Annotated in this window: 55 protein-coding genes (2 of these 55 only partly in view); 42 read left to right on the plus strand and 13 right to left on the minus strand. The window is 57.0% G+C overall.

Translation table 11 applies throughout. The features are described from left to right. The 4 genes from araG to otsA form a co-directional block, all read left to right on the plus strand. Nucleotides 1-246 carry the 3' portion of an L-arabinose ABC transporter ATP-binding protein AraG gene (gene araG, locus ACMWL8_RS00325; protein WP_028013659.1) on the plus strand. The gene continues 1269 nt to the left of window position 1, outside the view, so 246 of the gene's 1515 nt are visible here — the last part of the coding sequence; its start codon lies beyond the left edge, outside the window; the stop codon is at nucleotides 244-246. Nucleotides 247-260: 14 nt separating this feature from the next. Further along, nucleotides 261-1241, plus strand: coding sequence for an arabinose ABC transporter permease AraH (gene araH, locus ACMWL8_RS00330; RefSeq protein ID WP_414751545.1), 981 nt, complete (start codon nucleotides 261-263; stop codon nucleotides 1239-1241). A 176-nt stretch (nucleotides 1242-1417) separates the two neighbouring features. Further along, nucleotides 1418-2221 carry a trehalose-phosphatase gene (gene otsB, locus ACMWL8_RS00335; protein ID WP_028013657.1) on the plus strand — a complete coding sequence of 268 codons (804 nt, stop codon included), beginning with the start codon at nucleotides 1418-1420 and terminating at the stop codon, nucleotides 2219-2221. Beyond that, on the plus strand, nucleotides 2196-3620 hold the full coding sequence (otsA, locus tag ACMWL8_RS00340) for an alpha,alpha-trehalose-phosphate synthase (protein WP_045260329.1): 1425 nt from the start codon (nucleotides 2196-2198) through the stop codon (nucleotides 3618-3620). Before otsB ends, otsA begins: the two co-directional genes overlap by 26 nt. A 16-nt stretch (nucleotides 3621-3636) precedes the next feature. On the opposite strand, the gene uspC is transcribed toward otsA, so the two are convergent. Then, nucleotides 3637-4065 (minus strand): universal stress protein UspC, encoded by a 429-nt coding sequence (gene uspC, locus ACMWL8_RS00345; protein ID WP_028013655.1) that lies wholly within the window; start codon nucleotides 4063-4065, stop codon nucleotides 3637-3639. Nucleotides 4066-4860: 795 nt separating this feature from the next. Between uspC and flhD the strand changes: the two genes are divergently transcribed. The 6 genes from flhD (at nucleotide 4861) to cheW (ending at nucleotide 10293) form a co-directional block, all read left to right on the plus strand. Next, nucleotides 4861-5211 carry a flagellar transcriptional regulator FlhD gene (gene flhD, locus ACMWL8_RS00350; protein WP_028013654.1) on the plus strand — a complete coding sequence of 117 codons (351 nt, stop codon included), beginning with the start codon at nucleotides 4861-4863 and terminating at the stop codon, nucleotides 5209-5211. 2 nt (nucleotides 5212-5213) lie between these two features. Next, the gene (gene flhC, locus ACMWL8_RS00355) at nucleotides 5214-5792 is read left to right on the plus strand and encodes a flagellar transcriptional regulator FlhC (RefSeq protein WP_013096051.1); all 579 of its coding nucleotides are present in this window, start codon (nucleotides 5214-5216) and stop codon (nucleotides 5790-5792) included. Between the two features lie 123 nt (nucleotides 5793-5915). Further along, a complete protein-coding gene (gene motA / locus ACMWL8_RS00360; RefSeq protein WP_008500417.1) occupies nucleotides 5916-6803 on the plus strand; it encodes a flagellar motor stator protein MotA in 888 nt (295 codons plus the stop codon). After that, a complete protein-coding gene (motB, locus tag ACMWL8_RS00365; RefSeq protein ID WP_028013653.1) occupies nucleotides 6800-7729 on the plus strand; it encodes a flagellar motor protein MotB in 930 nt (309 codons plus the stop codon). The genes motA and motB overlap by 4 nt, the downstream gene beginning before the upstream one ends. A 4-nt stretch (nucleotides 7730-7733) precedes the next feature. Continuing rightward, the gene (gene cheA, locus ACMWL8_RS00370; RefSeq protein WP_045260328.1) at nucleotides 7734-9770 is read left to right on the plus strand and encodes a chemotaxis protein CheA; all 2037 of its coding nucleotides are present in this window, start codon (nucleotides 7734-7736) and stop codon (nucleotides 9768-9770) included. Nucleotides 9771-9789: 19 nt separating this feature from the next. Next, entirely contained in the window at nucleotides 9790-10293 is a 504-nt protein-coding gene (gene cheW / locus ACMWL8_RS00375) for a chemotaxis protein CheW (protein ID WP_014884351.1), read from the plus strand. Between the two features lie 105 nt (nucleotides 10294-10398). Here cheW and ACMWL8_RS00380 read toward each other — a convergent pair whose 3' ends face one another. Beyond that, entirely contained in the window at nucleotides 10399-11658 is a 1260-nt protein-coding gene (locus tag ACMWL8_RS00380; protein WP_028013651.1) for a dicarboxylate/amino acid:cation symporter, read from the minus strand. A gap of 431 nt (nucleotides 11659-12089) precedes the next feature. Between ACMWL8_RS00380 and ACMWL8_RS00385 the strand changes: the two genes are divergently transcribed. From ACMWL8_RS00385 to ACMWL8_RS00460, 16 genes are all read left to right on the plus strand, one after another. Continuing rightward, nucleotides 12090-12662: a spore coat U domain-containing protein gene (locus ACMWL8_RS00385; RefSeq protein WP_045260327.1), complete on the plus strand. Its 573-nt coding sequence runs from the start codon at nucleotides 12090-12092 to the stop codon at nucleotides 12660-12662. An 8-nt stretch (nucleotides 12663-12670) separates the two neighbouring features. Beyond that, nucleotides 12671-13219 (plus strand): spore coat U domain-containing protein, encoded by a 549-nt coding sequence (locus tag ACMWL8_RS00390; protein WP_241276816.1) that lies wholly within the window; start codon nucleotides 12671-12673, stop codon nucleotides 13217-13219. Nucleotides 13220-13236: 17 nt separating this feature from the next. After that, nucleotides 13237-13998 (plus strand): molecular chaperone, encoded by a 762-nt coding sequence (locus tag ACMWL8_RS00395; RefSeq protein WP_045260435.1) that lies wholly within the window; start codon nucleotides 13237-13239, stop codon nucleotides 13996-13998. Then, nucleotides 13974-16358, plus strand: a complete 2385-nt coding sequence (locus ACMWL8_RS00400) for a fimbria/pilus outer membrane usher protein (RefSeq protein WP_045260326.1) — start codon at nucleotides 13974-13976, stop codon at nucleotides 16356-16358. Before ACMWL8_RS00395 ends, ACMWL8_RS00400 begins: the two co-directional genes overlap by 25 nt. Continuing rightward, a complete protein-coding gene (locus ACMWL8_RS00405; RefSeq protein WP_045260325.1) occupies nucleotides 16355-17317 on the plus strand; it encodes a spore coat protein U domain-containing protein in 963 nt (320 codons plus the stop codon). Before ACMWL8_RS00400 ends, ACMWL8_RS00405 begins: the two co-directional genes overlap by 4 nt. 84 nt (nucleotides 17318-17401) lie before the next feature. Further along, nucleotides 17402-19069 (plus strand): methyl-accepting chemotaxis protein II, encoded by a 1668-nt coding sequence (tar, locus tag ACMWL8_RS00410; protein WP_414751534.1) that lies wholly within the window; start codon nucleotides 17402-17404, stop codon nucleotides 19067-19069. A 44-nt stretch (nucleotides 19070-19113) separates the two neighbouring features. Then, complete coding sequence (gene tap, locus ACMWL8_RS00415; protein WP_045260323.1) at nucleotides 19114-20715, plus strand: methyl-accepting chemotaxis protein IV; 1602 nt, start codon at nucleotides 19114-19116, stop codon at nucleotides 20713-20715. Nucleotides 20716-20734: 19 nt separating this feature from the next. Further along, nucleotides 20735-21601, plus strand: a complete 867-nt coding sequence (cheR, locus tag ACMWL8_RS00420) for a protein-glutamate O-methyltransferase CheR (RefSeq protein WP_414751535.1) — start codon at nucleotides 20735-20737, stop codon at nucleotides 21599-21601. Further along, nucleotides 21598-22647, plus strand: a complete 1050-nt coding sequence (locus tag ACMWL8_RS00425; RefSeq protein ID WP_014884341.1) for a protein-glutamate methylesterase/protein-glutamine glutaminase — start codon at nucleotides 21598-21600, stop codon at nucleotides 22645-22647. The genes cheR and ACMWL8_RS00425 overlap by 4 nt, the downstream gene beginning before the upstream one ends. 17 nt (nucleotides 22648-22664) lie before the next feature. Further along, entirely contained in the window at nucleotides 22665-23054 is a 390-nt protein-coding gene (gene cheY / locus ACMWL8_RS00430; RefSeq protein WP_008500431.1) for a chemotaxis response regulator CheY, read from the plus strand. A gap of 10 nt (nucleotides 23055-23064) precedes the next feature. Next, nucleotides 23065-23709, plus strand: a complete 645-nt coding sequence (gene cheZ / locus ACMWL8_RS00435; RefSeq protein WP_028013643.1) for a protein phosphatase CheZ — start codon at nucleotides 23065-23067, stop codon at nucleotides 23707-23709. A 147-nt stretch (nucleotides 23710-23856) separates the two neighbouring features. Then, complete coding sequence (flhB, locus tag ACMWL8_RS00440; RefSeq protein WP_045260322.1) at nucleotides 23857-25005, plus strand: flagellar biosynthesis protein FlhB; 1149 nt, start codon at nucleotides 23857-23859, stop codon at nucleotides 25003-25005. Next, a complete protein-coding gene (gene flhA, locus ACMWL8_RS00445) occupies nucleotides 24998-27076 on the plus strand; it encodes a flagellar biosynthesis protein FlhA (protein ID WP_028013641.1) in 2079 nt (692 codons plus the stop codon). The genes flhB and flhA overlap by 8 nt, the downstream gene beginning before the upstream one ends. Continuing rightward, nucleotides 27073-27465: a flagellar protein FlhE gene (gene flhE / locus ACMWL8_RS00450; protein WP_028013640.1), complete on the plus strand. Its 393-nt coding sequence runs from the start codon at nucleotides 27073-27075 to the stop codon at nucleotides 27463-27465. The genes flhA and flhE overlap by 4 nt, the downstream gene beginning before the upstream one ends. A gap of 263 nt (nucleotides 27466-27728) precedes the next feature. Then, on the plus strand, nucleotides 27729-29312 hold the full coding sequence (locus ACMWL8_RS00455; RefSeq protein ID WP_045260321.1) for an MFS transporter: 1584 nt from the start codon (nucleotides 27729-27731) through the stop codon (nucleotides 29310-29312). 4 nt (nucleotides 29313-29316) lie between these two features. Further along, nucleotides 29317-30456, plus strand: a complete 1140-nt coding sequence (locus ACMWL8_RS00460; protein ID WP_045260434.1) for a glycoside hydrolase family 105 protein — start codon at nucleotides 29317-29319, stop codon at nucleotides 30454-30456. 34 nt (nucleotides 30457-30490) lie between these two features. Here ACMWL8_RS00460 and argS read toward each other — a convergent pair whose 3' ends face one another. Beyond that, a complete protein-coding gene (gene argS, locus ACMWL8_RS00465) occupies nucleotides 30491-32224 on the minus strand; it encodes an arginine--tRNA ligase (RefSeq protein WP_045260320.1) in 1734 nt (577 codons plus the stop codon). Nucleotides 32225-32463: 239 nt separating this feature from the next. Between argS and ACMWL8_RS00470 the strand changes: the two genes are divergently transcribed. Next, a complete protein-coding gene (locus ACMWL8_RS00470; protein WP_241276815.1) occupies nucleotides 32464-33024 on the plus strand; it encodes a VOC family protein in 561 nt (186 codons plus the stop codon). A gap of 78 nt (nucleotides 33025-33102) precedes the next feature. After that, a complete protein-coding gene (cutC, locus tag ACMWL8_RS00475; protein WP_028013633.1) occupies nucleotides 33103-33846 on the plus strand; it encodes a copper homeostasis protein CutC in 744 nt (247 codons plus the stop codon). Between the two features lie 120 nt (nucleotides 33847-33966). Here the strand turns inward: cutC and cmoB are convergent, their stop codons facing one another. The 5 genes from cmoB to ACMWL8_RS00500 are packed head-to-tail and all read right to left on the minus strand — an operon-like array spanning nucleotide 33967 to nucleotide 37548. Then, the gene (gene cmoB / locus ACMWL8_RS00480) at nucleotides 33967-34938 is read right to left on the minus strand and encodes a tRNA 5-methoxyuridine(34)/uridine 5-oxyacetic acid(34) synthase CmoB (protein ID WP_028013632.1); all 972 of its coding nucleotides are present in this window, start codon (nucleotides 34936-34938) and stop codon (nucleotides 33967-33969) included. Then, the gene (gene cmoA, locus ACMWL8_RS00485; protein ID WP_045260318.1) at nucleotides 34935-35678 is read right to left on the minus strand and encodes a carboxy-S-adenosyl-L-methionine synthase CmoA; all 744 of its coding nucleotides are present in this window, start codon (nucleotides 35676-35678) and stop codon (nucleotides 34935-34937) included. Before cmoA ends, cmoB begins: the two co-directional genes overlap by 4 nt. Nucleotides 35679-35718: 40 nt before the next feature. Further along, complete coding sequence (locus ACMWL8_RS00490; RefSeq protein ID WP_028013630.1) at nucleotides 35719-36114, minus strand: MAPEG family protein; 396 nt, start codon at nucleotides 36112-36114, stop codon at nucleotides 35719-35721. Nucleotides 36115-36166: 52 nt separating this feature from the next. Next, nucleotides 36167-36985, minus strand: coding sequence for a DUF72 domain-containing protein (locus ACMWL8_RS00495; protein ID WP_045260317.1), 819 nt, complete (start codon nucleotides 36983-36985; stop codon nucleotides 36167-36169). After that, the gene (locus ACMWL8_RS00500; RefSeq protein ID WP_028013628.1) at nucleotides 36982-37548 is read right to left on the minus strand and encodes a hydrolase; all 567 of its coding nucleotides are present in this window, start codon (nucleotides 37546-37548) and stop codon (nucleotides 36982-36984) included. Before ACMWL8_RS00500 ends, ACMWL8_RS00495 begins: the two co-directional genes overlap by 4 nt. 264 nt (nucleotides 37549-37812) lie before the next feature. On the opposite strand from ACMWL8_RS00500, the gene aspS reads away from it, so the two are divergent. The 6 genes from aspS (at nucleotide 37813) to ruvB (ending at nucleotide 43068) form a co-directional block, all read left to right on the plus strand. Continuing rightward, nucleotides 37813-39585 carry an aspartate--tRNA ligase gene (gene aspS, locus ACMWL8_RS00505; RefSeq protein ID WP_028013627.1) on the plus strand — a complete coding sequence of 591 codons (1773 nt, stop codon included), beginning with the start codon at nucleotides 37813-37815 and terminating at the stop codon, nucleotides 39583-39585. A gap of 1 nt (nucleotide 39586) precedes the next feature. After that, entirely contained in the window at nucleotides 39587-40030 is a 444-nt protein-coding gene (gene nudB / locus ACMWL8_RS00510; protein ID WP_045260316.1) for a dihydroneopterin triphosphate diphosphatase, read from the plus strand. Nucleotides 40031-40057: 27 nt separating this feature from the next. Continuing rightward, nucleotides 40058-40798: a YebC/PmpR family DNA-binding transcriptional regulator gene (locus tag ACMWL8_RS00515; RefSeq protein WP_003859747.1), complete on the plus strand. Its 741-nt coding sequence runs from the start codon at nucleotides 40058-40060 to the stop codon at nucleotides 40796-40798. A gap of 34 nt (nucleotides 40799-40832) precedes the next feature. Next, nucleotides 40833-41354 carry a crossover junction endodeoxyribonuclease RuvC gene (gene ruvC, locus ACMWL8_RS00520; protein WP_003859749.1) on the plus strand — a complete coding sequence of 174 codons (522 nt, stop codon included), beginning with the start codon at nucleotides 40833-40835 and terminating at the stop codon, nucleotides 41352-41354. Between the two features lie 80 nt (nucleotides 41355-41434). After that, the gene (gene ruvA / locus ACMWL8_RS00525) at nucleotides 41435-42049 is read left to right on the plus strand and encodes a Holliday junction branch migration protein RuvA (RefSeq protein WP_028013624.1); all 615 of its coding nucleotides are present in this window, start codon (nucleotides 41435-41437) and stop codon (nucleotides 42047-42049) included. Between the two features lie 8 nt (nucleotides 42050-42057). Further along, nucleotides 42058-43068 carry a Holliday junction branch migration DNA helicase RuvB gene (gene ruvB / locus ACMWL8_RS00530; RefSeq protein WP_028013623.1) on the plus strand — a complete coding sequence of 337 codons (1011 nt, stop codon included), beginning with the start codon at nucleotides 42058-42060 and terminating at the stop codon, nucleotides 43066-43068. Nucleotides 43069-43120: 52 nt separating this feature from the next. Here the strand turns inward: ruvB and znuB are convergent, their stop codons facing one another. Both znuB and znuC read right to left on the minus strand, forming a co-directional pair. Then, nucleotides 43121-43906: a zinc ABC transporter permease subunit ZnuB gene (znuB, locus tag ACMWL8_RS00535; protein WP_041909449.1), complete on the minus strand. Its 786-nt coding sequence runs from the start codon at nucleotides 43904-43906 to the stop codon at nucleotides 43121-43123. After that, nucleotides 43903-44658, minus strand: coding sequence for a zinc ABC transporter ATP-binding protein ZnuC (znuC, locus tag ACMWL8_RS00540; protein WP_028013621.1), 756 nt, complete (start codon nucleotides 44656-44658; stop codon nucleotides 43903-43905). Before znuC ends, znuB begins: the two co-directional genes overlap by 4 nt. A gap of 77 nt (nucleotides 44659-44735) precedes the next feature. Between znuC and znuA the strand changes: the two genes are divergently transcribed. The 3 genes from znuA to lpxM all read left to right on the plus strand — a co-directional run bounded on the left by znuA (nucleotide 44736) and on the right by lpxM (nucleotide 48107). After that, nucleotides 44736-45680, plus strand: a complete 945-nt coding sequence (gene znuA / locus ACMWL8_RS00545) for a zinc ABC transporter substrate-binding protein ZnuA (protein ID WP_045260433.1) — start codon at nucleotides 44736-44738, stop codon at nucleotides 45678-45680. A 15-nt stretch (nucleotides 45681-45695) separates the two neighbouring features. Further along, nucleotides 45696-47015 carry a murein DD-endopeptidase MepM gene (mepM, locus tag ACMWL8_RS00550; RefSeq protein WP_028013619.1) on the plus strand — a complete coding sequence of 440 codons (1320 nt, stop codon included), beginning with the start codon at nucleotides 45696-45698 and terminating at the stop codon, nucleotides 47013-47015. 120 nt (nucleotides 47016-47135) lie between these two features. After that, complete coding sequence (gene lpxM / locus ACMWL8_RS00555) at nucleotides 47136-48107, plus strand: lauroyl-Kdo(2)-lipid IV(A) myristoyltransferase (protein WP_028013618.1); 972 nt, start codon at nucleotides 47136-47138, stop codon at nucleotides 48105-48107. Nucleotides 48108-48155: 48 nt separating this feature from the next. Here lpxM and pyk read toward each other — a convergent pair whose 3' ends face one another. Together pyk and ACMWL8_RS00565 are read right to left on the minus strand one after the other, a co-directional pair. Beyond that, nucleotides 48156-49598, minus strand: coding sequence for a pyruvate kinase (gene pyk / locus ACMWL8_RS00560; RefSeq protein WP_028013616.1), 1443 nt, complete (start codon nucleotides 49596-49598; stop codon nucleotides 48156-48158). Nucleotides 49599-49737: 139 nt separating this feature from the next. Next, the gene (locus ACMWL8_RS00565) at nucleotides 49738-50607 is read right to left on the minus strand and encodes a MurR/RpiR family transcriptional regulator (RefSeq protein WP_028013615.1); all 870 of its coding nucleotides are present in this window, start codon (nucleotides 50605-50607) and stop codon (nucleotides 49738-49740) included. A 358-nt stretch (nucleotides 50608-50965) separates the two neighbouring features. Between ACMWL8_RS00565 and zwf the strand changes: the two genes are divergently transcribed. From zwf to kdgA, 3 genes are all read left to right on the plus strand, one after another. Beyond that, entirely contained in the window at nucleotides 50966-52441 is a 1476-nt protein-coding gene (gene zwf, locus ACMWL8_RS00570; RefSeq protein ID WP_028013613.1) for a glucose-6-phosphate dehydrogenase, read from the plus strand. Between the two features lie 234 nt (nucleotides 52442-52675). Next, the gene (gene edd, locus ACMWL8_RS00575) at nucleotides 52676-54487 is read left to right on the plus strand and encodes a phosphogluconate dehydratase (protein WP_041909456.1); all 1812 of its coding nucleotides are present in this window, start codon (nucleotides 52676-52678) and stop codon (nucleotides 54485-54487) included. 39 nt (nucleotides 54488-54526) lie between these two features. Then, nucleotides 54527-55168, plus strand: a complete 642-nt coding sequence (gene kdgA, locus ACMWL8_RS00580) for a bifunctional 4-hydroxy-2-oxoglutarate aldolase/2-dehydro-3-deoxy-phosphogluconate aldolase (RefSeq protein ID WP_014884307.1) — start codon at nucleotides 54527-54529, stop codon at nucleotides 55166-55168. Nucleotides 55169-55210: 42 nt separating this feature from the next. Here the strand turns inward: kdgA and purT are convergent, their stop codons facing one another. After that, a complete protein-coding gene (gene purT / locus ACMWL8_RS00585; RefSeq protein ID WP_241277018.1) occupies nucleotides 55211-56389 on the minus strand; it encodes a formate-dependent phosphoribosylglycinamide formyltransferase in 1179 nt (392 codons plus the stop codon). Between the two features lie 170 nt (nucleotides 56390-56559). Between purT and ACMWL8_RS00590 the strand changes: the two genes are divergently transcribed. Continuing rightward, the gene (locus ACMWL8_RS00590; protein ID WP_045260314.1) at nucleotides 56560-57210 is read left to right on the plus strand and encodes a tellurite resistance TerB family protein; all 651 of its coding nucleotides are present in this window, start codon (nucleotides 56560-56562) and stop codon (nucleotides 57208-57210) included. Between the two features lie 85 nt (nucleotides 57211-57295). After that, nucleotides 57296-57671, plus strand: the beginning of a protein-coding gene (gene ptrB, locus ACMWL8_RS00595; RefSeq protein ID WP_045260313.1) for an oligopeptidase B. The gene runs 1685 nt beyond the window's last position; the window shows 376 of its 2061 coding nt (coding positions 1-376); it begins with the start codon at nucleotides 57296-57298; its stop codon lies beyond the right edge, outside the window.

A 57671-nucleotide genomic window follows, 5' to 3' on the forward strand; every position in this document is an offset into this window, starting at 1 on the left:
GACGAGCCGACGCGCGGTATCGATGTGGGCGCAAAACACGAGATTTACAACGTGATATATGAACTGGCAAAACGCGGCGTGGCGGTGCTGTTCGCCTCCAGCGATCTGCCTGAGGTGCTTGGCGTTGCTGACCGCATTGTAGTGATGCGCGAAGGCGAAATCGCCGGTGAATTACTTCATGAACAGGCGAATGAACAACAGGCGTTGAACCTCGCCATGCCTAAAGTCAGCCAGGCTGTCGCCTGAGTAAGGAGTTAATGATGTCCTCTGTTACTACATCCGGAGCGCCGAAGTCGGCTTTTAGTTTTGGACGTATCTGGGATCAGTACGGCATGCTGGTGGTCTTTGCCGCACTCTTCATCGCCTGTGCAATCTTCGTCCCTAATTTTGCCACCTTCATTAATATGAAAGGGCTGGGACTGGCGATTTCCATGTCCGGCATGGTGGCCTGCGGCATGCTCTTCTGTCTGGCCTCCGGTGATTTCGACCTGTCGGTGGCCTCGGTTATCGCCTGCGCGGGCGTCACCACGGCGGTGGTGATCAACATGACGGAAAGCCTGTGGATTGGCGTTTTTGCCGGTCTGTTGCTCGGCGTGATCAGCGGTCTGGTGAACGGTTTTGTTATCGCACGCCTGAAGATTAATGCCCTGATTACCACGCTTGCAACGATGCAGATAGTCCGCGGTCTGGCCTATATCATCTCCGGCGGTAAAGCGGTAGGGATTGAAGACGAGCGCTTCTTTACGCTGGGCTACGCCAACTGGCTGGGCCTGCCTGCGCCTATCTGGCTCACCGTGGCCTGCCTGATCCTGTTCGGCTTCCTGCTGAACCGCACCACCTTTGGTCGTAATACGCTGGCGATCGGCGGCAATGAAGAAGCGGCCCGTCTGGCAGGGGTGCCGGTTGTACGCACCAAGATTATTATCTTCGTGCTCTCCGGGCTGGTCTCCGCCGCGGCGGGGATTATTCTGGCGTCGCGTATGACCAGCGGCCAGCCAATGACGTCTATCGGTTATGAGCTGATCGTCATCTCGGCGTGCGTTTTAGGGGGCGTTTCCCTCAAGGGAGGCATCGGAAAAATCTCATATGTGGTGGCCGGTATCCTGATTTTGGGCACGGTGGAAAACGCCATGAACCTGTTGAATATTTCGCCGTTCTCTCAGTACGTCGTGCGCGGCCTGATCCTGCTGGCAGCCGTGATTTTCGACCGTTACAAGCAAAAAGCGAAGCGTACCGTGTAACCCCAGCGCTGACTTTTTATTGCTCAACTAATAACCATAGTTGACCTCTGAACCGCCTCGCCAGTTTTGCTGGCGGGGCGGTTGTCAAATGGCGAGGCCCATCACACTGTCTATACTTACATGGCTATGAAAGAGGTAAAGGCGTTTACCTCTCGTAAACCGTAAGGAGGATTAGGGTGGCTGACTTGTTAACCGCACCGCCTGTACTGCCCGGAAAATATGCTTTCTTTTTTGACCTCGACGGGACGCTCGCCGGGATCCAGCCGCATCCTGACGACGTGGTCGTACCGGATACGGTGCTAGAGAATTTGCAGCAGCTCTCTCGACTGAACGAGGGCGCATTGGCATTGATTTCAGGGCGCTCAATGGCCGAGCTGGACGTGCTCGCCAGTCCTTACCACTTTCCGCTGGCCGGTGTACACGGAGCGGAGCGCCGCGATATCCATGATCAACTGCATGTTGTATCACTCCCCGATACCTTAATTCAGGCGTTACATACTGAACTCTCCTCGGCGCTGGCGTCGCTCCCGGGCACGGAACTGGAAGCGAAAGGCATGGCGTTCGCCTTGCACTATCGGCAGGCTCCGCATCACGAAGCGGCGATCTTTGCGATTGCCCGCAGCGTGGCCGATGCACATCCGCAGCTCGCGCTGCAGCCGGGGAAGTGCGTCGTTGAGATAAAACCTGAGGGCATCAATAAGGGAGCCGCTATTGCGGCGTTTATGGCGGAACCGCCATTTAAGGGACGTACACCGGTATTTTTTGGCGATGACCTGACCGATGAGGCCGGTTTTCGCGTGGTGAAACAGGCCGGAGGGATCGCCGTCAAGGTAGGGCCTGGTGACACTGTCGCAGAGTGGCGTCTGGCGAATGTCGAGGCCGTCTGGCAGTGGATTTCTGATATCGCTAACCAGCAACAACAACAAATAGCGCAAAACAAAGGGGGAAACCATTATGGGTCGCTTAGTCGTCGTCTCTAACCGAATTGCACCGCCTGATGATAAAAAAGCCAGTGCAGGTGGCCTGGCGGTAGGGGTATTAGGTGCCTTAAAAGCTGCTGGCGGGCTGTGGTTTGGCTGGAGCGGTGAAATCAATGAACAAGAGAAACCGCTTAAAAAGGTGACGCGCGGGAACATTACGTGGGCATCATTTGCGCTCAAAGAGAAAGACTATGACGAGTATTACTCGCAGTTCTCCAACGCGGTCCTGTGGCCTGCGTTTCACTATCGTCTTGACCTGGTGAAATTCCAGCGTGAATCCTTCGAGGGCTACTTGCGGGTGAACGCGCTGCTGGCGGATAAACTGCTGCCTTTAATAGAGGAAGACGATATTTTATGGATCCACGATTATCATCTGCTCCCCTTCGCCAGAGAGCTGCGTAAAAGGGGAGTCAATAACCGAATTGGCTTCTTCCTGCACATTCCGTTCCCTACGCCGGAAATTTTCACCGCGCTGCCGCCGCATGAAGAACTGCTGGAGGCGCTGTGTGATTATGACCTGCTGGGCTTCCAGACCGAAAATGACCGTCTCGCGTTCCTGGACTCCGTGTCAGGCAAAACGCGCCTGGTAACCAACGGCGGCAAAACCCATACGGCGTGGGGCAAAACCTTCCACACCGAGGTCTATCCGATTGGTATTGAACCCGACGAAATTGCGGAACAGGCCTCGGGCCCGCTGCCGCCGAAGCTGGCCCAGCTTAAGAATGAACTCAAGCACGTGAAGAATATCTTCTCGGTAGAGCGTCTGGATTATTCCAAAGGGTTGCCGGAACGCTTCCTGGCGTATGAAACGCTGCTGGATAAATACCCTCAGCACCACGGTAAAATCCGCTACACCCAGATCGCGCCAACGTCGCGCGGGGAAGTGCAGGCCTATCAGGATATTCGTCATCAGCTGGAGACCGAAGCGGGGCGCATCAACGGGCGCTACGGCCAACTGGGCTGGACGCCGCTCTTTTATCTGAATCAGCATTTTGACCGTAAGATCCTGATGAAGGTCTTCCGCTACGCCGACGTTGGCCTGGTTACGCCGCTGCGCGACGGGATGAACCTGGTGGCAAAAGAGTACGTGGCGGCTCAGGACCCGGCGGATCCGGGCGTGCTGGTGCTTTCCCAGTTTGCAGGGGCAGCGAACGAACTGACCTCAGCGCTGCTCGTTAACCCTTACGATCGGGATGATGTGGCAAATGCCCTCAACCGCGCGCTGACCATGCCGCTGACGGAGCGAATTTCCCGCCATGCCGAAATGATGGAGACGATCCGGAATAACGATATAAATCACTGGCAGGCGCGTTTTATTCAGGATCTACGCGAAATAGCCCCGCAAAGTCACGAAGGCGATCTGCAAAAAAAGATCGCGACCTTCCCTAAACTCGCCTGATATTCCTCTGGGGGGGTTAAGCCCCCCCAAGCGGCACTAACAGCACGTCAACCTGGCTTGAGGCGATAATAGATTTTGCCGCGCAGGTAGCCCTCGATATAAAGCTGTGGTTATGGTTCCCGCAAATCACTAAATCAATATTCTGCTTGCGGCACATATCAAGAATATGGGCATTCAGTTCCCCCGTCGCAATAACGGTTTGATCAATGGGGTACTCTGCTTTTTCGACAAGCTCTCGCAGAAACTGCTGCGTTTCCTCCTGCAAAACCTCACGAATATCTTCCAGCATCGGGGCCGCCAGTTGATTGTACATCTCGGGCTCGGCCGCGAGGGTAATGAGGCTGATGCGCGCATTATGCGGCCGGGCGATGGAAACGGCCCGGGCGACAAGCTGGTGGCTTTCGGGGGAAACGGCAACAGAAACAAGAAGATGGGAGTAACTCATGGCGCACTCCTTAGATGCCTAACAGACAGCGTTTCATCACCATTACCGCGAATTTCCTGGTTTCGCAAGACTTGAATACGACATTAGTGTGAAGCTTATCATAATTATTCATTAATTATTCTTATAAGAAGAATAACTGATAAATGCGCCTAAATGAAAAAAATTAACAACTTAACGTAAGTCACACAAATCCTCGCTTTCACTATTAAATCGTTCTAACAAGTTATAAACGCATTTCGAATGATCACGAAATGAAACAATTTTTTTGCCAGAAATGCATAACTGTATGTTTTATCGAAGTAATCAAAATGTGTCCCTGACGCATACGCGATGTAAACGATTGCTGATACCGCACGCACGGGTAAAAGCACATTGCGTGCCACTTATTCTCACGCGTATGCATGAGTATTCGTCGATTAAGAATACAAAACAGTGCTGATTGCTTAAAAAATGAGCAAATTAGAAGTCATACTGATGGATTTATGGGTAACATTCACTTAAATTGTGTGACGTGGATCACATTTTTTTTAAATTTGAGGGTGGCTGCATTGTATGTGTCAAATCTGGCGAGTAGAGTTTGCGTCGAATTAGGAAAAATCTTAGTTATTTGTAAGAAATGATAAAACCTGTAAGAGATGTAACCGCGTTGCATCCCTTACGCGTTTGGATGAATACAAACCTAGATTCAACTATGCATTTAGCCTTTTCTTTTTTATACCGGGTGATTTCCCGGCGACATCACGGGGTGCGGTCTTTCCGCATAAAAATAATAGTTGGTTATTCGGGATGGGAACAATGCATACATCCGAGTTGCTAAAACATATCTATGACATCAATTTGTCATATTTACTGCTCGCGCAGCGTTTAATTAGTCAGGACAAAGCGTCCGCGATGTTTCGTCTGGGTATTAACGAAGAAATGGCAACCATGCTGGGTGGATTAACCCTCCCGCAGATGGTAAAACTGGCGGAAACGAATCAACTGGTGTGCCAGTTCCGTTTTGATAATCCGCAGACGATAACGCGTCTGACACAGGAATCCCGCGTGGACGATCTGCAACAGATCCATACCGGTATCCTGCTCTCCACTCGCTTGCTTAGCGACATCAGTCAACCTGATGACGCAGCCCGCAAGAAAAGGGCCTAGCAATGAGCGAAAAAAGCATTGTTCAGGAAGCGCGTGACATACAGCTGGCCATGGAGCTGATTACGCTGGGTGCTCGTTTACAAATGCTGGAAAGCGAGACTCAGCTGAGCCGTGGTCGCCTCATCAAACTGTATAAAGAGTTACGCGGTAGTCCCCCGCCGAAAGGCATGCTGCCGTTTTCTACGGACTGGTTTATGACCTGGGAGCAGAACATCCACGCTTCCATGTTCTGTAATGCCTGGCAGTATCTTCTCAAAACCGGTTTGTGTAGCGGCGTAGACGCCGTGATCAAAGCGTACAAACTTTACCTTGAACAATGCCCACAGCAGGAAGAAGGCCCTCTGCTGGCGCTGACCCGCGCATGGACGCTGGTGCGTTTTGTTGAGAGCGGAATGCTTGAACTGTCGCGCTGCAATTGCTGCGACGGCAATTTTATTACCCATGCTCATCAGCCTGCAGGCAGCTTCGCCTGTAGTTTATGTCAGCCTCCATCCCGCGCAGTAAAAAGACGTAAACTTTCCCGGGATGCTGCCGATATTATTCCACAACTGCTGGATGAACAGATCGAACAAGCTGTTTAACCCGAACGTGTGGGAAAGATTCCAGCAGCGGTAAGCGATTACCGCTGCTTTTTTTTACCCCGTAAACGGTAAACGCTGCGAGCTGAACGTCCTTGCCATAGTCACTAGCGGAAGGATGATGTCGTGCTTATCTTATTAGGTTACCTGGTAGTTCTCGGTACAGTTTTCGGCGGTTACATGATGACCGGCGGGCACCTTGGAGCACTCTATCAACCGGCTGAACTTATTATCATCGGCGGCGCAGGGGTAGGGGCTTTTATCGTTGGCAACAACGGTAAATCGATCAAGGGCACGTTGAAAGCAATTCCATTGCTGTTCCGTCGCTCGAAATACACCAAAAGCATGTATATGGATCTGCTGGCGCTGCTCTATCGCCTGATGGCGAAGTCGCGTCAGCAGGGGATGTTCTCGCTTGAACGGGATATCGAAAACCCGAAAGAGAGCGAAATTTTTGCCAGCTATCCGCGCATTCTGGCGGACGCCATGATGCTGGATTTCATCGTCGATTACCTGCGTCTCATCATCAGCGGCAATATGAATACCTTCGAAATTGAAGCGCTGATGGACGAAGAGATCGAAACCCACGAAAGCGAATCTGAAGTGCCGGCCAACAGCCTGGCGCTGGTGGGCGACTCCCTTCCGGCGTTTGGTATCGTGGCGGCGGTCATGGGGGTGGTACACGCCCTGGCCTCGGCGGACCGCCCGGCGGCTGAACTGGGCGCGCTAATTGCCCATGCGATGGTGGGTACCTTCCTCGGTATTTTGCTGGCTTATGGTTTTATCTCTCCGCTGGCAAGCGTGCTGCGCCAGAAAAGCGCGGAAACCACCAAAATGATGCAGTGCGTGAAGATCACGCTGCTCTCTAACCTCAACGGTTACGCGCCACCGATCGCGGTTGAATTTGGCCGTAAAACGCTTTACTCCAGCGAGCGTCCGTCGTTTATCGAGCTTGAAGAACACGTGCGCGCGGTGAAAAACCCAAACCAACAGACGACAACTGAGGACGCATGAAAAACCAGTCCCATCCGATCGTCATCGTCAAAAAACGCAAGCACAAGGGCGGTGGGCACGGTTCCCACGGCTCCTGGAAAATCGCGTACGCCGACTTTATGACCGCAATGATGGCGTTCTTTCTGGTGATGTGGCTGATCTCCATCTCCAGCCCGAAGGAGCTTATCCAGATTGCCGAATATTTCCGTACCCCGCTGGCGACGGCGGTGACCGGTGGGCCGCGTATCTCTAACAGCGAAAGCCCGATCCCTGGCGGCGGCGATGATTACACCCAGCAGAAGGGTGAGGTGAAAAAAGAGCCGAACATCGACGAGCTGAAACGCAAGATGGAGCAGGCGCGTCTGAAAAAACTGCGTGGCGATCTCGACCAGTTGATTGAAGCGGATCCTAAACTGCGCGCGCTGCGGCCGCACCTGAAAATCGATCTAGTCCAGGAAGGGCTGCGTATTCAGATTATCGACAGCCAGAACCGCCCGATGTTTAAAACCGGGAGTGCGGAAGTTGAGCCGTACATGCGCGATATTTTACGCGCCATTGCGCCGGTGCTGAACGGCATTCCTAACCGAATCAGCCTGTCGGGCCACACGGATGACTTCCCGTACGCCAGTGGGGAGAAGGGATACAGCAACTGGGAGCTTTCTGCCGATCGTGCCAACGCCTCGCGTCGCGAGCTGGTGGCAGGTGGGCTTGATGATGGCAAGGTACTGCGCGTGGTCGGCATGGCAGCAACCATGCGGGTCTCCGACCGCGGGCCGGATGACGCCATCAACCGTCGTATCAGTCTTTTAGTGCTGAACCAGCAGGCGGAGCAGGCCATCCTGCACGAAAACGCCGAAAGTCAGAATGAGTCACTGGACGATTTAAAACAGCCTGGGGCCGTCCCTGCGGCTGCCGTTCCAACATCGCCACCAGCCAATCCGAGGTGATAGCGTGAGCATGGATATTAGCGATTTTTACCAGACATTCTTTGATGAAGCCGACGAACTGTTGGCGGATATGGAGCAACATTTGCTCGATCTGGTGCCCGAAGCACCGGACTCCGAGCAGCTCAATGCCATCTTCCGCGCGGCGCATTCTATTAAAGGCGGAGCCGGAACGTTTGGATTTACCATCCTGCAGGAAACGACCCATTTAATGGAAAACCTGCTTGATGAAGCACGACGCGGTGAGATGCAGCTCAATACCGACATTATCAACCTGTTTTTGGAAACCAAAGATATTATGCAGGAACAGCTCGACGCCTATAAAAGTTCGGCAGAGCCTGATGCCGCCAGCTTTGAATACATCTGCAATGCGCTGCGCCAGCTCGCCCTGGAAGCAAAAGGTGAGGTCGCTGCAGCCGTTGTCCCTGCGACAAAGCTGAGCGTTGTCGATGCGGTGGCTGCTGAAGAGGCCGCGCCAGCCGCTGCGCAAGCGGGCAAGCTGCGCGTTGTGCTGTCACGCCTGAAAGAGAGCGAAGTTAACCTGCTGGAAGAAGAGCTGGGTAACCTGGCGAAATTAAGTAACGTAGTGAAAGGCAAAGACAGCCTCGCGGCGACCCTCGATGACGGTATCAGTCAGGACGATATCGTGGCGGTGCTGTGCTTTGTCATTGAAGCCGACCAGATCGCCTTCGAAACGGAAGCCGCCGCGGTAGCAGCTCCGGCTGCAGAAGAAGAGGTTGCCGTCGTTGCCCAGGCCGCCGCACCGGCTGTGGCCCCAGCGACCCCGGTGCTGAAGGCGGTGCCAAAAGAGGCCGCAGCGCCTGGCCGTGGTGAAAAACCGGCCGCGCGCTCCAGTGAGTCCACCAGCATTCGCGTTGCCGTTGAGAAGGTTGACCAGCTGATTAACCTGGTTGGCGAACTGGTGATCACCCAGTCCATGCTGGCGCAGCGTTCTAACGAACTGGACCCGGTCACGCACGGCGATCTGATCACCAGCATGGGCCAGCTGCAGCGTAACGCCCGCGACCTGCAGGAATCGGTGATGTCCATCCGCATGATGCCGATGGAATATGTCTTCAGCCGCTTCCCGCGCCTGGTGCGCGACCTTGCCAGCAAGCTGAATAAGCAGATTGAACTGACCCTGATGGGCAGCTCAACGGAGCTGGATAAGAGCCTGATCGAGCGCATCATCGACCCGTTAACGCACCTGGTACGTAACAGCCTCGACCACGGTATTGAACTGCCGGAAAACCGCATTGCTGCCGGGAAATCGCCGGTCGGGAATCTGATCCTCTCTGCGGAACATCAGGGCGGGAACATCTGCATCGAAGTGACCGACGACGGCGCGGGCCTTAACCGCGAGCGCATCCTGGCGAAAGCCATTTCACAGGGGATGGCGGTGAATGAAAACATGACCGACGAAGAAGTGGGCATGCTGATCTTCGCGCCGGGCTTCTCGACCGCCGAGCAGGTGACGGACGTTTCCGGACGCGGCGTCGGCATGGACGTGGTGAAACGTAACATTCAGGAGATGGGCGGCCACGTTGAGATCCAGTCTAAACAGGGCTCCGGCACCACCATCCGCATCCTGCTCCCGCTGACGCTGGCGATCCTCGACGGCATGTCGGTCAAAGTCGCGGACGAAGTCTTCATTCTGCCGCTGAACGCGGTGATGGAATCCCTCCAGCCGCGTGAAGAAGATCTGCATCCGCTGGCGGGCGGCGAGCGCGTTCTCGAAGTGCGCGGTGAGTACCTGCCGCTGGTCGAGCTGTGGAAAGTGTTCGAAGTGGACGGGGCGAAGACCGAGGCCACGCAGGGTATCGTGGTGATCCTGCAAAGCGCGGGCCGTCGCTACGCGCTGCTGGTCGATCAGCTGATTGGTCAGCACCAGGTGGTGGTGAAGAACCTCGAAAGCAACTACCGCAAGGTGCCGGGTATTTCTGCTGCCACCATTCTGGGGGATGGTAGCGTGGCGCTGATCGTCGACGTGTCGGCGCTTCAGGGATTAAATCGTGAACAACGTGTGGCGTACACAGCCGCCTGATTAAGTAGAAGGTAATAACATGACCGGTATGAGTAATGTAACGAAACTGGCGGGCGAGCCATCAGGGCAGGAGTTCCTGGTATTCACTTTGGGCGATGAGGAGTACGGCATCGATATCCTGAAAGTGCAGGAAATTCGTGGTTACGACCAGGTTACCCGCATCGCTAACACGCCAGCGTTTATTAAAGGCGTCACCAACCTGCGCGGCGTGATTGTGCCAATCGTGGATCTGCGCGTGAAGTTCAGCCAGGGCGACGTTGACTACAACGACAATACCGTCGTGATCGTCCTGAACCTGGGACAGCGCGTGGTGGGTATCGTGGTGGATGGCGTATCTGACGTGCTTTCCCTGACCTCTGACCAGATTCGTCCTGCGCCGGAGTTTGCGGTCACGCTGTCGACCGAATACCTGACCGGCCTGGGGGCGCTCGGCGAGCGTATGCTGATTCTGGTGAACATCGAGAAGCTGCTGAACAGCGAAGAGATGGCGCTGCTGGATATCGCGGCGAATCATGTAGCGTAGGTAAATGCAAAACGGCAACCCAGGTTGCCGTTTTTAGTGTTTGCTCCTTCTCCCTGTGGGTGAGGGCTGGGGTGAGGGCATCAGGCCTCACCCTTTTTCATGCCATTACGCTTCCTGCTTTACCAGTTCAGCTTCAGCTTCCCGCGCACCTTCATTCTGCGAGAGCATCGCCGTCGCAATCCCGTTCCCCAGCACGTTAATCGCGGAACGCCCCATATCCAGGAAGTGGTCGATCCCCATCAGCAGCAGGATCCCCGCCACCGGAATGTTAAAGCTCGGGATCGTTGCGGCCAGCACCACCAGCGAAGAACGCGGCACGCCCGCAATGCCTTTTGACGCCAGCATCAGGGTTAACATCAGCACCGTCACCTCAGAGAAGCTCAGGTGAATGTTGTACGCCTGCGCAATAAACATCGAGGCGAACGAGCAGTACACCATTGACCCCACGAGGTTGAAGGAGTAGCCAATCGGCAGAACGAAAGAGGCGATATTGCGCGAGCAGCCAAAGCGCTCCAGCTGCTCCAGCGTTTTAGGGTAGGCCGCTTCAGAACTGCTGGTGGTGAATGCGACCAGCACCGGATCTTTCAGCATGCTGACCAGGCGAAACACCTCTTTTTTCAGTACCATGTAACCCACGGCCAGCAGCACCATGCAGGTGAGAAGAATGGCAACGTAGTAGCCGCCAATAAAGGAGGCGTAGTTCAACAGGATGCCCAGACCCTGCGTGGCAATGACGGAGGAGATCGCCGCGAAGATGGCCAGTGGCGCAACGTACATCACGTAACCCGTTACCTTTAGCATGATATGGGAAACCACATCCAGTGCGGCCACCAGCGGCGCGTTGAATTTCTGCCCCAGCGACGCGCCGCCGATGCCGAAGAACATCGAGAACACTACAATCTGCAGGATCTCATTGTTCGACATCGCCCCCGCGATGCTGGTGGGAATGGTGTGAGACAGGAACGCTTTCAGCGTCATCCCGCCCACGGCCAGACCGGTATCCACCGCCTCGGTTGGAATAGTCAGGTTCAGGCCGCTTCCCGGACGCTCCAGCGTAACGATAAACAGTCCGACCAGAATAGAAAGCACGGATGAACTGATGAACCATACCATCGCTTTGCCGCCCACCCGGCCTATGGTGGAGGTTTCTCCCAGCTTCATAATGCCTACGGTCAGCGTGCTGAAGACCAGCGGCGCAATAACCATTTTGATCAGACGGAGGAAAATATCGGTCAGAAGGGTAATATTATCCGACCAGGCTTTGATGGCATCCGCAGATGCGTACTCGTGAATTGCCGCCCCTGAAAGAATACCCGCCAGCATGAATATCACGATGAAGAGTGTAAGTTTGTTTGCACTTGCCACGAAAAAAGACCCTCTATGCGCTATCAGATGTCGCCCGCGCCGATACATATAAATTTTTAATTACTGCACGGGAAAATATTCGGCACATAAATTGACGCAAAGCGCAGGGGGTTACAACAAGTTTTTAAGTTTTATTGATTTTGTTGTTGGTGGCATAACGATATATTGTGATGTTGATCACACTATAAGGGATATATTCTCTTCTGAAAAAATAAAAATGCGGCCAAAATAATTTTAATTCATTGTTATTTATAAGAATATTAAGTCAATAGGACACAAGGATTATGCGTTTTGGGGCGGGTGGTGGAAGCGATATCCGTAAACTAAATTCTCATTAACCCCTCTCAGAGGAACCTTAAGCGGGGCTAACATCTTGAACAGCATAAATAAAATGTGGCAAGGGAACGCGTTTGACTTCCGGAGGGTGGAAAATGAAAAGAAAACGCCTTTTAATCTGCGCTGGCGCGTTACTGGCGGCGACAACGGTACATCCTGCGCTGGCCGTGACCAGCAGCGGCACCATCGGTGCGACGCTGACCCTCACAAACGGGTGTCTGATTAACGGATCGCCCACGCAAAACGGTATTAACTTCGGGACACTCGATTTTGGTACCCATCCCGCCACGTTTTCCACGCTGACCACCCAGCTCACCGGCGCCAGCGGCGGGAATACGTTCACCATTCAGTGTACCACCGCCAGCTATACGGTGGCGATCACCGGCAACACTAACTCCACCGCACCCGGTACCGTGGTCGGCACGCCGGGCACGCCTGCGCGCTATCTGATCAATACCGCCAATGCGGCGCAGGGCGCGGCTTACAGTCTGTACAGCGACAGCGGATTTAACAACGTCATCGCCAACAACGCGGCGCTGCCGGTCGCGTCGACGGCGGGCGGGGTCAACAGCTACACCCTTTACGGGCGCATCACCGGCGGCGGTAACAGCGTCACGGTGGTGCCGGGCACTTATACCGACACGATCAACGTCAGCGTCACCTACTAGCTCCAGCCATGAAGGCCTCCTTTTTAAGTCTGCGCGCTTGCGCAGAGGGGATTGTGCAGCCTTTTTTTGCGCTAGCGCTGGGGCTGACCCTGGTTTCCGGGGCCGGCGCGGTGACGTCGCAGTCGTTTAAGGTGAGCGCGACCGTCGTGCCGGGATGTTCTGTCACGACGGGGACCGGCGGGATCTTCGGGACGCTGGATTTTGGGACCCATACCGGCGTGGAGAGTGCCCCGGTCAGCACCAGCTTTGTGCCCAACGGGGCGCTGTCCATCGCCTGCACGCCGGGCGTGGCGCTGAGCATGAGCATCAACGGCGGGCAAAACTACGCCTCGGTGCGCCGCATGACGCGTTCAGGCGGCACCGACGTGGTGGGCTACCGGCTTTACAGCTGCAGTTCACTGGCGGCGAACAGTGAGATTGGGGTCAACAAGGCCATCCCGGTGACCTACACCAACAGCAACAATATTGCACTACCACTTTTTGGCGTAGCGCTGCTGACGGGATTTAGCCCGGCAGGCACCTATTCCGATCAGCTCACCGTGACCTTGTCATGGTGAAAAAGGGAGAACATTCGATGAAGCCACTATTCAGGCATTGGTACCTGGTGAGTATGTTGGGCGTGACCGCCATGGCGGCAGGACAGGCGCAGGCGGCGGCGACCATTCTGTTATGGCCCATCGATCCGTGGCTGTCGGCCGACAGCAAAGCGACTGAATTGTGGATCCAGAATCAGGGAAACAGTGCCACAACGATGCAGGTGCGCATTGTGCGCTGGAAGCAGGAGGGGGGCTTTGAGCGCTATACCGCCCAGCAGGACGTGGTCGCCAGCCCGCCCATCGTCACCATCGGCAAAGGCAGTAAACAGCTGATCCGCCTGATCAAACAGGGTACGGTTCCGATGGGCGTTGAACAAGCCTATCGCATTATCGTGGATGAAATTCCCCAGCCGGACGCGAAGGCCGACCCCGCCATCGGCCTTAAACTGCAGATGCGCTATTCCATACCGCTGTTCGTTTACGGACAGGGGATCCCGACAATAAAAGAGGGGGCGCATCATGCCCTCGTGGATACCCGTAACCTAAGCTGGCGCGTCACGCAGGTGGCGGGCCAGCCTGCCATTGAAGTGCGCAATCAGGGCGATGTTCACGTCAGGCTCAGCCAGGTGGCGCTGGAGCAGGGGGGACAAAAGCGCATGATTGCGGATGGCCTGCTGGGCTATGTGCTGCCGGGCAGCACCCGCAGCTGGCCGATTCCGGCCGGGATCCGCCAGCCCAGCCAGATCAGCGCGCAGATTAATGCCAGGGATGCACAATGGCAGTCGACGCCCGTCAACTGAAGCCCGCAATGATGATCCTGCTTTGCGTGAGTACCAGTACCTGGGCCGAACCGGGTGATGACAGCTTACCGCCGCCGCCGCAAGCGCAGGCGATAAACGGGGAGGCGGTTTTCCAGCTCGCCCTGGTACTGAACCACTACGACACCGGGCTGGTGGTTCCCGTGACGCAACGCGACGGCGCTTACTATATCTCCAGCGCCGATTTGCTGCGCGCCGGGCTTCCGCCTGAACATGTGCCCAACGGCGACGTCAATCTCAGCACGCTTCCGGCGGTGCGGGTGGAGTACGACAGTCCCGCCCAGCGTCTGCTGCTGACCGTGCCCCGTGAGTGGATAACCTCCCGCGTCACCCCGTTTGGCGGCCAGCCGACGCAGAGTAAGCCTCACTATGGCAGAGGCGCGCTGCTCAATTACGATTTTTATACCAACCATACCGAGCACGTCGGCGGGCAGGCCTCGCTCTGGCATGAATTCCGCTACTTCAATGAAAACGGTTCATTCTCCTCCACCGGCTACGCCCGCGAAAATTTCACCGGCAACGACGGTCAGCAGGAGGGCTATGTCCGCTATGACACCACCCTTCTGGTGACCAACGAGGAGGACGCCACCACCTGGACCGCCGGGGATGTCATCAGCGATGCCCTGAGCTGGAGCAGCAGCGTCCGCATGGGCGGGATCAGCTATGGGCGTGATTTCTCCCTGCGTCCGGACCTGGTGACCTGGCCGCTGCCGGAATTTTCAGGTGAAGCGGCGGTGCCGACCTCGGTCGACCTCTTCATTAACGGCTACCGCTCCGGGTCCACGCAGCTGCAGCCCGGACCGTTCACCCTGACGAACCTGCCCTACATTAACGGCGCCGGGGATGCGGTGCTGGTCACCACCGATGCGCTGGGGCGCCAGGTGAGTACCACGCTGCCGTTTTACGTCACCAGCGATCTGCTGAAAGAAGGGCTTAGCGACGGGGCCGTTACCCTGGGGAGCCTGCGGCGCAACTACGGCATTAAGAATTTTGACTACGGCCCGGCGGCGGGGAGCGGATCGTATCGCTACGGCCTGACGGACTGGCTGACGCTGGAGGGGCACGCCGAAGGCGCGGAGGAACTGGCGCTCGCCGGTGCGGGGACGGTGGTCAAGCTGGGGCGTTTTGGCGTGGTGAATACTTCGTACAGCCAGAGCCGGATGCGCGGAGATGACGGCGGGCAAATCAACTGGGGCTACCAGTACAGCACCAGCGAGTTCAGCCTCGCCACCCAGCATACCCGCCGCGATCGCGGCTTTGGTAACCTGGCCCTGTATGACCAGCCGACGGTGTACGACGAAAATGACCGCCCCATCGCCAGCTTTAGCCGCAATACCGATCAATATTCCCTGACCTTCAACCTGGGGGAATACGGCAACATCGGGGCGGCCTGGATCGGCGTGGAGAGCTTTGACAGCCAGAAAACCGAGCTGCTTAACCTCTCCTGGAGCCGAAATCTGTGGGGCTCCAGCAGCATTTACCTCGCCGCCAGCCGGGACCAGCAGCGGGGCGACTGGACGGTCGCGATGTCATTCCAGGTGCCGCTGGGCGAACGCGACAGCGCGGCGCTCACCGTGGAAAATACCCCGGATGCAGGCAGCACGCAGCGCATCAACTACAACCACTCGATGCCCTCCGACGGCGGCTTCAGCTGGAATATGGCGTGGGCGAACCAGTCGCGATCGAATAACTACCAGCAGGGAACGGTGGGCTGGCGCAATAACAATATCGAGCTGCAGGGGGGCGGGTACGGCGAGAAGGGCATGATGACCTGGTGGAGCGAAGCGATGGGCTCCCTGGTGCTGATGGACGGCGAACTGTTTGCGGCAAACAAAATCAACGATGCGTTTGTGGTCATCAGCACCGATGGCCAGCCGGATGTCCCCGTCAGCTATGAAAACCAGCCGGTTGGTAAAACCAACCGCAACGGGTATCTGCTGGTGAGCGGCGTCTCGGCCTATTACCCGGCAAGCTACAGTATTAATACCCTGAACCTGCCTGCCGACACCCGGCTGAAAGAGACCGAGCGGCGGGTGGCGATCCGCCGCCACAGCGGTTATCTGGTGGATTTCCCGATGGAACAGGAGCGGGTAGCGAGCGTCATCCTGCACGACGCGCAGGGGGAGGCCATTCCGGTGGGAAGCCAGGTTCGACGCGCCTCGCGCAGCAATGCGGTGGTGGGATATGACGGGATTGCCTGGCTGGAAAACCTCAGCGACGTCAATCTGCTCGACGTCACGACGCCGACAGGCAAACGCTGCAGGGCAACGCTGACCATCGGCGCGAACCCGGACCACAGGCTGCAAACCTACGGCCCGCTGGTCTGCCGGGAGGGGCCATGAAGCGCTGGGTGATGTTGCTCCTGCTGCTGCTCTCCGGCGGCAGCTGGGCGGCCTGTACCGTCAGCACGGTCAATGCGTCGTTCGGCAGCGTCACGTCGTTTGCGCTGAGCGGCTCCGGGGAGGTGGAGACCACCGGCACGCTGGTGGTGGCGTGTGATGCGATACTCAACCTGCTGACGAACGACTCGGTGACGCTGAACTACACCGCAGCAACGATATCGGCCAACAGTCGTGCGACCCTGAAACGCACCGATAATGCCGCCATCACGGACGTGATCCCCACCCGGCTGTGTGGACTTTCGGGTTGCGCGAGCAGCAGTGAGGTACAGATAAGTAAATCGTATACCTGGAGCGGAAATACCTTGCTGGGATTGCTCGGGTCAAAGCAGTACAACATTCCGCTCTATTTCCGCACCGTCGCCGGACAAAACGTCTCTGCCGGGCCGTATCAGGTGCAGTTAACCTTCAGCGTTAACTACAGCGTCTGTTCCGTGGGGGCGCTCGGTATTTGCACCATCAATCAAACGGGAACCGCGACGACCAGTATTCTGCTTAACCTGACCGTCACCAACGACTGCAGCGCCATGACCACGCCGGACGTCAACTTTAGCAGTGCGCCGCTGGTGCAAAATTTCCCCACGGTCTCGCAGGCGATTGCCGTCACCTGTACCAAAGGCAGTACCTATACTATCGGGATTAACAATGGTGCCAACGCGCTGAATAACGTGCGCCGGATGGTGAGCGGCAGTAACTACCTGAGTTATGACATCTATAAAGAAGCCACGACTAACCGCTGGGGCAGCAGCGGCAGCGAACGCTGGACCAGCGCGACCTCCTCGCTGGTCAGCGCCGACGGCCTGCTGCGTACCTATAACTACACCGCCAAAGTCCTGACGAATCAGGCCACGCCACCCGCCGGTACCTACACCGATACGCTGATTGTTGACGTCGCGTTTTAACCCCGCGCTTTTCCCTTTCGCAAATGTAAAGTTCCTGTGGCCTGTGCCGATAACACCGTTAATAAATCTATGAGAAGGTGTTGTATGTTGAACCGTATCCGCGTTGTCACAATGCTAATGATGGTGCTGGTCATTTTCGCACTACTTCAGCTTATCTCCGGCGGGCTTTTTTTCTCGTCGTTAAAACAGAACCAGGACAGCTTCGCCGCCTCGAACGATCTCCGCCTGCAGCAGAGTGAGCTCACGTCGACGTGGGATCTGATGCTGCAAACGCGCATCAACCTGAGCCGCTCGTCCGCGCGCATGATGATGGATCCGAACAATCAGCAGAGCAGCGCGAAAACCGATCTGCTAAAAAATGCCCGGGCGACCCTCGCTGACGCCGCTAAACATTACAACGCCTTCAAGAAGATCGCACCGCAGCCTGCTATGGCACAGGTGAGCCAGAACATTGATGAAAAATACAGCGCTTACCATGCCGGGCTGACGGAGCTGATTCAGTTCCTGGAGAGCGGCAACATGGATGCCTACTTCGCACAGCCGACGCAGGGGATGCAAAACGCACTCGGCGCGGCGCTGGGGGAATACGCGAAGGCCAGCGGCGATCTGTATCACTCGGCCTTTACTGAAAGCCAGAATGACTACCGCTTTGCGAAATGGCAGATGGCGGTATTGGCCCTGGCGCTGGTCATTGTGCTGTTCGCTGTGTGGTACGGCATTCGCCATATCCTGCTGAACCCTCTCGGCCGCGTGATTGCCCATATTCGCGAGATTGCCTCTGGCGATCTGACCAAAACGCTGACCGTTTCCGGACGTAACGAGATCACCGAGCTGGCCAACAGCGTCGACCACATGCAGCGTTCATTGATCGAGACCGTCGCCAACGTGCGTAACGGATCCGAGGCGATCTATACCGGCACCAGTGAAATCGCGATGGGGAATAACGATCTCTCATCTCGTACCGAGCAGCAGGCGTCGGCGCTGGAAGAGACGGCCGCCAGCATGGAGCAGCTCACCGCAACCGTGAAGCAGAACGCCGATAACGCCCGCCAGGCGTCTCAGCTGGCGGAAAGCGCCTCCGAAACCGCGCAGCGCGGCGGTCGCGTGGTGGATGGCGTGGTGAAAACCATGCACGAAATCGCCGACAGCTCGAAGAAAATCGCCGACATCATCAGCGTCATCGACGGCATTGCCTTCCAGACCAACATCCTCGCGCTGAACGCCGCCGTGGAAGCGGCGCGTGCGGGCGAACAGGGACGCGGGTTTGCCGTGGTGGCCGGAGAAGTGCGTAACCTGGCCAGCCGCAGCGCCAACGCGGCAAAAGAGATCAAGTCGCTGATTGAAGACTCCGTCTCCCGCGTGGATACCGGCTCCGTGCTGGTGGAAAGCGCCGGGGAGACCATGAATGACATCGTGAATGCCGTTACCCGCGTAACGGACATCATGGGTGAAATCGCCTCTGCGTCCGATGAGCAGAGTCGTGGTATCGACCAGGTTGCCCTGGCGGTATCGGAAATGGACCGCGTGACGCAGCAAAACGCCGCGCTGGTGCAGCAGTCCGCTGCGGCGGCCGCTGCGCTGGAAGACCAGGCGAGCCGTCTGAAGATGGCCGTCTCGGCGTTTCGTCTCGCTTCACTCGCTGGAAATACGGTCACTGCGCAGGCTACGTACCGCGCGCCAGCCGCCGACACGGCGGTCATCCGCACCCGTGCTGCAACGACCGGACAAGATGAAAACTGGGAAACATTTTGACTGACAATTAAACCGCGGCTGCTTGCCGCTTGATGGGAGCGTGGATGTTAAATCGTATTCGTATCTCGACCACACTGTTTTTGATTCTGATCCTTTGCGGTGTGTTGCAGGTTGGCAGTAACGGGTTGTCTTTTTGGGCGTTTCGCGATGGCTATCAGAATTTGCAGGACGTTGAGGCGAGTAATCAGCAGCGCTCCGCACTGGCACAAACGCGTGCCGTGCTGTTGCAGGCAAGCACTGCGCTGAACAAGGCAGGAACCTTAACCGCGCTCAGCTATCCGCCGGATGACATTAAGGCGCTGATGGCAACGGCGCGCGACAGCCTGAAGCAGGCAGATGCACAGTTTAAGGCCTTCACGGCGCAGGCGGCCGACGGCGAGAAAGAGAAAGCGCTGAAGGCGGCCATGAAAAAGAACTTTGAGCAGTGGTACAGCGATCTGGACCACCAGGCGACCTGGCTTGAGAACAACCAGCTTTCGGACTTCATGACCGCTCCGGTCCAGGCGTCTCAGGCGGCGTTTGACGGCAGCTTTGACGCGTGGCAGCAGGATATCAATCAGTCCGTTCTGCGCGCCGGTGAAGCAAGCCGCACCAGCTATCACATGTCGGGCGTTATCTTTGCCGTCGTTGTGATTCTGGCGGGGCTGCTGACCGGCGGGGCGCTGCTCTGGGCGCGCAGAATGATTGTGCAGCCGCTGGCGATTATCAGCAGCCACTTCGACAGTATTGCGAAGGGGGATCTGGCGCGTCCGGTGGCGGTGTTTGGCAAAAACGAAATTTCGGCGATCTTTGCCAGCCTGAAGGCCATGCAGGGGTCGCTGCGGGAAACGGTATCCGACGTGCGTCAGGGCAGTTACGCCATGCATACGGGGATCTCAGAGATTGCGGCGGGGAATAACGATCTCTCGTCCCGCACCGAGCAGCAGGCGGCGTCGCTGGCGCAGACGGCGGCCAGTATGGAACAGCTGACCGCGACGGTAAGCCAGAACGCGGATAACGCGCGCCAGGCGTCTGACCTTTCAAAACAGGCGGCGCTGACGGCGAAGAGAGGGGGCGATCAGGCCTCTCACGTGGCCAGCACCATGCAGGAGATTGCCGCCAGCTCGCAGAAGATCGGCGACATCATCAGCGTGATTGACGGTATTGCGTTTCAGACCAACATCCTGGCGCTGAACGCCGCCGTGGAAGCGGCGCGCGCCGGCGAGCAGGGACGTGGGTTTGCGGTGGTGGCAGGTGAAGTGCGAAACCTGGCGAGCCGCAGCGCCAACGCGGCGAAAGAGATTAAGTCCCTCATTGAAGAGTCGGTCTCTCGCGTCCAGCAGGGGTCTGCCCTGGTGGATACGGCGGCGCATACCATGCACGAGATCGTCACCTCGGTGACGCGGGTTAACGACATCATGGGCGAAATTGCCTCGGCGTCGGACGAACAGCGTCGCGGGATAGAGCAGGTGGCTCAGGCCGTTAGCCAGATGGATCAGGTGACGCAACAGAATGCCTCGTTAGTTGAGGAAGCGGCAGCGGCAACCGATCAGCTGGCCAGCCAGGCGGATCGTCTCACCGGGCTGGTCGCGGTATTTAATGTGAAAGAGCACGTTGAAGCAATAACAGAAGTCGGGCGGTCGCAGGCCGTGCCAGTTGTATCCTGAATGTAATTAAGAAGGCGCTATGACATCACCAATGCCCCCTGGGCAAACGTCATTATTGTTGCAGATGACACAGCGCCTCGCGCTGTCCGACGCGCATTTTCGTCGGATATGTCAGTTAATCTACCAGCGTGCGGGGATCGTGCTTGCGGATCATAAGCGGGACATGGTCTACAACCGACTGGTGCGGCGCTTGCGTACGCTGGGGCTGGATGATTTTGGCCGCTATCTGAGCATGCTCGAAGCGAACCAGAACAGCGCGGAGTGGCAGGCTTTTATTAACTCACTCACGACCAACCTGACGGCCTTTTTCCGTGAAGCCCACCACTTTCCGGTTCTGGCCGAGCACGCGCGCCGTCGCACCGGGGAGTATCGCGTATGGAGTGCGGCCGCCTCAACGGGCGAAGAGCCGTACTCGCTGGCGATCACCCTTGCAGACACGCTGGGCATGGCGCCGGGACGCTGGAAAGTCTACGCCAGCGATATCGACACCGAGGTGCTGGAGAAAGCGCGCAACGGCGTGTATCGCCAGGACGAGCTGAAAACGCTGTCGCCGCAGCAGCTGCAGCGTTACTTCATGCGCGGTACGGGGCCGCATGAAGGCCTGGTTCGCGTACGCCAGGAGCTGGCGAACTGCGTCGAATTCGCGCCCGCTAACCTGCTCGATAAGCAGTACAACGTGCCGGGGCCTTTCGACGCCATTTTTTGCCGTAACGTCATGATCTATTTTGATAAAACGACGCAACAGGACATTCTGCGTCGGTTTGTTCCGTTGCTCAAGCCTGACGGTTTACTGTTTGCCGGGCATTCGGAAAACTTCAGCAACCTCGCGCGTGAGTTTAGCCTGCGTGGGCAAACGGTATATGCGCTGAGTAAGGAAAAAGCATGAGTAAAATCAGGGTATTGTCTGTCGATGATTCAGCGCTGATGCGTCAGATCATGACTGAAATCATCAATAGCCACAGCGACATGGAGATGGTGGCCACTGCGCCGGATCCGCTGGTAGCGCGGGATTTAATTAAAAAATATAACCCCGACGTGCTAACGCTGGATGTCGAGATGCCGCGCATGGATGGCATAGATTTTCTTGAGAAATTGATGCGCCTGCGTCCCATGCCGGTGGTGATGGTCTCCTCCCTGACCGGGAAAGGATCGGAAATCACTCTGCGCGCGCTGGAGCTGGGAGCGGTGGATTTTGTCACCAAACCGCAGCTCGGCATTCGCGAGGGGATGCTGGCGTACAGCGAGATGATCGCCGAGAAAATTCGCACCGCCTCGCGCGCGAAGCTCGCGGCCCACAAGCCGATGGCCGCGCCGGCAACCCTGAAGGCCGGACCGTTACTCAGCTCGGAAAAACTGCTGGTTATTGGGGCGTCAACCGGAGGAACAGAGGCAATTCGCCATGTACTCCAGCCATTGCCGCTTTCAAGTCCGGGTATTCTGATCACGCAGCATATGCCGCCTGGCTTTACCCGCTCCTTCGCCGAACGCCTGAACAAGCTGTGCCAGATCAGCGTGAAAGAGGCGGAAGACGGCGAGCGCGTGCTGCCGGGACATGCGTATATCGCGCCGGGGGACAAGCATATGGAGCTGGCGCGCAGCGGCGCTAACTATCAAATCAAAATTCATGACGGACCGCCGGTTAACCGGCACCGTCCGTCGGTGGATGTGCTGTTTCATTCGGTGGCGAAACATGCGGGGCGCAACGCCGTTGGGGTGATCCTGACGGGGATGGGCAACGACGGTGCCGCCGGAATGCTTGCAATGCACCAGGCTGGCGCCTGGACGATTGCGCAGAATGAAGCAAGTTGTGTGGTGTTCGGCATGCCGCGCGAGGCCATCAATATGGGTGGCGTGAGCGAAGTGGTCGATCTTAGCCAGGTAAGCCAGCAGATGCTGGCGAAAATCAGTGCCGGACAGGCAATACGTATTTGACTCAGGAGTATTATTTTATGGCGGATAAAGAGCTTAAGTTTTTGGTTGTGGATGACTTTTCCACCATGCGTCGCATTGTGCGCAACCTGCTGAAAGAGCTGGGCTTCAACAACGTTGAAGAAGCAGAAGACGGCGTGGATGCGCTGAACAAACTGCAGGCTGGCGGGTTTGGTTTTGTCATCTCCGACTGGAACATGCCGAATATGGACGGTCTGGAGCTACTGAAAACCATTCGTGCGGACGCGGGCATGGCGTCTATGCCGGTGCTGATGGTCACTGCAGAAGCGAAAAAAGAGAACATCATTGCCGCTGCACAGGCGGGCGCAAGCGGCTACGTGGTGAAGCCATTCACCGCAGCGACCCTGGAAGAGAAGCTCGGTAAGATCTTCGAGAAACTCGGCATGTGAGGTGTTGGTGATGATGCAACCTGCAATGAAACCCGTTGAAGAACACTCGCCGAGCGACATCATCGTCCGCATCGGCAGCCTGACGCGCATGCTGCGTGACAGCCTGCGTGAACTGGGGCTGGATCAGGCCATTGCCGAAGCGGCGGAAGCGATCCCGGACGCCCGCGACCGTCTGGACTACGTTGTGCAGATGACCGCCCAGGCGGCTGAACGCGCGCTGAACAGCGTTGAAGCGTCGCAGCCGCATCAGGACGCGATGGAAAAGGGCGCGAAAGCCCTGACCCAACGCTGGGATGAGTGGTTTGAGAACCCCATCGAGCTGGCGGATGCCCGCGAGCTGGTGACCGACACCCGTCAGTTCCTGGGGGATGTGCCGGGCCATACCAGCTTCACCAACGCCCAGCTGCTGGACATCATGATGGCGCAGGATTTCCAGGATCTGACCGGTCAGGTCATCAAGCGCATGATGGATGTGATTCAGGAGATTGAGCGCCAGCTGCTGATGGTGCTGCTGGAGAACATTCCGGAACCGGCTGCCCGTCCAAAACGCGAGAACGAAAGCCTGCTCAATGGTCCGCAGCTCGACGCCAGCAAGGCGGGCGTCGTGGCAAGCCAGGATCAGGTGGACGACCTGCTGGACAGCCTCGGCTTCTGATTGTCCATTTCGCCTCAGGGGGGTACGCCGCCTGAGGCGGTTTACGACAAAATCACCGAAAAGAGCCCGAATAAACGGGCTTTTCCCGCCATTGGATTTCCGCTGCGCTGGCATGATACCCGTGACGTAATGGGCTGAGCATGCACTGTGGCAGAAGAGAACGACGACAAAACGGAAGCCCCCACACCCCACCGACTAGAAAAGGCGCGTGAGGAAGGGCAGATCCCCCGATCCCGAGAATTGACCTCCCTGCTGATCCTTATCGTAGGCGTGTGCATTATCTGGTGGGGCGGGGAGTCGCTCGCCCGCAAGCTGGCGGGGATGCTCTCCACCGGCTTACGTTTTGACCACAGCATGGTCAACGACCCGAATCTGATCCTCAGCCAGATTATTCAGCTGATAAAAGGGGCCATGGTTGCGCTACTGCCCCTGATTACCGGCGTGGTGCTGGTGGCGCTGGTCTCCCCGGTGATGCTGGGCGGGCTGGTCTTTAGCGGAAAATCGCTGCAACCTAAATTTTCAAAACTGAACCCGCTGCAGGGCATTGCGAAAATGTTCTCGGCACAGACCGGGGCCGAGCTGCTCAAGGCTATTCTCAAATCGGTGCTGATGGGCAGTTCCGCAGGGTTTTTCCTCTGGTACCACTGGCCCGAAATGATGCGCCTTATCAGCGAGTCGCCCCTTACCGCGATGAGCAATGCGCTGAACCTGGTCGGGCTTTGCGCGCTGCTGGTGGTGCTCAGCATTATTCCGATGGTGGGTTTTGACGTTATCTTCCAGCTCTATTCCCACTTCAAGAAACTGCGAATGTCACGTCAGGACATCCGCGACGAATATAAGCAGATGGAAGGTGACCCGCACGTGAAGGGGCGCATCCGGCAGATGCAGCGTGCCGCCGCCCGTCGCCGCATGATGGAAGACGTGCCGAAGGCGGACGTCATCGTTACCAACCCGACGCACTATTCCGTGGCGCTGCGCTATGACGAAAACAAAATGAGCGCGCCGAAAGTGGTGGCAAAAGGGGCGGGGCTGATTGCATTGCGTATCAGGGATATTGGTACCGAAAACCGCGTGCCGATCCTGGAAGCGCCTCCGCTGGCGCGAGCCCTTTACCGCCACGCGGATATCGGACAACAGATCCCAGGTCAGCTCTACGCCGCGGTGGCGGAAGTGCTGGCCTGGGTATGGCAGTTGAAGCGCTGGCGTCTGGCCGGCGGTCAACGGCCTGTCAAACCTGAGAACCTTCCGGTGCCTGCCGCGCTGGATTTTATGAACGAGAAGGACACTGATGGCTAATCTGGTGGCAATGTTGCGCCTGCCCGGCAACCTGAAATCGACCCAATGGCAGATCCTTGCCGGGCCGATCCTCATCCTGTTAATTCTGTCGATGATGGTACTGCCGCTCCCGGCGTTCATCCTCGATCTGCTTTTCACCTTCAATATTGCGCTGTCCATTATGGTGCTGCTGGTGGCGATGTTCACCCAGCGCACGCTGGAGTTCGCCGCGTTCCCGACCATTCTGCTGTTTACCACCTTGCTGCGGCTGGCGCTGAACGTGGCCTCCACGCGTATCATCCTGATGGAGGGCCACACCGGCGCAGCAGCGGCGGGTAAGGTGGTCGAGGCCTTCGGCCACTTCCTGGTGGGCGGGAACTTCGCTATCGGTATCGTGGTGTTCGTTATCCTCGTTATCATTAACTTTATGGTTATCACCAAGGGTGCCGGGCGTATCGCGGAAGTGGGCGCGCGCTTTGTGCTGGACGGGATGCCGGGCAAGCAGATGGCGATCGACGCCGATCTGAACGCCGGGCTTATCGCTGAAGATGAAGCCAAAAAACGCCGTGCGGAAGTGACCCAGGAGGCGGACTTCTACGGCTCCATGGACGGTGCAAGTAAGTTTGTGCGCGGGGATGCCATCGCGGGCATCCTGATCATGGTGATTAACGTGGTCGGCGGCCTGCTGGTGGGGGTACTGCAGCACGGGATGGACATGGGCCACGCGGCGGAAAGCTATACGCTGCTGACCATTGGTGACGGTCTGGTCGCACAGATCCCGGCGCTGGTTATCTCCACTGCGGCAGGCGTTATCGTGACCCGCGTCAGTACCGATCAGGACGTTGGCGAGCAGATGGTGGGCCAGCTCTTCAGTAACCCACGCGTTATGCTGCTGGCGGCTGCGGTGCTCGGGCTGCTCGGCCTGGTGCCGGGGATGCCAAACCTCGTGTTCCTGCTGTTTACGGCGGGGCTGCTGGGGCTGGCCTGGTGGATGCGTGGCCGTGAGACCAGGCCAGCTGCGGATCCGGTTCCGGTGAAAATGCCGGAGAACACCCAGGCCGTAGAAGCGACCTGGAACGACGTTCAGTTGGAAGATTCTCTGGGAATGGAAGTGGGGTATCGCCTGATCCCGATGGTGGATTTCCAGCAGGATGGCGAGCTGCTTGGCCGCATCCGCAGCATCCGTAAAAAATTCGCCCAGGACATGGGCTTCCTGCCGCCGGTGGTGCATATCAAGGACAATATGGACCTGCCGCCTGCGCGCTATCGTATTCTGATGAAGGGTGTTGAAATTGGCAGCGGTGATGCTTACCCGGGACGCTGGCTGGCGATTAACCCTGGCACTGCAGCAGGCACGCTGCCGGGCGAGCAGACCGTCGATCCGGCCTTTGGCCTTGCGGCAATCTGGATTGAAAGCGCGCTGAAAGAGCAGGCGCAAATTCAGGGTTATACGGTTGTCGAAGCCAGTACCGTGGTGGCAACCCACCTTAATCATCTGATTGGGCAATTCTCGGCAGAGCTGTTTGGCCGTCAGGAAGCGCAGCAGCTTCTCGATCGCGTGACGCAGGAGATGCCGAAGCTGACGGAAGACCTGGTACCGGGCGTGCTGACGTTAACTACGCTGCACAAGGTGCTGCAAAACCTCCTTGAGGAAAAAGTGCCGATCCGCGATATGCGTACCATCCTGGAAACCCTTGCCGAGCATGCGCCGCTGCAGAGCGATCCGCACGAGCTGACGGCGGTGGTGCGCGTGGCGCTGGGGCGTGCGATCACCCAGCAGTGGTTCCCGGGAACCGGCGAAGTCCAGGTGATTGGCCTTGATACACCGCTTGAACGCCTGCTGCTGCAGGCTCTGCAGGGCGGCGGCGGCCTCGAGCCTGGCCTGGCGGATCGCCTGCTGGAGCAAACTCAGGAGGCGCTGGCGCGTCAGGAGATGCTGGGCGCGCCGCCGGTGCTGCTGGTCAACCACGCGCTGCGTCCGCTGCTGTCGCGCTTCCTGCGCCGCAGCCTGAATCAGCTTGTTGTGCTGTCGAATCTGGAGCTGTCGGATAACCGCCATATCCGCATGACGGCAACGATTGGAGGAAAATAATGAAATGGCTATGGATTTTGCTCTTCCCACTGGCGGCTCAGGCCGCCGGGGAAGGGACCTGGCAGGCAAGCAGCATGGGCGTGACCCTCAGCAACCGGGGTGTCGCCATGTCTTCTAATCCGCTGTCGCCCTCTGAAACGGTTTCTGGTCAGATGGGGATGGTGGTGTGGAACTACAGGCTGATTGGCCCAACGCCAGCCGGACTGCGGGTGCGCCTCTGCTCACAGACCCGCTGCACGGAAATCGACGGCGAAAATGGCACAACGCAGGCGTTCAACGGCGTGCCGGCCATTGAACCTTTACGTTTTATCTGGGAAGTGCCGGGCGGAGGACGTTTGATCCCGGCGCTAAAGGTGCAGAGTAATTCTGTCATCGTTAACTACCGCTAGCTGCCTGCCTTTTTCACCAGCCATCAGTCAATTCTGATGGCTGCCTCGCAAAATTGACCTCGCCTTTTGATGCAACAGAAACGCTGTTTTATAAATTAGTGACACGCGTGACGCGACTCTTTGCATTTTTGCCATTTACCCTGCCCGTGATGGCAGAAACAGAAAGGTTTCAGGACGTCGTTGCATTTACTGTAGCCGTGTAAAAACTCCCCGATGAGCCTTACTTGCAGGGAGTCTCCCAAATTTGCTTAGGGTTGACGGCAATGAAAACACGTAAAATTGGACTCGCAAATTATCTTGCTTACGGGGCAGGCGATTTTCTCGGGGCCGGTACGACCGCCCTGACGGCGGCCTGGCTTTTGTATTTTTATACCACCTTCTGTGGACTCACACCGATTGAAGCAACCTTCATCTTTGCCGCTGCGAGGGTGCTGGATGCTGTTGTCAGCCCGTTAATGGGCTTTTTGACGGATAACTTCGGTACGACCTGGCCTGGAAAGCGCTTTGGTCGGCGTAAGTTCTTTATCCTGCTAGGTATTCCATGCGTGTTCAGCTACTCGTTGATGTGGGTAGGGGACATGAATTTCTGGTACTACCTGCTGACCTATCTGGTGTTTGATATTGTCTACACCATGATTCTGGTGCCTTACGAGACGCTGGTGCCGGAAATGACCGACGACTTCAAACAGAAAACCAAGTTCTCCGGGGCGCGTATTTCTATGGCGCAGATGTCAGCGATTCTGGCCTCCTTCCTGCCGGGGATCCTGCTCACCCACTTCGGTAAAGACAACGCCATCTCATTCTTTTACGCAAGCCTGGTTTTCTCCGTGCTGTGCGCCCTGATGCTGACCTTTGTCTGGTTCTTTACCTGGGAGCGCCCGCGTGAGGAGTGGTCTGAAGCGGCGCTGCGTGCCGAAGAAGAGAAGAAGAAACTGACGCTGGGGCAAAGCATCAATCGTCTGTTTGTCGAATTAAGCTCTACGCTGCGAATCAAGATTTTCCGTCAGCATCTCGGCATGTACCTCGGCGGCTACATCGCGCAGGACGTATTTAACGCAGTCTTCACCTATTACGTGGTGTTTGTGCTGATGCAGGAAGCGTCAATGGCGTCCAACCTGCTGGGCACGATGGCTATCTTCCAGTTCCTCGCCGTGATCGGGATGATCCCGCTGTGTATTCGCTTCGGACCTGCGCCGTCCTACCGCATGGTGGTGGTGGTGTTTGGCCTGGCGTCTCTCTCTTACGCCATGCTCTATTATGCCGGTCTGAGCGACGTCTACGCTCTGCTGTTGCTGATCTCTGCGGTGGCTGGGCTGGGGCGCGGTGGTATTAACTACGTGCCATGGAATACCTATACCTACATTGCTGACGTGGATGAAGCGATCACCGGCCAGCGCCGGGAAGGGATTTTCGCTGGCATCATGACCCTGACCCGTAAGGCGTCACAGGCCGGTGCGGTGATGCTGGTGGGCATCGTGATGCAAATGTCCGGCTTTGTCAGCGGTCAGAAGGTACAGCCTGCGGAAGTGAGCCACACCATTCTGCTGATCCTGAGCGTGGGCACCATCCTGGTGCTGTTCTGCGGTTTCCTCGTTTCCCTGCGCTTCAGGCTTAATTTGCAGACCCACAGCACGCTGCGCGAGGAGACCGCGAAAATGCGTGAGTGTGGTCATGCGATGCCGGAGTCAGCGACGCAACACGCCCGCGCCACCGTCGAGATGCTGGCCGGTATGCCTTATGAGTCACTGTGGGGCAATAACAACATCGGTTATCTGAATCGCAATAAGCCAGCTGCATCTTCGCTGAAGGATCGCGCGGTACTCAATTCGACATACAACAGAGGTTAAGATGATGAAAGTTTGGCCTGTCAAACATAGCCCGCTATTGCGTCAGCCAGAGCGCTTTATCGCCCGGGACGAGCTGAAATCGCTGATTCAAAAAGTGACGCACAACCTGGTCAATATCCACGACAAAACGGGTGAATTTTTGCTGCGGCTGGACGACGGGCGCGTGATCGACACCAAAGGCTGGGCCGGATGGGAGTGGACGCACGGCGTCGGCCTTTATGGCATCTGGCAGTACTACTGCCAGACCGGTGACGAAGGGATGCGCAACATTATCGACAGCTGGTTTGCCGACCGCTTTGCGGAAGGTGCCACCACCAAAAACGTCAATACGATGTCGCCGTTTCTGACGCTGGCCTATCGCTACGAAGAGAGCAAAAACCCGGCCTGGCTGCCGTGGCTGGAAAGCTGGGCGGAGTGGGCGATGAATGAGATGCCACGCACCGAACATGGGGGCATGCAGCACATCACGCTGGCGGAAGAGAATCATCAACAGATGTGGGACGACACGCTGATGATGACGGTGCTGCCGCTGGCGAAAATCGGCAGGCTGCTGAATAAGCCGGAGTACGTAGAGGAGGCGATCTATCAGTTCCTGCTCCACGTGCAGAACCTGATGGACCGCGAGACGGGGCTGTGGTTCCACGGCTGGAGCTACGACGGCAATCATAACTTTGCCCGGGCCCGCTGGGCGCGCGGCAACAGCTGGCTCACCATCGTGATCCCCGACTTCCTCGAACTGGTTGATCTGCCGGAAAACAACGCCATGCGCCGTTATCTGGTGCAGGTGCTGAAGGCGCAGGTCGCCGCGCTGGCAAAATGTCAGGACGAAAGCGGGTTGTGGCATACGCTGCTGGACGATCCTGATTCTTATCTGGAGGCATCCGCCACGGCAGGGTTTGCCTACGGGATCCTGAAAGCGGTGCGGAAGCGCTATGTTGAGCCTGAATATGCTGACGTTGCTGAAAAAGCGATTCGCGGCATCGTGAAAAATATCTCGCCGGAAGGGGAGTTGCTGCAAACGTCGTTCGGGACGGGCATGGGCAGCGATCTTGAGTTTTATCGCCAGATCCCGCTGACGTCGATGCCGTATGGCCAGGCGATGGCGATTCTCTGTCTGACAGAGTATTTGCGGAAATACTTCTGATAATAAAAAACCCGGCGTTTGCCGGGTTTCTTTTTTACATACGTTCTACGGTTTCGATACCCAGGGTATCCAGACCCAGCTTCAGGGTCTTCGCCGTCAGCTGAGCCAGCTTCAGGCGGCTGTTACGCACCGATTCATTTTCTGCAGACAGAATAGGGCAGTGCTCGTAGAAGCCGGAGAACAGACCCGCCAGATCGTACAGGTAAGCACACATCACGTGCGGCGTGCCGTCACGCGCGACAACCGTCAGCGTCTCTTCGAACTGCAGCAGACGCGCCGCCAGCTGTGCTTCACGATCTTCCGTGATGGTCACTGTCGTATTCGCCAGCACGCTTTCATCAATGTTCGCCTTGCGGAACACGGAGAGCACGCGGGTATAGGCGTACTGCATGTACGGCGCCGTGTTGCCTTCAAACGCCAGCATGTTGTCCCAGTCGAAGATGTAGTCGGTGGTGCGGTTCTTGGAAAGATCCGCGTATTTCACCGCACCGATACCCACGGCGTTGGCCAGTTTTTCCAGTTCGTCAGCAGGCATGTCCGGGTTCTTCTCTGCCACCAGGCGACGGGCGCGCTCCAGCGCTTCGTCCAGCAGATCGGAAAGCTTCACGGTACCGCCCGCGCGGGTTTTGAACGGCTTGCCGTCTTTACCCAGCATCATGCCGAACATGTGGTGTTCCAGCGGCACGCAGTCCGGCACGTAACCGGCTTTACGCACGATGGTCCACGCCTGCATCAGGTGCTGGTGCTGACGGGAGTCAATGTAGTACAGCACGCGGTCGGCGTGCAGGGTTTCGTAACGGTATTTCGCACACGCGATGTCCGTGGTGGTGTAAAGATAGCCGCCATCCTTTTTCTGGATAATCACGCCCATCGGTTCGCCTTCCTTGTTTTTGTACTCATCAAGGAACACTACCGTTGCGCCTTCGCTCTCCACCGCCAGGTTTTTGGCCTTCAGGTCCGCCACAATGCCTGGCAGCATCGGGTTGTACAGGCTTTCACCCATCACGTCGTCGCGAGTCAGGGTCACGTTCAGACGGTTATAGGTAAGCTGGTTCTGGGACATGGTGATGTCAACCAGCTTGCGCCACATCTCGAGGAAGTATTGATCCCCGCCCTGCAGCTTCACCACGTAGCTGCGTGCGCGCTCGGCAAAGGCTTCGTCTTCGTCATAGTGCTTTTTGGCTTCGCGGTAAAACCCTTCCAGGTCCGCCAGCGCCATTTCACCCGCGTTTTCCTGCTGCTGTTTTTCCAGGTAAGCAATCAGCATGCCGAACTGGGTGCCCCAGTCGCCCACGTGGTTCGCGCGGATCACCTTGTGACCGAGGAACTCAAGGGTGCGTACCGCGGCGTCACCGATGATGGTGGAGCGCAGGTGGCCTACGTGCATCTCCTTCGCCACGTTCGGGGCTGAGTAGTCGACCACCACGGTCTGCGCTTCCGGCTGGGAAACGCCCAGACGGTCAGACTTCAGCGCCGCGTCAACGTGGCTCGCCAGGAACGCAGGCTCAAGGAAAATATTGATAAAGCCCGGACCAGCAATTTCGGTTTTGCTGGCAATGCCGGAGAGATCCAGATGCGTCAGTACCTGCTCAGCGAGCTGTCGCGGCGGCATGCCCAGTTTTTTAGCCACTGCCATCACGCCATTAGCCTGATAGTCGCCAAACTGTACTTTTGCTGACTGACGAACCTGCGGTTCGCAATCCGCAGGTGCGCCTGCGGCAATCAGTGCCTGACTGACTTTTTCGGAGAGAAGAGCCTGAATATTCACCTGGATACCTTACGTTTTTGATGCGGGCTTACAACCGCCCGCGCCAGTTAAAGAATTTAGGGCGGGAGTATACTGCAAATGCCTTCTGGCGTCAGCATTGCGGGGGACGAAGATTGCTCAGAATCCAGGCTAAGAAAGCGTGCATAACCATGCAGTCATAAAAAGCCGGATTCTGCGGTTGGTCAAAACGGGGCAACGGAGTAAATTAGCGACTTTGCGACACGAAAAGAGACTGACTTATGGCGAACTGGCAATCCATTGACGAACTGCATGATATTTCCGCAGATTTACCGCGCTTCACAAAGGCGTCCACAGAACTTGCCACCCGTCTTGGTCTGGATATCGTGCCGCTTGAGGCGGATCACATTTCCTTGCGCTGCCACCAGAATGCCACCGCCGAGCGCTGGCGTCGCGGGTTTGAACAGTGCGGCGAGCTGCTCTCTGAGAACATCATCAATGGACGCCCCATTTGTCTGTTCAAACTGCATGAGCCGGTGAACGTGGCGCACTGGCAGTTCACCGTGGTTGAACTGCCGTGGCCGGGCGAGAAACGCTATCCGCACGAAGGCTGGGAGCATATCGAAATCGTCCTGCCGGGTGAGCCGGAAACGTTGAACGCGCGCGCCCTGGCCCTGCTGTCAGACGACGGGTTAAGCAAGCCGGGGATTTTTGTGAAGACGAGTTCACCCAAAGGCGAGCGCGAGCGTCTGCCTAACCCGACGCTGGCCGTGACGGACGGGCAGGTGACCGTGAAATTTCATCCCTGGACCATTGAGCAGATCGTTGCCAGCGAAGCCTGAGAGTTGTGATTCGTCGCTGAGACACGAAACGAGAGGCGTGCCATGATGGCGCGTTAAGCTGATTTTAAGGAGAAGCAGATGGCGCTGCTGGAGATTTGTTGTTACAGCGTGGCGTGTGCCGTAACGGCGCAACAGATGGGAGCTGACCGTATTGAGCTATGCGCCGCCCCGAAAGAAGGGGGGTTAACGCCTTCATACGGCGTGTTGAAGTCTGCCCGCCAGGCCGTCACCATCCCGGTCCACCCGATTATTCGCCCTCGCGGCGGCGATTTTTGTTACACGGCGGGCGAGTTCAGTGCCATGCTTGAAGATATCGCGCTGGTTCGTGACCTGGGCTTCCCGGGGCTGGTGACCGGCCTGCTTGATGAAGACGGACATGTCGACCTGCCGCGGATGCGTAAGGTAATGGACGCCGCGAAAGGAATGGCCGTCACCTTTCATCGTGCGTTTGATATGTGCAAAGATCCCCTGCAAGCATTTGATACGCTTGCCGAACTTGGCGTGGCGCGTGTCCTGACATCGGGACAGCAGTCTTCGGCGGAAAAAGGTCTGCAATTAATTACGGAACTAAAAGCACATTCCGGTGTTCCAATAATAATGGCGGGTGCGGGAGTCCGTGCCAGCAATCTGGAACGGTTTTTAAACGCCGGGGTGGAAGAGCTTCACAGCTCTGCGGGGAAATGGATACCTTCACCCATGCGTTATCGCAATACAGGGCTGTCAATGTCGACGGATGCTGAAGCGGATGAATATTCTCGCTACGGCGTAGAGGGAGAGTCGGTTGCGGAAATGAAGTCGCTGATTGAGCGTCATCACGTGTAGCAACGTACCGATTTTTACCGCGCATCATGTCGCCCAATATGATGCTTGCTTGTACCAGGCCCCTGCAATTTCAACAGGGGCCTTTTTTTATCCCCTCACCCCACACGGGAGAGGGAAAAACTACGGCTTGGTCGCAATCAACACCGCACGCATCGGTGCAGGATAGCCTTCAACGGTTTTGCTGTGGTCGGCCGGGTCGAGGAACTGCTCCAGCGATTCGGTGATCATCCAGTCGGTGCGGCGCTGCTCTTCGATAGACGTTACGCAAACATCGGCAATGCGCACATCTACAAATCCGCATTTCTCCAGCCAGTTTTTCAGCGCCAGCGCGGACGGGATGAAGTAAACGTTGCGCATCTGCGCGTAGCGATCGCCCGGCACCAGAACCGCATGCTCATCGCCTTCAATCACCAGCGTTTCCAGCACCAGCTCGCCGCCGCTGACCAGCTGATCTTTGAGCTGCCACAGGTGTTCAAGCGGGGAACGACGATGATACAGCACGCCCATCGAGAAGACAGTATCGAACGCTTTCAGGGCAGGGAGCTGCTCTATGCCCAGCGGCAGCAGGTGCGCGCGCTGGTCGTTGCCGAGCAGTTTTCGCACCGCCTCAAACTGGCACAGGAAGAGCTGCATCGGGTCGATGCCGACCGCCAGATGGGCTCCCGCGCCAATCATGCGCCACATGTGGTAACCGCTGCCGCAGCCTACGTCCAGAATGGTGCGCCCGGTCAGGTCGGAAAGGTGCGGCAGTACGCGATCCCACTTCCAGTCTGAGCGCCACTCGGTATTGATGTTCACGCCGTACAGCGAGAACGGCCCTTTGCGCCACGGCATTAAATTACGCATCAGCGTTTCGATGCGGTTGATCTGCCCGGCAGGGAGCGGCTCTGCGCTTTCCGCCGTCACGCTGTGCAGTAAATCCAGACGATGCGGCGTCAGCTCCGGCAGATACTCCACGGCATTTGACCACTGCTTTAACAGGCCGTGCTGCTGATCGCGCTGCCAGGCGGCAATCTGCGCCGGCAGGGTCTCCAGCCAGTGGGAAAGATGGTTTTTAGCAATCAGCTGATAAAAGTTGCTGAATTCAATCATGCGGCATCCCCGGCTTTTAGCGCCACCAGAGAGCCAAAGTTAAAGCACTGGAACCACAGTTCGCTGTGCTCAAAACCGGCTTTGTGCAGGCGCGCTTTATGGGTTTCCACGGAGTCCGTCAGCATCACGTTTTCCAGCATGCTGCGCTTCTGGCTGATCTCCAGCTCGCTGTAGCCGTTCGCCCGTTTGAAATCGTGGTGCATGTTGAACAGCAGCTCGCCTACTTTGGCATCCTCAAAGCTGAATTTTTCAGAAAGCACCAGCGCGCCGCCGGGATTCAGCCCCTGGTAAATTTTGTCCAGCAGCAGCTGGCGGTCTTCAGGCACCAGGAACTGCAGGGTAAAATTCAGCACTACCATCGAGGCGTTGTTAATCTCGATCTCGCGGATATCGCCTTCCACCACGTCCACCGGAACGGGGGCTTTGTACGCGTCAATATGGCGACGGCAGCGTTCCACCATGGCCGGGGAGTTATCGACGGCAATGATTCGGCAGCCATCGTGATGAATGTTACGACGTACCGACAGCGTTGCCGCGCCGAGCGAGCAGCCCAGGTCATAGACCTGCGTACCGGGTTGAACGAAGCGCTCAGCCAGCATACCGATCATAGAGATAATATTGGAATAACCGGGAACAGAGCGCTGGATCATATCCGGGAAGACTTCGGCTACCCGTTCATCGAAGGTCCAGTCGCCCAGGCTGGCGATAGGCGCGGAAAAAAGCGTGTCGCGATCTGACATAACGTAAAAATCCGGGAAAAATAAAGTGGCGTATTGTGCGCTAATGGAGGGAGAAAACCAACTCCCACGGCATATACCACAGGTTAGCCAGCACCATCAGCAAAAGCGAACACCAGGTCGCGCTCATGCCGGAACGACGCCAGCGGAATAAACGGTGGTGAAAGCCGTAATAATGCATTAAGCGGCCAGCAATAAGCATCAGGCCACAAATATGCACCATCCAGGTTTCCGCGCCATTCATCTCCATAAACAGCAGCAGGATGAGAGCAACGGGGATGTATTCCACCGCATTACCGTGAATGCGAATAGCGCTTTGCAGTTCGGAGAAACCGCCGTCGCCGTAAGAGACGCGGTACTGCATCCTGAGGCGCACAACATCAAACGAAAATTTAATCAGCAGTAATGCACCTAACACCGCATACAGCGCGCTGACCATACTAACTCCCTGTTTTTTGGCAGATGGCACTTCACTATGATAGGGGGTGATATCAGAAAAGAGAAGATTGTTGTGGGATGGAAGGGACGCTGCCCACGGATGGCACCGCGGCCTGCAAGGCCTGCCACAGAGCATCGACCAGTTCGGGCGCCTGAGCAATATCCGGCGTGTGCAAAAAGAGGTACGGCGTGGTGGTGTGCTCCCAGCTCGCGAGTTTTTGCAGCCAGACGGCGAACATCGCCTGATTTTGCTGCATATTGTCGCTGCCGATGAACCTGACCATCGGGTTCTGTGCGGTCACGATGGCGTGGACCGGCACTTTCGGTTTTTTACGCTGAGCATCAACGATGGCCTCGTTATGCGGTACTGCGTTGTGCACCGGACGACTGTCGAGGATCACCCGGTTAACGGAACGATCCAGCAGGCCCCGGTTGAGCGCTTTTTCGGCTTCGCCTTTCGCAAAGAAGTCCTGATGTCGGACTTCCACGCCGTAGGTGAATTCGCGGGGCAGGGCATCCAGGAACTGCCACAGGGCGGGCAGATCGCGCGGGCCAAACGTGGCGGGAAGCTGGAGCCAGTATTGTCCAATTCGGTTCGCCAGCGGCGACATGCGCGTGAAAAATTCTTCCGTTAAGTCCCCGCAGTTGCGCAGCGCGGCCTGGTGGGAAATGGTCGCCGGAAACTTAAAGCAGAAACGGAAATCGTCCGTTGTTTGCTCCCGCCAGCGTTCGACTATCTCGGCTTTGGGCAGCGCATACAGCGTGGTGTTACCCTCGACGCAGTTAAAGTGTCGGGCATACTCTTCAAGGCTGGTAATGCCCAGGCGCACCCATTTAGGGTGCGACCACTGGGGCAGGCCCACGTACATCATAGCGCGCTTAAAATCTCATCCGTACTACGCACGCGTCCGATGCGCGGGAAGATATGGGTCATGCTGCCCTGATGCTGCTCCGCGGAAGCCGCGCTGCAGGCATCTTCAGCAATCACCAGATTAAAGCCCAGCTCCCAGGCGTTACGGGCTGTCGATTCGACGCCGATATTGGTGGAAATGCCGCACAGAATAATGGTGTCGATACCGCGGCGGCGAAGCTGCAGCTCAAGGTCGGTCCCGTAGAACGCGCCCCACTGGCGTTTAGTCACTTCGATATCGCTGTCGCGTTTGCCCAGCGACACCGGGTACGTCCACCAGTTTTCCGGCAGGGTATGCGCGGGCGCCTGGGCATCAACGGGCTGTTTTAACGCCTCGGCGAAATCAGCGGACCAGCCTACGCGCACCATGACCACAGGGGCACCGATGGCGCGGCACTTCTCGGCCAGGCGAGCGGCGCGGCTGACGACTTCATCCGCTGCGTGTGGGCCACCGGCGAAGGGCAGGATCCCTTCCTGTAAATCAATCACAACAAGCGCGGTTTTGCGGGCATCAAGTGTTAACATCGTCACTCCAGGTAAATTAATCACTTCCGTAACACCTTACGACGTGATGACCTGTTATCGGTCGGATAATTTTGTTAATTTTTGTGAGAATGCGCAATAAGAGTGCAGCAAACGACCGTCTGGCGGTGGTTCGCTCTTATCGTCCGGCGGAATTTCCAGTATAATAGCCGCCTTTTTTCATCCAGTTGTGACATACAGAAAGCTGCGACATAGTAGCCTGCATACCAGGCGACATTTAGCCTGCGGCTAATTAAGGGATATCTCATGCGTACAGAATATTGCGGGCAGCTGCGTCAGTCCCACGTCGGACAGCAGGTCACCCTGTGTGGTTGGGTCAACCGTCGTCGTGATCTTGGTAGCCTTATCTTCATCGATATGCGCGACCGTGAAGGTATCGTTCAGGTGTTCTTCGACCCGGATCGCGCAGATGCGCTGAAGCTGGCCTCTGAGCTGCGTAATGAGTTCTGCATTCAGGTCACCGGCACCGTGCGTGCGCGTGACGAGAAAAACGTTAACGCAGACATGGCGACGGGCGCTATCGAAGTGCTGGCGTCCGATCTGGTTATCATCAACCGTGCCGAAGCGCTGCCGCTGGACTCCAACCACGTCAACACTGAAGAAGCGCGTCTGAAATACCGCTACCTGGATCTGCGTCGTCCGGAAATGGCTCAGCGCCTGAAAACCCGTGCGAAAATCACCAGCCTGGTGCGTCGCTTTATGGATGACCACGGTTTCCTCGATATTGAAACCCCGATGCTGACCAAAGCCACGCCGGAAGGCGCGCGCGATTACCTGGTGCCATCCCGCGTTCATAAAGGCAAATTCTACGCGCTGCCGCAGTCACCGCAGCTCTTCAAACAGCTGCTGATGATGTCCGGCTTCGACCGCTATTATCAAATCGTTAAGTGCTTCCGCGACGAAGACCTGCGCGCTGACCGTCAGCCAGAATTTACCCAGATCGATGTTGAAACTTCCTTCATGACCGCCGAACAGGTGCGTGAAGTGATGGAAGCGCTGGTGCGTAGCCTGTGGAATGACGTGAAGGGCGTTGAGCTGGGCGATTTCCCGATCATGACCTTCGCCGAAGCGGAACGTCGCTACGGCTCCGACAAACCAGACCTGCGTAACCCGATGGAGCTGGTGGACGTGGCTGACCTGGTGAAATCCGTTGAGTTCGCGGTATTCGCGGGACCGGCTAACGATCCGAAAGGCCGCGTGGCTGCCCTGCGCGTACCGGGCGGCGCGGCGCTGAGCCGTAAGCAGATTGATGACTACGGCAACTTTATTAAGATCTACGGCGCGAAAGGTCTGGCCTATATTAAAGTGACCGAGCGTGCGAAAGGTCTGGAAGGGATCACCAGCCCGGTGGCGAAATTCCTGAACGCGGACATCGTGGAAGCGATCCTTGAGCGCACCGGTGCGCAGGACGGCGACATGATCTTCTTCGGCGCAGACAACAAGAAAGTCGTTGCGGATGCGATGGGCGCGCTGCGTCTGAAGCTCGGCAAAGACCTGAACCTGACCGACGAAAGCAAATGGGCGCCGCTGTGGGTTATCGACTTCCCGATGTTTGAAGACGACGGTGAAGGCGGCCTGACCGCGATGCACCACCCGTTCACCTCGCCAAAAGAGATGACGGCGGCAGAGCTGAAAGCGGCGCCGGAAGAGGCAGTGGCAAACGCTTATGACATGGTTATCAACGGCTATGAAGTGGGCGGCGGCTCCGTACGTATTCACAGCGGTGAAATGCAGCAGACCGTGTTCGGCATTCTGGGTATTAACGAGCAGGAACAGCGCGAGAAGTTTGGCTTCCTGCTGGACGCCCTGAAGTACGGCACGCCTCCGCACGCGGGTCTGGCCTTCGGTCTCGACCGTCTGACCATGCTGCTGACCGGCACCGATAACATTCGTGACGTTATCGCCTTCCCGAAAACCACTGCCGCAGCGTGTCTGATGACCGAAGCGCCAAGCTTTGCCAACCCGGCAGCGCTGGCCGAGCTGGGCATTGAAGTGGTGAAGAAGGAAGAGAAAAACTGATATGGCATATAAGCTTCCCGTTTCTGTCCTGGTGGTCATTTATGCAGAAGACACGAAGCGGGTGCTGATGTTGCAGCGGCGCGACGATCCTGATTTCTGGCAGTCGGTTACCGGCAGCCTGGAAGAGGGGGAGACCGCGGCGCAGGCCGCCGCGCGTGAAGTAAAGGAAGAGGTCACCATTGACGTTGCTCATGAGCAACTGACCCTGAAGGACTGTCAGCGCACGGTGGAGTTTGAAATTTTTAGCCATTTACGTCATCGCTATGCGCCGGGCATTGAGCGCAACACGGAGTCGTGGTTCTGTCTCGCGCTCCCCCATGAGCGGGAGATCGTGTTTACCGAACACCTGAACTACCGCTGGGTGAACGCGGCGGATGCCGCCGCACTGACCAAGTCGTGGAGCAACCGGCAGGCGATTGAAGAATTTGTAATTAACGCGGCCTGAGAAGGCGCGATTTTTGGAGAACTTTTTATGGCAGGTCATAGTAAGTGGGCCAACACCAAACACCGTAAAGCGGCACAGGATGCCAAGCGCGGTAAGATCTTTACCAAAATCATTCGCGAGCTGGTGACAGCAGCGCGTCTGGGCGGCGGCGACCCGGCTTCTAACCCACGCCTGCGCGCGGCGGTAGATAAAGCGCTGTCTAACAACATGACGCGTGACACCCTGAACCGTGCTATCGCACGCGGCGTGGGCGGTGATGAAGACGCGAACATGGAAACCATCATTTATGAAGGTTACGGCCCTGGCGGTACTGCGGTGATGGTTGAATGCCTGTCTGACAACCGTAACCGTACCGTTGCGGAAGTGCGCCACGCGTTCACCAAAACCGGCGGCAACCTGGGCACTGACGGCTCCGTAGCTTACCTGTTCAGCAAAAAAGGCGTCATCTCTTTCGAGAAAGGCGACGAAGATGCGATCATGGAAGCGGCGCTGGAAGCGGGTGCGGAAGACGTGGTGACCTACGATGATGGTGCCATTGACGTCTACACCGCGTGGGAAGAGATGGGTGCCGTGCGCGATGCGCTGGAAGCGGCGGGCCTGAAAGCGGACAACGCTGAAGTCTCCATGATCCCGTCCACCAAAGCGGATATGGATGCAGAAACCGCACCGAAACTGCTGCGTCTGATCGACATGCTCGAAGACTGCGACGACGTGCAGGAAGTGTACCACAACGGTGAAATCTCTGATGAGGTTGCAGCGACTCTCTGATGAGAGCCTGTAAACCGTTTACGGGAGACGCGTGATGTCGATTATCCTCGGGATTGACCCCGGCTCGCGCGTCACCGGGTATGGCGTTATCCGTCAGGTGGGACGCCAGCTAACCTACCTCGGCAGTGGATGCATTCGCACCAAAGTGGACGATCTGCCGTCGCGCCTCAAGCTTATTTATGCGGGCGTATCGGAGATCATCACCCAGTTTCAGCCAGACTATTTCGCCATTGAGCAGGTCTTTATGGCGAAGAACGCGGATTCGGCGCTGAAGCTCGGTCAGGCGCGTGGGGTGGCGATTGTTGCCGCTGTGAACCAGGATCTCCCGGTGTTCGAATACGCCGCGCGCCAGGTTAAGCAGACGGTGGTGGGCATCGGTAGCGCGGAGAAGAGCCAGGTGCAGCACATGGTGCGCACCCTGCTGAAGCTTCCCGCGAACCCGCAGGCCGACGCCGCCGATGCGCTGGCGATTGCAATTACCCACTGCCACGTCAGCCAGAACGCGATGCAAATGAGCGAGTCGCGGCTCAATCTGGCGCGAGGCAGGTTACGATAATCAGAAATCAGGCTGGATAAACATCCAGCCTTTTTTTATTATGTCGGCAGTTAATTTCTCCCAGAACGCAGGAGCGTCACGTGATAGGCAGACTCAGAGGCATCATCATTGAAAAACAACCCCCGTTAGTGCTGCTGGAAGTGGGTGGCGTGGGCTATGAAGTCCATATGCCGATGACCTGCTTCTACGAGCTGCCGGACGCGGGCAAAGAGGCGATTGTCTTTACCCAGTTTGTGGTGCGTGAAGATGCTCAGCTGCTGTACGGCTTTAACAACAAGCAGGAACGCACCCTGTTTCGCGAGCTGATTAAAACCAACGGTGTGGGGCCTAAGCTGGCGCTGGCGATTTTGTCCGGCATGTCCGCTCCGCAGTTTGTGAATGCCGTTGAGCGCGAAGACCCCGCGGCGCTGGTTAAGCTTCCGGGCATTGGTAAGAAAACCGCAGAGCGTCTGATTGTTGAGATGAAAGACCGCTTTAAAGGTCTGCACGGCGATCTGTTCACTCCGGCTGCCGATTTGGTTCTGACTGCTCCGGGTGCGCCTGCCTCTGATGATGACGCCGAGCAGGAAGCGGTTGCCGCGCTGGTGGCGCTGGGCTATAAACCTCAGGAGGCCAGCCGGATGGTGAGCAAAATTGCCAAACCGGACGCCAGCAGTGAAACTCTGATTCGTGAAGCGCTGCGCGCTGCATTGTGAGGTAAAGGATGATTGAAGCAGACCGCCTGGTATCGGCAGGCACCCTTCAGGCAGAAGACGTGGTGGATCGTGCGATCCGCCCGAAGCTGCTTGATGAGTACATCGGCCAGCCGCAGGTACGTTCCCAGATGGAGATTTTCATCCAGGCGGCAAAGCTGCGCGGCGATGCGCTCGATCACCTGCTGATTTTTGGCCCGCCGGGGTTAGGGAAAACTACCCTGGCGAATATCGTCGCCAATGAAATGGGCGTCAACCTGCGTACCACCTCCGGCCCGGTGCTGGAGAAAGCGGGCGATCTGGCGGCGATGCTGACCAACCTTGAACCGCATGATGTGCTGTTTATCGATGAGATCCACCGCCTGTCACCGGTGGTGGAGGAAGTGCTCTATCCGGCGATGGAAGATTACCAGCTGGATATCATGATCGGCGAAGGCCCGGCCGCGCGCTCCATCAAAATCGATCTGCCGCCGTTTACCCTGATTGGCGCCACGACCCGCGCCGGGTCGTTGACCTCTCCGCTGCGCGACCGCTTTGGCATCGTTCAGCGTCTGGAGTTTTATCAGGTACCCGATCTTCAGCATATCGTGGGGCGCAGCGCGCGCTACATGGGGCTGGATATGAGCGAAGAGGGGGCATATGAAGTGGCGAAGCGTTCCCGCGGTACGCCGCGTATTGCCAACCGCCTGCTGCGCCGCGTGCGTGACTTTGCTGAAGTGAAGCACGATGGTTCGATTTCCGCCGAGATCGCCGCTCAGGCGCTGGATATGCTGAACGTCGATGCTGAAGGCTTTGACTATATGGACCGCAAACTGCTGCTGGCGGTGCTGGACAAGTTCTTCGGTGGCCCGGTCGGGCTGGATAACCTGGCGGCGGCAATTGGCGAAGAGCGTGAGACGATTGAAGATGTGCTGGAGCCGTATCTGATCCAGCAGGGCTTCTTACAGCGTACCCCACGTGGTCGTATGGCGACGGTGCGGGCGTGGAATCATTTCGGTATTACGCCGCCCGCGATGCCGTAAGTAGCGATAAATTGTAGCCCCGGTAAGCGAAGCGCCACCGGGGACATGCTGACTACTGCGCGGTCTTTTTCATCATACTGAAAACAAACAACACCGCTGCGCTCAAGACCACCGACGGTCCGGCTGGCGTGTCATAAAACGCCGAAAAGGTTAACCCGCCCGTGACGGCGATCATCCCGATAACCACCGCGATACCGGCCATTTGCTCTGGCGTACGTGCAAAACGGCGCGCCGTGGCGGCAGGGATAATCAGCAGCGACGTGATGATAAGTGCCCCGACAAACTTCATCGCCACGCCAATCGTTAACGCCGTCACCAGCATCAGCAGCAGCTTCACGCGCTGCAGCTTCACGCCGTCGACAAACGCCAGATCCGGGCTGACGGTCATTGCCAGTAAATTCCGCCACTGCCACAGCAGAATACCCAGTACCACCACCACGCCAATGGCGATCGCGATGAGATCGTCAGGCGTCACGGCCAGCAGATCGCCGAACAGGTAGGCCATCAGGTCAACGCGGATATTTGACATCAGGCTAACAACGACCAGACCCAGCGACAGCGCGCTGTGCGCCATGATGCCAAGCAGCGTATCAATCGCGAGGTGAGGGCGCTTCTCCAGCCAGACCAGACCGGCTGCCAGCAGCAGTGTGACCACAATTACCGCGTAAAAGGGATTCACATCCAGCAGCAAACCAAAGGCAACGCCCAGCAGCGACGCATGCGCCAGGGTATCACCGAAGTAGGACATTCTGCGCCACACCACAAACGAGCCGAGTGGGCCTGCGGCGCAGGCAAGCATAACCCCGGCCAGCCAGCCGGGCAGTAACAGTTCAATCATGAGTGTCCATTTCCCCGACGCAGAACGATTCGTCCCTGCAAATCATGGCGGTGATTATGATGATGGCGATAAATGCCAAGCTGTTCAGCGCCGCGAGGGCCGAACATGGAGATAAATTCCGGGTGCATTGAGACCACTTCAGGCGTGCCGGAACAGCAAATGTGATGGTTGAGACACAGCACTTCGTCGGTTTTCGCCATCACCAGATGCAGGTCATGGGAGACCATCAGCACGGCGCAGTTCAGTTCGCGGCGCAGCTGGTCGATCAAATCATAAAGCGCGACCTGACCATTGACGTCCACGCCCTGGGTTGGTTCATCCAGCACCAGCAGCTGCGGGCTGCTCAGCAGCGCACGGGCCAGCAAAACGCGCTGCGTCTCACCGCCGGACAGCTTTTGCAACGGCGCGTCGATAAGGTGGCCCGCCTGCACGCGCTTCAGCGCCGGGAGAATATCGGCTTTTCGCGTGCCCGGACGCAGACGCAGAAAACGATTTACCGTCAGCGGCAGGGTGGCGTCCAGATGTAATTTTTGCGGCACATACCCGATCCGCAATTTTTCCTCGCGCGTGATTACACCTTCATCCGGTGTAACCAGACCCAGCACCACGCGGACCAGAGTGGATTTACCTGCGCCATTGGGGCCGAGCAGCGTCAAAATTTTGCCGGGCTTGAGATCCAGCGATACGTCAGAGAGGACGCGGCGCTGGCCAAAGGAGACCGAAATATTGTCGAGAGAAACCAGAGTCGTCATGTCAATTTAAGCTTGAAGAAGTCAACGAATGTTATAATATCACATTCCACGCATTCACTACGATGATTAGTCGCATTATGTTACATAAAAATACGCTTCTTTTCGCAGCATTATCCGCTGCCCTTTGGGGAACAACCGCACAAGATGTTAACGCTGCCGTTGTTGCTTCGCTTAAACCGCTTGGATTCATCGCGTCGGCCATTGGCGATGGGGTAACGGAAACCCAGGTTCTGCTCCCTGACGGGGCCTCAGAGCATGACTATTCTCTGCGTCCGTCTGATGTAAAACGCTTACAAAACGCGGACTTAGTTGTCTGGATTGGTCCGGAGATGGAAGCATTCATGCAGAAATCCGCACAGCAGATTGCTAATGAAAAACAGGTCGCGATTGCCGGGCTTTCCGGCGTGAAACCGTTGCTCATGAAAGGGGCGGATGATGACGGTGACGAACATGACCATCACGCTGCAGAGGGTGAAAAAGGTGATGGAGATCACCATCACGGCGAGTACAACATGCATCTCTGGCTATCCCCAGAGATAGCGCGGCTTTCAGCGGTTGCAATCCATGACAAATTAGTGGAACTTATGCCGCAAAGTCGAGCCAAACTAGACGCCAACCTGAAGGATTTTGAGGCACAATTAGCCGCAACCGATAAGCAGGTAGGTAATGAGCTCGCACCGTTGAAAGGAAAAGGGTATTTCGTTTTTCATGACGCCTACGGCTACTACGAAAAACACTACGGCCTGACCCCGCTTGGGCACTTTACCGTCAACCCTGAAATTCAACCTGGTGCGCAGCGTTTACATGAAATCAGAACACAGTTGGTTGAGCAGAAAGCGACATGCGTTTTTGCTGAGCCACAGTTCAGGCCAGCGGTCGTAGAAGCCGTGGCCAGGGGAACATCCGTGCGCATGGGAACCCTTGACCCGCTAGGTACGAATATCCAGTTGAGCAAAGCGAGCTATTCGCAGTTCCTCAGCCAACTGGCGAACCAGTATGCGAGCTGCCTGAAAGGAGATTAACGAGGAAGTGAATACGTGCAACAGATAGCCCGCTCTGTCGCCCTGGCATTTAACAATCTGCCTCGACCCCACCGCGTTATGCTGGGGTCGCTTACAGTTCTCACCCTAGCGGTCGCCGTCTGGCGGCCCTATGTTTACCACCCGAGTTCTGCCCCTATCATTAAAACCATCGAGCTTGAAAAGAGCGAGATCCGCTCTTTGCTGCCTGAAGCCAGCGAGCCTATCGACCAGGCCGCTCAGGAAGATGAAGCTATCCCTCAGGATGAACTGGACGATAAAACCGAGAACGAAGCGGGGATCCACGAATACGTTGTCTCTACCGGTGACACGCTGAGCAGCGTGCTCAACCAGTACGGTATCGACATGGGCAATATCAGCCAGCTGGCCGCTGCGGATAAAGACCTGCGTAACCTGAAAATCGGGCAACAGCTCTCCTGGACATTAACGGCGGATGGCGATCTTCAGCGTTTGACCTGGGAAATGTCCCGCCGCGAAACCCGCACCTATGACCGCACTGCAAACGGTTTCAAAATGACCAGTGAAATGCAGAAAGGCGACTGGGTTAACAGCGTGATGAAAGGTACCGTGGGCGGAAGCTTTGTTTCCAGCGCCCGTGATGCGGGCCTGACCAGCGGTGAAATCAGCGCGGTGATCAAAGCCATGCAGTGGCAGATGGATTTCCGTAAGCTGAAGAAAGGCGATGAGTTTTCCGTCCTGATGTCCCGCGAAATGCTGGACGGCAAGCGCGAGCAGAGCCAGCTGCTGGGGGTGCGTCTGCGCTCCGAGGGAAAAGATTACTACGCCATTCGCGCTGAAGACGGCAAGTTCTATGACCGAAGCGGTACGGGCCTTGCGAAAGGCTTCCTGCGTTTCCCGACGGCGAAACAGTTCCGCGTCTCCTCTAACTTTAACCCGCGTCGTCTGAACCCGGTTACCGGGCGCGTTGCGCCTCACCGCGGGGTAGACTTCGCGATGCCACAGGGCACGCCGGTGCTGTCCGTTGGTGATGGCGAAGTGGTGATGGCAAAACGCAGCGGTGCTGCGGGTTATTATGTGGCTATCCGTCACGGTCGTACCTATACCACCCGCTATATGCACCTGCGCAAGCTGCTGGTCAAACCGGGGCAGAAAGTGAAACGCGGCGACCGTATCGCGCTCTCCGGCAACACCGGACGCTCTACTGGCCCGCATCTGCACTATGAAGTGTGGATCAACCAGCAGGCCGTGAACCCGCTGACGGCCAAACTGCCGCGCACCGAAGGCCTGACAGGTAAAGATCGTTCCGATTACCTGGCGCAGGCGAGAGAGGTGATACCGCAGCTGAGCTTAAACTAAGCTCTCTGTTTTGTGAAAAAAGCCGGTGTCAGCATGCGCCGGCTTTTTCTTTTGTGCGTGGGCGACTGCCTCGCTACACTATCTGAATAATTTTTTGCGTCACCAGACCCTGGAACCAGCATGGAAACAAAAAAAAATAATATTGAATACATTCCTGAGTTTGAAAAATCCTTTCGACACCCGCGCAACTGGGGCGCCTGGCTGGGGGTTTACACCTTTGCGGGCATCGCTATGCTGCCTGCCGCGCTGCGCGATCCCGTACTGGGAAAAATTGGCCGTCTGGCCGGACGCTTAGGTAAAAGCGCGCGTCGTCGTGCGCAGATCAACCTCTATTACTGTTTTCCTGAAAAAAGCGATGCCGAGCGCGAGGCCATCATCGACGCGATGTATACCACCGCACCGCAGGCCATGGCGATGATGGCGGAGCTGGCGCTGAAAGGACCGGAAAAAATCATCGACCGCGTTGACTGGAAAGGGCTGGAAATCATCGACGAAATGCGTCGCAATGATGAGAAGGTCATTTTTCTCGTGCCGCACGGCTGGGGCGTAGATATCCCGGCAATGCTGATGGCTTCCCAGGGGCAGAAAATGGCGGCGATGTTCCATAACCAGGGCAATAAAATCTACGATTTTGTCTGGAATACGGTACGTCGTCGTTTTGGCGGACGTTTGCATGCGCGTAACGACGGCATTAAGCCGTTTATTCAGTCGGTACGTCAGGGGTACTGGGGCTACTATCTGCCGGACCAGGACCACGGACCCGAGCACAGCGAGTTTGTCGACTTCTTTGCGACCTACAAAGCCACGCTCCCCGCGATTGGGCGCCTGATGAAGGTCTGCCGCGCCCGCGTGATCCCGCTCTTTCCGGTTTACGACGGTAAAACGCATCGTCTGAGCATTGAAGTCCGTCCGCCGATGGACGACCTGCTGACCGCGGACGATCGCACCATCGCGCGCCGCATGAACGAAGAGGTGGAGCTGCTGGTGGGGCCGCATACCGAACAGTACACGTGGATACTGAAGCTGCTGAAAACGCGGAAGCCGGGAGAGACGGAGCCCTATAAGCGTAAAGAGCTTTACCCGAGGAAATAGAAAACCTTTACCTTGCCCCTCTCCCCTTAGGGGAGAGGGGATCGGATCTTACTCTACAGTCAGTACGCGCGTGGTATTGGTTGAGCCGATGGTGCTCATCACGTCACCCTGCGTCACGATGACGATATCACCAGACACCAGGTAACCTTTATCGCGCAGCAGGTTTACGGCATCGTGCGCCGCGGCTACGCCGTCATTGGTGCTGTCGAAGTGTACCGGGGTAACACCGCGGTACAGCGCCGTCAGGTTCAGCGTACGCTCGTGGCGTGACATGGCGAAAATCGGCAGGCCGGAGCTGATGCGAGAAGTCATCAGCGCGGTGCGGCCAGATTCGGTCATGGTGATGATCGCCGTAACGCCTTTCAGATGGTTGGCCGCATACATGGCGGACATCGCAATCGCTTCTTCCACATTGTCGAACTGGATATCCAGGCGGTGCTTGGAGACGTTAATGCTTGGGATCTTCTCCGCGCCCAGGCAGACGCGCGCCATTGCGGCCACGGTTTCTGCCGGATACTGGCCCGCCGCGGTTTCCGCTGACAGCATCACTGCATCGGTACCGTCCAGCACGGCGTTAGCGACGTCCATGACTTCCGCACGGGTTGGCATTGGGTTAGTGATCATGGATTCCATCATCTGGGTGGCGGTGATCACCGCGCGGTTCAGCTGACGTGCGCGACGAATCAGCGCTTTCTGGATACCGACCAGTTCAGGGTCGCCGATTTCCACGCCCAGATCGCCACGGGCAACCATCACCACGTCAGAGGCGAGGATCACATCGTCCATCGCATCCTGATCGCACACGGCTTCCGCGCGTTCAACCTTAGCGACGATTTTGGCATCACAGCCTGCGTCACGGGCCAGACGGCGCGCATAGTTCAGATCTTCGCCACAGCGTGGGAAGGAGACCGCCAGGTAGTCAACGCCGATCTGGGCCGCCGTTACGATATCCGCTTTGTCTTTGTCGGTCAGGGCTTCCGCAGAGAGGCCGCCGCCCAGTTTGTTGATGCCTTTATTGTTGGAGAGCGGGCCGCCGACGGTGACTTCAGTGAACACTTTCATCCCCTGAACTTCCAGCACCTTCAGCTGGACGCGACCGTCGTCGAGCAGCAGGATATCGCCAGGTACCACATCAGCCGGCAGGCCTTTATAGTCGATCCCGACTTTCTCTTTATCGCCTTCGCCTTTGCCGAGGTTGGCATCCAGCAGGAATTTGTCGCCGATATTGAGGAAAACTTTACCTTCTTTAAAGGTTGATACACGAATTTTTGGACCCTGCAGGTCGCCGAGGATAGCGACGTGGCGGCCCAGCTTAGCGGCGATCTCACGCACTTTATCGGCACGCAATTTATGGTCTTCTGGCGTACCGTGAGAGAAGTTCATACGTACCACGTTGGCGCCAGCGGCGATAATCTTTTCGAGGTTATTATCGCGATCGGTGGCCGGGCCTAAGGTGGTGACGATCTTGGTTCTGCGAAGCCTTCTGGACATGTAATACTCCGTTGACTGAAACAACTTTGGTGTTGCGTGAACATTGAATCGGCCTTCATCTACCGCAAGGCAGCAAAGAGGGGGCCGAATGCCGAAAATCGTTACATCTAATTATGGGTTACGTCTTCGTTATCTACTTTCAGGGAACATCGCTCTTTATAAGCAATTCTTTATCAAAACGCGATTCCTTCAGCGCTTCCTTGACTCGCTTCAAGTTATCTCGGAATTTTGCGCCCCGGCGTAAGGTAAATCCGGTCGCCAGCACGTCGATTACCGTGAGTTGCGCCAGACGGGACACCATTGGCATATACATGTCGGTATCCTCAGGCACGTCCAGGGTAATGGCGAGAGTCGCCTCCCGCGCCAGCGGCGTGCCGGCGGTGGTGAGGGCGATTACCATGGCATCGTTTTCACGGGCCAGCTGCGCCAGCTCAACCTGGCTTTTGGTGCGGCCAGTGTGCGAAATCAGTACCACGACGTCATCCTCACTGCAATTCATACAGCTCATGCGTTGCAGCACAATGTCATCGGAATAAATAACCGGCACGTTAAAGCGGAAGAATTTATTCATGGCGTCGTGCGCCACGGCGGCTGACGAGCCAAGACCGAAGAATGCAATGCGTTTGGCCTGGGTGAGTAAATCCACCGCGCGGTTTACTGAACTCATATCCAGACTTTGACGAACGTGATCGAGCGTGGCCATGGCCGACTCAAATATTTTTGCCGTATAGGCATCTACGCTGTCGTCTTCATCCACATTACGATTAACATAGGGGGTGCCGTTTGCCAGACTTTGTGCCAGATGCAGTTTAAAATCAGGAAAGCCGCGCGTTTCCAGGCTGCGGCAGAAGCGGTTGACCGTCGGTTCACTGACGCCCGCTTCCTGAGCCAGAGCGGCGATGCTTGAATGAATCGCCTGAGCGGGCGCGGCCAGAATGACTTCAGCCACTTTTCGCTCGGATTTGCTAAGGTGTTCCAGTTGATACTGGATTTTTTCAAGCATGTTCATTGTTAACAAGGCGCTCATGGGGGTGGAAACGATTTCACTCATTGATGAAATCTTGATTCGATTAGCCGATATTACCCCTGTGGCTTCCCTAAAGGGTAACAGTCGACAAGATAATGTTGTTGTTTTTTTTCATTACTTGATCGATGTCGGGTTTTGCTATGACCCTGTTGCGCAAATTATCGACGGCTGTTGCGTCATTACGTCGCCATAATCGGCTGAATGGCGAAAAATCGCCGTATCGCACGAGACGATAAGCGCTAATGGTTTCGGGAATGACGTAAAAGCAGTACAGTGCATTGTAATAAAATTACAACGATACCTGGCAGAAGCACCAGGTGATCCAACTGAGGAGAATGACATGGCGGTAACGCAAACAGCCCAGGCATGTGACCTGGTCATTTTCGGCGCGAAAGGCGATCTTGCACGCCGAAAATTGCTGCCTTCCCTGTATCAACTGGAGAAAGCGGGCCAAATTCATCCGGATACGCGTATCCTGGGTGTTGGGCGCGCCGACTGGGACAAGGACGCTTATACCAAAGTTGTCCGCGAGGCGCTCGAAACTTTCATGAAGGAAAAAATTGATGAAAGTTTGTGGGATACCCTCAGCGGTCGTCTCGATTTCTGCAACCTGGACGTTAATGACGTCAGCGCGTTTTCCCGCCTGGGTGCCATGCTGGATCAGAAAAACCGTGTCACCATTAACTATTTCGCCATGCCGCCAAGCACCTTTGGTGCCATCTGCAAAGGTTTGGGCGAAGCCAAACTGAACGCCAAGCCGGCGCGCGTGGTGATGGAAAAGCCGCTGGGGACGTCGCTGGCTACCTCCCGTGAAATCAACGACCAGGTGGGCGAGTTCTTTGAAGAGTGCCAGGTCTACCGTATCGACCACTATCTCGGTAAAGAGACGGTACTGAACCTGCTGGCGCTGCGTTTCGCTAACTCCCTGTTTGTGAACAACTGGGACAACCGTACCATTGACCACGTGGAAATTACCGTGGCGGAAGAGGTGGGGATTGAAGGTCGCTGGGGTTACTTTGACCAGGCCGGCCAGATGCGCGACATGATCCAGAACCACCTGCTGCAAATTCTGTGCATGATTGCCATGTCTCCACCGTCTGACCTGACGGCTGACAGCATCCGCGATGCCAAAGTGAAAGTGCTGAAGTCGCTGCGCCGCATCGACCGTTCCAACGTGCGCGAGAAAACCGTTCGCGGCCAGTACACTGCCGGGTTTGCGCAAGGTAAAAAAGTGCCAGGCTACCTGGAAGAAGAGGGCGCGAACAAGTCCAGCAATACCGAGACGTTCGTGGCCATCCGCGTGGATATCGACGACTGGCGCTGGGCGGGGGTTCCGTTCTACCTGCGCACTGGTAAGCGTCTGCCGACGAAGTGTTCCGAAGTGGTTGTCTACTTTAAGAACCCGGAACTGAACCTGTTCAAAGAGTCCTGGCAGGAGCTGCCGCAGAACAAGCTGACCATCCGTCTGCAGCCGGACGAAGGGGTGGATATCCAGATCCTCAACAAAGTGCCGGGCCTGGATCATAAGCACAACCTGCAGACCACCAAGCTGGATCTGAGCTACTCCGAAACCTTCAACCAGACGCACCTTGCGGATGCTTACGAGCGTCTGCTGCTGGAAACCATGCGCGGTATCCAGGCGCTGTTCGTGCGTCGCGACGAAGTGGAAGAGGCGTGGAAATGGGTTGATTCCATCACCGAAGCCTGGGCTGCCGATCAGGATGCGCCAAAACCGTATCAGGCGGGTACCTGGGGGCCTGTGGCGTCGGTGGCGATGATCACCCGCGATGGCCGCTCCTGGAACGAGTTTGAGTAGGATATTCCGCTAGCCCGAAAGTGTTATTTTACCGGTAACATGATCTAACACAGCTAGTGGCACAATTTTTATACTTTTAAGCTCCGCGTGGATTCACCCGCGGGGCTTTTTTTATTACACTGCCGGAAGTGATTTTGCCCCTGAGCTCCGGACAGCAAGCGTTTCAGCGTTGTTAACAACCGCCAGCGATTTTGTAAACTCCCGAGCCCGGACAGATAAATTAAAGGAGCTTTTATGAATCCTGTATTGTTACGCGTAACACAGCGCATTATCGAGCGCTCGAAAGAGACCCGTTCGGCCTACCTCGCCCGCATTGAACAGGCGAAAAGCAACACCGTTCACCGCTCCCAGCTGGCCTGCGGTAACCTGGCCCACGGCTTCGCCGCCTGCCAGCCTGATGACAAAGCCTCCCTGAAAAGCATGTTGCGTAACAATATCGCTATTATCACGTCTTATAACGATATGCTCTCCGCGCACCAGCCGTATGAGGTCTATCCCAACATCATTCGTAAAGCGCTGCACAGCGTGAACGCGGTGGGGCAGGTGGCGGGGGGCGTCCCGGCCATGTGCGACGGCGTGACGCAGGGGCAGGATGGTATGGAGCTGTCGCTGCTGAGCCGCGAAGTGATTGCGATGTCTGCCGCGGTGGGCCTGTCACACAACATGTTTGATGGTGCGCTGTATCTCGGCGTGTGCGACAAAATCGTCCCGGGCCTGGTGATGGCAGCGCTGTCGTTTGGTCATCTGCCTGCGATTTTCGTGCCGTCCGGCCCGATGGCCAGCGGTCTGCCGAATAAAGAAAAAGTGCGTATCCGCCAGTTGTATGCGGAAGGCAAAGCCGATCGTCAGGCGCTGCTGGAAGCCGAAGCCGCGTCCTACCATGCGCCGGGCACCTGTACGTTCTACGGCACGGCCAACACCAACCAGATGGTGGTGGAGTTTATGGGGATGCAGCTTCCGGGCTCGTCCTTCATCCAGCCGGACGCGCCGCTGCGCCAGGCGCTGACCGAGGCCGCGGCCCGTCAGGTGACGCGCCTGACAGGAAACGGCAATGAATGGATGCCGATGGGCAAAATGGTCGACGAAAAAGTGATCGTCAACGGTATCGTCGCCCTGCTGGCAACCGGCGGTTCAACTAACCACACCATGCACCTGGTGGCCATGGCGCGCGCGGCGGGTATCCTGATTAACTGGGATGATTTCTCCGACATCTCTTCCGTGGTACCGCTGATGGCGCGTCTGTACCCGAACGGTCCGGCGGACATCAACCACTTCCAGGCTGCGGGCGGCGTGCCGCTGCTGATGCGCGAGCTGCTGAAAGGCGGTCTGCTGCATGAAGACGTGAACACCGTAGCCGGATTTGGTCTGCAGCGCTACACCCAGGAGCCGTGGCTGAACAACGGTGAGCTGGACTGGCGCGACGGGGCAACCGCGTCTCTTGATCCGCAGGTGATTGCCACTATCGACAAACCGTTCTCCCACCACGGCGGTACCAAAGTGCTGAGCGGCAACCTTGGCCGCGCGGTGATGAAAACCTCTGCCGTGCCGGAAGAGAACCAGGTTATCGAGGCCCCGGCGGTAGTGTTTGAAAGCCAGCACGACGTGTTGCCTGCCTTTGACGCCGGTCTGCTGGATAAAGACTGCGTGGTGGTCGTGCGTCATCAGGGGCCAAAAGCGAACGGCATGCCAGAATTACATAAACTTATGCCACCACTTGGTGTATTATTGGACCGCCGTTTCAAAATTGCGTTAGTGACCGATGGCCGCCTGTCAGGCGCATCCGGCAAAGTGCCTTCCGCCATCCACGTCACGCCTGAAGCCTACGACGGCGGCTTGCTGGCGAAAGTGCGCGACGGCGACATGATCCGCGTGAACGGCCAGACTGGCGAGTTAACCCTGCTGGTGGATGACGCGGAGCTGGCGGCACGTCAGCCTCATATTCCTGACCTGAGCGCATCGCGCGTGGGGACCGGACGCGAAATGTTCAGCGCGCTGCGTGAGAAGCTCTCCGGTGCGGAGCAGGGCGCAACCTGTATTACGTTTTAAGACGACTTGATTTTAACGATCTGGCGAGAGAGAACTCTGATGAAAAACTGGAAAACAAGTGCAGAAGCAATCCTGACCACTGGCCCTGTCGTGCCGGTTATCGTGGTAAACAAGCTGGAGCACGCTGTGCCAATGGCGAAAGCGCTGGTTGCGGGCGGCGTTCGCGTTCTGGAAGTGACCCTGCGTACCGCCTGCGCGATGGATGCCATCCGCGCCATCGCTAAAGAAGTGCCGGACGCCATCATCGGTGCGGGTACCGTTCTCAACGCGCAGCAGCTGGCGGAAGTGACCGAAGCCGGCGCACAGTTTGCCATCAGCCCGGGCCTGACCGAGCCGCTGCTGAAGGCCGCGACCGAAGGCACTATTCCCTTGATCCCGGGCATCAGCACCGTTTCTGAACTGATGCTGGGCATGGACTACGGTCTGAAAGAGTTCAAATTCTTCCCGGCGGAAGCGAACGGCGGCACCAAAGCGCTGCAGGCAATTGCGGGTCCCTTCTCTCAGGTACGCTTCTGCCCGACGGGCGGTATCTCCCCGGCTAACTACCGCGACTACCTGGCGCTGAAAAGCGTGTTGTGCATCGGCGGCTCATGGCTGGTTCCGGCGGATGCGCTGGAAGCAGGCGACTGGGATCGCATCACGAAACTGGCTCGTGAAGCGGTTGAAGGCGCGAAGCAGTAAGCCATATGCAGCATGAAAAACGGGCCTTTCGGCCCGTTTTTTTTATCCTGCTACCTGAACGTTCGCAGCCGCTGCTTTTGCTCTTGCTACGGCCTCGCCAACGTTATCCCCGGTGGCTAACGCCACGCCCAGACGACGCGTACCGTCGATCTCCGGCTTGCCGAACAGACGGACCTGCAGGCCTGCGCCCACCGCGCTTTCGACGTTATCAAACGTCACATTCTGGCTGGTCAACTGCGGAAGGATCACCGCAGACGCCGCCGGGCAGTACTGGCGGATGCCGCCAACCGGCAGGCCGAGGAAGGCGCGCACGTGCAGGGCGAACTCCGATAGATCCTGCGAAATGAGCGTGACCATACCGGTGTCGTGCGGGCGAGGGGAGACTTCGCTGAAGATCACTTCGTCTCCGCAGACGAACAGCTCCACGCCGAACAGGCCATAACCGCCCAGGGCCAGAACGGTCTTACGGGCAATCTCCCGGGCACGCTCCAGCGCCAGGTCGCTCATCTGCTGCGGCTGCCAGGATTCACGATAATCGCCATCTTCCTGGCGGTGGCCAATCGGGTCGCAGAAATGGACGCCGTCCACGGCACTGACGGTGAGCAGAGTGATTTCGAAATCAAACTTCACCACGCCTTCGACGATCACGCGACCGGCACCGGCACGGCCACCCTGTTGCGCATAATCCCACGCGCTGTCCAGCGCGCTGCTGTCGCGAATAAAGCTCTGACCTTTTCCGGAAGAGCTCATCACCGGCTTAATGATGCACGGGTAGCCAATCTCTTCAACGGCCTGCAGGAATGCGGCTTTGTCACCCGCAAAACGGTAGCTTGAAGTAGGCAGCCCCAGCTCCTCCGCCGCCAGGCGGCGAATGCCTTCACGGTTCATGGTCAGCTTTGCCGCTTTGGCGCAGGGCACCACGCGCTGGCCTTCCTGCTCAAGGGCGATCAGCGTATCGGTTGCGATAGCTTCAATTTCCGGCACGACAAAATCCGGTTTCTCCCGTGCAATGAGCGTACGCAGGGCATCACCGTCCAGCATGTTGATCACATAAGAACGATGGGCGACGTGCATGGCGGGCGCGTCGGCGTAGCGGTCTACGGCAATCACCTCCACCCCTAAACGCTGACACTCAATGGCGACTTCTTTACCCAGTTCGCCCGATCCCAACAGCATTACGCGCGTCGCCGCAGGTCGCAGCGCGGTTCCTAAACGAGTCATAACATTCCCCCTGAAAAAGATGCGCGCAGTATAAACGAAAACGTTTGCGTCTGTCTTGCGCACGGCAAAAGGGCAGACCAGAAATTTGCGCTTCTTTAGGCTTGATGGACATTTCCTGACGCCTGCTCGCTTACGCTGGAGAACATGTTAACCGTTAAGCGAGGGAAACCATGTCAGGCTGGTTAAATCAACTGCAATCCATGTTAGGGCAGAAAACGTCTGGTTCCGGCGAGCAGGGGCTGAGCAAACTTCTGGTACCGGGGGCGCTCGGTGGGCTGGCAGGGCTGCTGGTTGCCAATAAATCCTCACGCAAGCTGCTGGCGAAGTACGGTACCGGCGCGCTGCTGGCCGGGGGCGGCGCTATCGCCGGCACCGTGCTGTGGAACAAATATAAGGACAGGGTGCGAGCGGCGCACCGCGATGAACCTCACTATGGGGAGCATACTTCTCCGCTGGATCTGCGCACGGAGCGGCTCATCCTGGCGCTGGTGTTTGCCGCCAAAAGCGACGGGCATATTGATGATAATGAAAGAGCGGCTATCGAACAGCAGCTGCGCGAGGCGGGTGTTGAAGAACAGGGCAGAACGCTGGTGGCGCAGGCCATTGAACAGCCGCTCGATCCGCAGCGTCTGGCACTGAGCGTGAAAAATGAGGAAGAGGCGCTGGAACTCTATTTTCTCAGCTGTGCCGCCATAGATATCGATCACTTTATGGAGCGTAGCTACCTTAACGCCCTCGGCGACGCGCTGAAGATCCCTCAGGACGTGCGCGAGGGGATAGAAAAAGATATCGGGGAACAAAAACAGGCGCTACAGGGCTAACTCGCGCCCCCGTGGTCATGTTTCGCTTGCATCATGCGCGGGTTTTGCCAACCTTATAGGGTGTAAAACTTAAAAGAATGATGACATGCCACCGAAAGCCCGACGTACTCCTTATGCGATCGTCACGCATGGCGATACGCGCATAGACAACTACTACTGGCTGCGGGACGATTCGCGTTCCCGGCCAGAGGTGCTCGACTACCTGCACGAGGAAAACGACTATGGCCGCAGGGTCATGGCCAGCCAGCAGGCGCTGCAGGACCAGCTGCTGAACGAAATGGTGCAGCGTATTCCCCAGCGCGACATCTCCGCGCCCTGGACCAAAAACGGCTATCGCTATCGCCATATCTATGAGCCGGGCAACGAGTATCCCATCTATCAACGACAGTCGGTATTAAGCGCCGAGTGGGATGAATGGGACATTCTGCTGGATGCGAACCAGCGCGCCGCCCACAGCGAGT

The sequence above is a fragment of the Enterobacter sp. 04-C-12-SI-ECC genome (assembly GCF_047530715.1).
Taxonomy (GTDB): Bacteria; Pseudomonadota; Gammaproteobacteria; order Enterobacterales; family Enterobacteriaceae; genus Enterobacter; species Enterobacter bugandensis.

Coding starts and splice junctions, on each gene's coding strand:
- ACMWL8_RS00405 (WP_045260325.1), top strand. CDS start 16,355: ATGAAGCGCTGGGTGATGTTGCTCCTGCTGCTGCTCTCCGGCGGCAGC.
- lpxM (WP_028013618.1), top strand. CDS start 47,136: ATGGAAACAAAAAAAAATAATATTGAATACATTCCTGAGTTTGAAAAA.
- zwf (WP_028013613.1), top strand. CDS start 50,966: ATGGCGGTAACGCAAACAGCCCAGGCATGTGACCTGGTCATTTTCGGC.
- purT (WP_241277018.1), bottom strand. CDS start 56,389: ATGACTCGTTTAGGAACCGCGCTGCGACCTGCGGCGACGCGCGTAATG.
- otsA (WP_045260329.1), top strand. CDS start 2,196: ATGGGTCGCTTAGTCGTCGTCTCTAACCGAATTGCACCGCCTGATGAT.
- araH (WP_414751545.1), top strand. CDS start 261: ATGTCCTCTGTTACTACATCCGGAGCGCCGAAGTCGGCTTTTAGTTTT.
- cutC (WP_028013633.1), top strand. CDS start 33,103: ATGGCGCTGCTGGAGATTTGTTGTTACAGCGTGGCGTGTGCCGTAACG.
- flhD (WP_028013654.1), top strand. CDS start 4,861: ATGCATACATCCGAGTTGCTAAAACATATCTATGACATCAATTTGTCA.
- cmoB (WP_028013632.1), bottom strand. CDS start 34,938: ATGATTGAATTCAGCAACTTTTATCAGCTGATTGCTAAAAACCATCTT.
- ACMWL8_RS00565 (WP_028013615.1), bottom strand. CDS start 50,607: ATGAACATGCTTGAAAAAATCCAGTATCAACTGGAACACCTTAGCAAA.
- cheZ (WP_028013643.1), top strand. CDS start 23,065: ATGATGCAACCTGCAATGAAACCCGTTGAAGAACACTCGCCGAGCGAC.
- cmoA (WP_045260318.1), bottom strand. CDS start 35,678: ATGTCAGATCGCGACACGCTTTTTTCCGCGCCTATCGCCAGCCTGGGC.
- motB (WP_028013653.1), top strand. CDS start 6,800: ATGAAAAACCAGTCCCATCCGATCGTCATCGTCAAAAAACGCAAGCAC.
- tar (WP_414751534.1), top strand. CDS start 17,402: ATGTTGAACCGTATCCGCGTTGTCACAATGCTAATGATGGTGCTGGTC.
- ACMWL8_RS00495 (WP_045260317.1), bottom strand. CDS start 36,985: ATGATGTACGTGGGCCTGCCCCAGTGGTCGCACCCTAAATGGGTGCGC.
- ACMWL8_RS00470 (WP_241276815.1), top strand. CDS start 32,464: ATGGCGAACTGGCAATCCATTGACGAACTGCATGATATTTCCGCAGAT.
- flhA (WP_028013641.1), top strand. CDS start 24,998: ATGGCTAATCTGGTGGCAATGTTGCGCCTGCCCGGCAACCTGAAATCG.
- nudB (WP_045260316.1), top strand. CDS start 39,587: ATGGCATATAAGCTTCCCGTTTCTGTCCTGGTGGTCATTTATGCAGAA.
- pyk (WP_028013616.1), bottom strand. CDS start 49,598: ATGTCCAGAAGGCTTCGCAGAACCAAGATCGTCACCACCTTAGGCCCG.
- znuC (WP_028013621.1), bottom strand. CDS start 44,658: ATGACGACTCTGGTTTCTCTCGACAATATTTCGGTCTCCTTTGGCCAG.
- ACMWL8_RS00400 (WP_045260326.1), top strand. CDS start 13,974: ATGGCAGTCGACGCCCGTCAACTGAAGCCCGCAATGATGATCCTGCTT.
- cheR (WP_414751535.1), top strand. CDS start 20,735: ATGACATCACCAATGCCCCCTGGGCAAACGTCATTATTGTTGCAGATG.
- ACMWL8_RS00590 (WP_045260314.1), top strand. CDS start 56,560: ATGTCAGGCTGGTTAAATCAACTGCAATCCATGTTAGGGCAGAAAACG.
- ACMWL8_RS00515 (WP_003859747.1), top strand. CDS start 40,058: ATGGCAGGTCATAGTAAGTGGGCCAACACCAAACACCGTAAAGCGGCA.
- ACMWL8_RS00460 (WP_045260434.1), top strand. CDS start 29,317: ATGAAAGTTTGGCCTGTCAAACATAGCCCGCTATTGCGTCAGCCAGAG.
- tap (WP_045260323.1), top strand. CDS start 19,114: ATGTTAAATCGTATTCGTATCTCGACCACACTGTTTTTGATTCTGATC.
- cheW (WP_014884351.1), top strand. CDS start 9,790: ATGACCGGTATGAGTAATGTAACGAAACTGGCGGGCGAGCCATCAGGG.
- ACMWL8_RS00490 (WP_028013630.1), bottom strand. CDS start 36,114: ATGGTCAGCGCGCTGTATGCGGTGTTAGGTGCATTACTGCTGATTAAA.
- ACMWL8_RS00455 (WP_045260321.1), top strand. CDS start 27,729: ATGAAAACACGTAAAATTGGACTCGCAAATTATCTTGCTTACGGGGCA.
- ACMWL8_RS00385 (WP_045260327.1), top strand. CDS start 12,090: ATGAAAAGAAAACGCCTTTTAATCTGCGCTGGCGCGTTACTGGCGGCG.
- ruvB (WP_028013623.1), top strand. CDS start 42,058: ATGATTGAAGCAGACCGCCTGGTATCGGCAGGCACCCTTCAGGCAGAA.
- kdgA (WP_014884307.1), top strand. CDS start 54,527: ATGAAAAACTGGAAAACAAGTGCAGAAGCAATCCTGACCACTGGCCCT.
- cheY (WP_008500431.1), top strand. CDS start 22,665: ATGGCGGATAAAGAGCTTAAGTTTTTGGTTGTGGATGACTTTTCCACC.
- uspC (WP_028013655.1), bottom strand. CDS start 4,065: ATGAGTTACTCCCATCTTCTTGTTTCTGTTGCCGTTTCCCCCGAAAGC.
- edd (WP_041909456.1), top strand. CDS start 52,676: ATGAATCCTGTATTGTTACGCGTAACACAGCGCATTATCGAGCGCTCG.
- flhC (WP_013096051.1), top strand. CDS start 5,214: ATGAGCGAAAAAAGCATTGTTCAGGAAGCGCGTGACATACAGCTGGCC.
- ACMWL8_RS00500 (WP_028013628.1), bottom strand. CDS start 37,548: ATGTTAACACTTGATGCCCGCAAAACCGCGCTTGTTGTGATTGATTTA.
- aspS (WP_028013627.1), top strand. CDS start 37,813: ATGCGTACAGAATATTGCGGGCAGCTGCGTCAGTCCCACGTCGGACAG.
- znuA (WP_045260433.1), top strand. CDS start 44,736: ATGTTACATAAAAATACGCTTCTTTTCGCAGCATTATCCGCTGCCCTT.
- ACMWL8_RS00395 (WP_045260435.1), top strand. CDS start 13,237: ATGAAGCCACTATTCAGGCATTGGTACCTGGTGAGTATGTTGGGCGTG.
- ACMWL8_RS00390 (WP_241276816.1), top strand. CDS start 12,671: ATGAAGGCCTCCTTTTTAAGTCTGCGCGCTTGCGCAGAGGGGATTGTG.
- ruvC (WP_003859749.1), top strand. CDS start 40,833: ATGTCGATTATCCTCGGGATTGACCCCGGCTCGCGCGTCACCGGGTAT.
- ACMWL8_RS00425 (WP_014884341.1), top strand. CDS start 21,598: ATGAGTAAAATCAGGGTATTGTCTGTCGATGATTCAGCGCTGATGCGT.
- znuB (WP_041909449.1), bottom strand. CDS start 43,906: ATGATTGAACTGTTACTGCCCGGCTGGCTGGCCGGGGTTATGCTTGCC.